This window comes from Acidisoma sp. 7E03 (genome assembly GCF_054665075.1).
In genome coordinates, this window is record NZ_BAAFHE010000001.1 from 164,353 (window position 1) to 220,656 (window position 56,304).

Consider the following 56,304-nt stretch of genomic DNA (forward strand, 5'->3'; position numbering starts at 1 on the left):
GACGCCGTGCTGCTGGATGCGCCCTGTTCCGCGACGGGCACCATCCGCCGCCATCCCGACGTGCCCTATCTGAAGCAGCGCGGCGACCTCGTGGCTTTGACGGAGACTCAGGACCGGCTGCTGACGGCCTCCGTCGGCATGCTCAAGCCGGGCGGCCGCCTCGTCTATGCCGTCTGCTCCCTCCAGCCTGAGGAGGGAATCGAGCGCGCCCGCGCCGCTCTCGGCCGCCTGCCGCTCACGGTCGAGCCCTTCGCGCCGGCGGAGGTGCCGACCCTGGAAAAAGGCCTGACGCCGGAGGGTTTTCTGCGCACGCATCCCGGCCTCTGGGCCGATCACGGCGGCCTGGATGGCTTCTTCGTCGCCCGCTTCCGCAAACGCTGAATGGTGGGGCCAATAGTTTAGCGGGGAATGTGACGCGAGCATGGCGGAAGCACCGGCCGTCGCGCTCACAGACCCGTGAAAAGCGCTGATCTTGAGGGATTTCCGGCGCCTGCTGCTTGCGCGCTCAACCACAGCCCAGCCATCGGCTTTTTTCACATCAGTCGGCGGACAGGTGCGACTATCTTCTGCGCATCTGTGATTTCAGGAGACTATTTCCCATGGTTGACCGTTCGGACGATCACCGCGACGCCGGGCTGGGCGAGCAGGTGTCGCTGACCGTCTCCGCCGACGAAGCCCGCGCCATCGACAGCTGGTCTGCCGCCCATCACATCGAGGACCGCTCCGAGGCCATTCACCGCTTGGTGAATCTCGCCCTCGACGCCCATGGCGACGCAGACGACGCGCATCTGAGGTAATCGCCGCCGGCGACACCTCCCCGCGCATGCCCCCCGCCCGCTCAACGCGGGCGGCGCCTGCGCTTTATCCTCGCCTCTCGCGGCGCATTCGGTTATCTGTGCGCCGCAACATAGCGCCCTGCCCCTGGCGGTCCACCGCCACCGGCGGGGCGTTTAGCGTACTGCCGCCCTGCCGCGATCGCTCTGGCCGGGCCCCAACCGGAAGACGTCATGGACATTCGTAACATCGCCATCATCGCCCACGTCGACCACGGGAAGACCACGCTCGTCGATGCGCTGCTCAAGCAGTCCGGCACCTTCCGCGAGCACCAGCAGGTGGCCGAGCGGGCGCTCGACCGCAACGACCTCGAGCGTGAGCGCGGCATTACCATCCTCGCCAAGACCACCAGCGTGGTCTGGAAGAACACCCGCCTCAACATCGTTGACACCCCGGGCCACGCCGATTTCGGCGGCGAGGTGGAGCGTATCCTGAGCATGGTGGACGGTGCGATCCTTCTGGTCGATTCGGCCGAGGGCGTGCTGCCGCAGACCAAGTTCGTGCTGGGCAAGGCGCTCGCCCGCGGCATTCGCCCGATCGTCGTCGTCAACAAGATCGACCGCCAGGACGCGCGGCCGGACGAGGTGCACAACGAGGTCTTCGACCTCTTCGCCGCTCTCGACGCCAATGAGGAACAGCTCGACTTCCCGACGCTCTTCGCCTCCGGCCGCCAGGGCTGGGCGGATGCCGAGGTGGAAGGCGCCCGCAAGGACCTCTCCCCCCTCTTCGACCTCATCATCAGCCACGTGCCGGCGCCGAAGGTCGATCTCGACGCGCCCTTCGCGATGCTCGCCTCGATCCTCGATTACGACAACTTCCTCGGCCGCGTGCTGACGGGCCGTATCGAGCAGGGCCGCGCCCGCCTGAACATGCCGCTGAAGGTGCTGCGCGCCGACGGCACGGTGGTGGAAACCGGCCGCCTGACGAAGCTCATGTCCTTCTCCGGCCTCGACCGGGTGCCCGTGGAAGAAGCCCAGGCGGGCGACATCATCGCCATTGCCGGCCTCACGGATGCGACCATTCCGGACACCATCGGGGCGCCGGACCTGACGACGCCGATCCAGGCCATTCCGGTCGATCCGCCGACCCTCTCCATGACCTTCCGCGTCAATGACGGGCCACTCGGCGGCCGTGAGGGCAAGAAGGTCACCTCCCGCCAGATCCGCGACCGCCTGATGCATGAAATTCAGGGCAACGTCGCCCTGAAGGTCACGATGTCCAACGAAACCGACGCCTTCGAGGTCGCCGGCCGCGGCGAACTCCAGCTTGGCGTGCTCATCGAGACGATGCGCCGCGAAGGCTTCGAGCTGACCATCGGCCGCCCCCGCGTGCTGACGCGCATCAACGAAGAGACCGGCGAGCGCGAAGAGCCGATGGAAGACGTGCTGGTCGACGTGGACGAGCCCTATACCGGCGTCGTCGTGGAGAAGATGAGCCGCCGCAAGGGCGAGCTGCAGGACATGCGCCCCTCGGGCGGTGACAAGGTGCGCCTCACCTTCCGCATGCCGAGCCGTGGCCTCATCGGCTACCACTCGGAATTCCTGACCGATACCCGCGGTTCCGGCATCATGAACCGCCTCTTCGCGGGCTACGGTCCCTGGAAGGGTCCGATCGAGGGCCGCCGCAACGGCAGCCTGATCTCGAACCTAGACGGTGAGGCCGTGCAGTATTCGCTGTGGTATCTGCAGGAGCGCGGCACGCTCTTCGTCGATCCGGGCGACAAGGTCTATGTCGGCATGATCGTGGGCGAGCACAGCCGCGAGAACGATCTCGACGTCAACGTCATCAAGGAAAAGAAGCTCACCAACATCCGCGCCGCCGGCAAGGACGAGGCGATGCTGCTGATCCCGCCGCGCCGCATGTCGCTCGAACAGGCGATCGCCTATATCGAGGACGACGAGTTGGTGGAGGTGACGCCGACGGCCGTGCGCATCCGCAAGCGCCATCTCGACCCGAATGCGCGCAAGCGCGCCGACCGCGCCGCCGAGACCGCGAGCGCGTAAGCGGACCGATCATCGACGACCTGAAAGGCCGTGGCGGGCAACCGTCACGGCTTTTTTTGCGACCGTCGTCCACGGCGCTTCAGGCGCACCGCCCCGACCCCTTCGGCCGCCAGGATGTCCTCGCCGTTGAACATGGCGCAATGGCCGAGGGACAGGCAGCCACAACCGATGCAATTCGCGAGATCCCGCCGCAAGCGCTGCAGGAGCGCGATCCGGCGATCAAGATCCTCCGCCCAGACGCGGGAGATCACAGCCCAGTCCCGGCGCGTCGGGCTTCGCCCTTCCGGCAGACCGGCGAAGACCGTCTGTACTTCCGCCAGCGGAATGCCCAGCTCTTGCGCCACCTGGATGACCGCGAGCCGACGGAGCACGTCGCGATCATAGCGGCGCTGGTTGCCGGCCGTGCGCAGGCTGCGGATCAAGCCGCGGCGCTCATAGAAATGAACGGCCGAGACCGCGAGACCGCTGCGTTCCGCAACCGCGCCGACGCTCAGTTCACCGACCATCCGATTCCCCCTTTACCTCAACCATGGTTGAGGTTGTAGCGAAGGTGCCGCGGCCATGAAACGGACGAGGCACTGGATGAAACGCGAAGGAATTTGGCAGGATCTTTGGCGGTCGGGACTTCTCGGACGCTTCCTGTTGCTCTGCCTCGGTGTCTGGCTGCACGCGGCCGATACGCTTGTCTCGGCAACCATCATGCCTCAGGTCGTCGCCGATATCGGCGGCTTACCCTATATCAGCTGGAGCCTCGCACTTTATGAATGCGGCTCGATCCTGGCAGGCACCGTGGCGGCCGCCGTCAGCCTGCGCATGGGCATCCGCGCCATGCTGCTTGCGGGTGCATGGCTCTTCGCCCTCGGCTGCCTTCTGGGCATGCTCGCCCCCAGCATGGCGCTGCTTCTCATCGGGCGGCTTGCGCAAGGCCTCGGCGGGGGCATGTTGCTGTCGCTGAGCTATCTCGCCATCGAAAGGCTCTTCCCCCAGCCGCTCTGGACGCGGCTGATCGGCATCACCTCCGCCATCTGGGGCGTCGGCGCGCTGCTGGGCCCTCTCATCGGCGGGGTGCTGGCGGATGCCGGAGATTGGCGTCTCGCCTTTGCCGCCTTCGCCGTGCAGGCGGCGGGGCTTGGCTTGGCGGGACTGGTCTTCCTGCCGCGCGACAGGCCAGATGGCGGCCGCCTCGCCTCCATCCGTCTGCCCTGGCTGCCGCTGCTGCTTTTGATGGGAGCGACAGGCTGCATTGCCGAGGCCGGCGTCAGCACGCGCCGCCTGCTCTCGCTCGGTCTCGGCGCGGCCGGTCTTCTGCTGCTCTATGCCGCAGCCCGTGCCGACCGGGCCGCACCAGCGTCCCTGCTGCCGCGGGCGCTGCTTGCCGCCCGATCGCCGCTCGGCGCGGGCTTGCTCATGATCTTCGCCCTGTCTGCCGGCACTACGGGTTTCGCGATCTATGGCCCCTTCCTCATGACGCAGAGGATGGGTGTGGACAGCCTGACCGCGGGCTATGTCCTCGCCGTCGAGTCGATCGCCTGGAGCCTCACCTCGGTCAGTATTGCGGCCCAGCCCGCGACAGCGGCGCCTCGTCTCATTCGCCTGGGCGCCTGCATGATCGTCGGCGGCGTCTTGGGTTTTGCCATCAGCGTGCCCGCGGGCTCCCTCGCCGGCATCATCGCGAGCGGCCTCCTGCAGGGCGGCGGTTTCGGCCTCTGCTGGCCCGCCATCATCGACCGCATCATCGGCCTCGCGCCGCGCGCGGAACGTGCACTTGCCGCCGGCGCGCCAAGCACGGTGCAGAGGATCAGCTATGCCGCGGGCGCGACCGCGACAGGACTGGTCGCCCAGGCCGCGGGTTTGACGGCGCATCCATCGGAGGGAGCGGCCGCGCGTGTCGGCTTCTGGATCTTCGCCGCGTTCATTCCGCTTCTGATATGCGGCCTCGTCTGCGCCTGGCGCTTCTCGGCATCTCCCCGCGCGCACGATCGTGCTGTTGAAGATGTGAACGGCAGCCGGCATCGGCCGGTTGAGGCACGGAAGCCCTCATGACAAATTGAAGACATGAGACCCCCTCTTTTCGGCCGCCTACGCCAGCGCCTGCGACGGCCGGTGCCGGCGGCGGAGACCGCTTTCGACAGCCGCGCCGTGACCAGCCGCCTGCGTCACGTCCAGTCGCCCGAACCGCAGCGCACCCTCATTCTGTGCACCGACGAGCGCACCGGCTCGCATCATCTCGCGCAGTTGCTAGCGGCAACCGGCGTGCTTGGCCGCGCCTACGAATATTTCAACACGCCATGGATGAAAGAACATTACGACGACTATCCCGAGGACGTGCCGAGCCAATTCCTCTGGGCCAAGCGCCTGGGCACTACGCCAAACGGCGTGCTCAGCCTGAAGCTGCACCCTTGGACGATGGACCGCATCGCGCCCTTCATCGACCTCGGCCGTGATCTGCCAGCGCCCTGCTTCGTGTCCCTGCAGCGGCGCGATCTGCTCGGCCAAGCGATCTCTCTGCATCGGGCACAATCCTCGCAGAAATTCACCTCCTGGTCGCAAGAGCGCGCGACACCGGTCTATGACGGTGCGCGCATCCGCGCCTTGCTCGCCGAACTCGCGCTGCGACGGGAACGGTGGGACGTCTATTTTGCCCGGAACGGCATCCGGCCTCTGCGCATCGACTACGAAGAGCTGGAGGGGCAGGATGCCGCGGCGGTGCGGCGCGTCGCCCGACATGTGGGCGTGCCGCGCCTGCCACGACGGCGCCAGAGCGGTTGGTACGTCTTCGCCAAACAACGCGATGAGATCACGGAAGCCTGGCGGCAGCGTTTCCTCTCCGAGCATGCGGATACCCGCGCCCTCGACCCGCTCGTGGTCTAACCCAGGCACTTCCAGTAAAAGCGCGTCCCGGTGAGGCCACCATGCGGCTTCAGCGCGTAATCCGGCACTTCGCCTGCGCAAACGAAGCCGTGCTGCTCGTAAAGGCCGGCCGCACCGCCGTCCGTTGCCGTGTCAAGCAGAAGGTGCGTGCGGCCCGCGCGGCGCGCCGCCACCTCCGCCGCATCGAGCAGAGCCGAGGCGAAGCCGCGACCGCGATGCGCAACCCGCACCATCATCTTGGCGATCTCGGCGCGATGCGGCTGATTCTCGGGCAGGCCGGTGACGAGCGTCACCGTGCCCACCAGCTCCTCGCCGATCCAGGCCCCGAAGACGGTCTTGCCCGGATCGGCGAAGCTGCGCTCCCAGAAGGCCCGCGCCTTCTCCGGCGACAAGGGATGCATGAAGCTGACGGAGCCGCCGGCGGCCACCGTCTCCACCAGGAGATCGGTGAGCTGCGCCAGCGTGGCCGGGGTGGCCGCCAAAGGTTGAATGAACATCGTCGTCACGCCGGTCAGCTCCGCATGAGAAAAACGTAATAGGTACAGTCTTCCTCGCCCTCGTTGGCGAAGGTGACGTCGGCCGGCGGACCGAAGGCCAGGCAATCACCTGCGGCCAGCAGGTGCCGCTCCCCGCCCGCTTCGGCCAGCGTCAGGGCGCCGCTCTCCACCATCAGCAATTGCCGCAGCCGGATGTGGGAGGAGGCCGGCAGCGTCACGCTCCGGCCCGCCGGCATCGTCACCCGCACCAGTTCCAGGGGAAAATCGGGGCGGCTGTAGATCTGCCGGCGCAAATAGCCGCTTTCGGGGTCTCGCCACAGTGGCTGGTCGGCCGCCCGGGACAGGCGCTCGCCGGCCCCTTCGGCGCGAAGCAGCAGGCCCGCGAGCGTCAGTTCGTAGGCCGTCGCAAGCTTCAGCAAGGTGACGGCGGTGGGGCTGATCTCACCGCGTTCGATCTTGCTGATCGTGGCCTTAGCAACACCCGAGCGTTCGGCCAGATCGGCGAGCGACCACCCGCGCGCCTCGCGCTCCAGCCGCACGCGCCGGGCGATGCGGGCTTCGGTGTCCCCCTCCCCGCCGTTCACGCCGGCAGACCCCCGCTCAGGATGCGCTGCATGAAGACGAGGTCGAGCCAGCGGCCGAATTTGGTGCCGACCTCGTTCATGCGGCCGACGCGCGTGAAGCCGAGCTTGTCGTGCAGCCGCAACGAGGCCGGATTGGCCGCGTCGATGCCCGCGACCATGACATGCTTGCCCAAGCGCCGCGCCTCGTCGAACAGCGGTGTGATCAGCGCCGCACCCAGGCCGCGCCCGCGGCAATCCTCCCGCAGATAGACCGAGTGCTCCACCGTATAGCGATAGCCCGGCCAGGGGCGAAAATCGCCAAAGCTGGAGAAGCCGGCGATGCCGCCCGCGTCGTCCTCGGCGACCAGCACCGGATAGCCCAGCACGTGCCGGTCGCGGAACCAAGCGAGGCGGCTCTCTAGAGTCGCCGCCTCCTCGGTGTAGACCGCAGTCGAAGTGCGGATCACCTCATTGTAGATCAGCAGAATAGCGGGCAGGTCATCTTCCCTGGCTGGGCGGATCGTCATGGTCGGCTCCTAAGACCTTGCAGGTCGTCTCTTTTAGTAGACGATCGTATCTCATTGCAATCCCGTCCCTGCTGCATATCTGTGATCAGGCAAGAAAATTGACCGAGGTGAAGGTGATGAATTATATCACCCGTCACCAAGGAGCCCCATGGCAAGTCGTTCTGAAACTCACGCGCTGATCCTGGAGACCGCGAAGGAGCTGTTTTCCCGCTTCGGCCCGCGGCGCACCACGGTTGCCGACATCGCGCGCGAGATGCGCATGTCGCCTGCCAATGTGTACAAATTCTTCCCCTCCAAGGACGCGATCGTCGAGGCCGTAGGCGAACGCTTCATGGAGGAATTGCATCGCGAACTCGTCCCCCTCGTTCGCGCGCGCAAGCCGGCCTGGGCGCGGATCGAGGATCTGGTGCGAGCGGTCAACCGTCACTTCGCTGACATGATCGAGACGAACGTGTCGCGCCATGGCGCGCAGTTCTTCCAAAACGTCATCGAGTTCGAGATGTTGAAGCGCGAGCAGAAGTGGCGTTTCGTCGAAGAGTTCCTTCATTCCACCCTCAGGCTTGAAGTGGCCAAGCTTCTGCGCGAGGGTGTCGAAACCGATGGGTGGCGCATCGACGACCCGTTTCTACACGCGGATACCTTTCTCAACTGCCTCGCCTGCTCGATCGAGCCCGTGATGATGATCGGCCTCTCTCGGGACGTGATTGAAACCCGCCTTGAGCGGCAGCTGGCTCTGCTCGCCCGCACGCTCACCTGATGTAAATTTTTTTGTCCGATTGGTGACGAATGTTAACTTCCGTTACTCGTCTTTCATCACGTGCTGGCCTCCGGGCGACGGTCAGTCTCGTCGCGACGGCGCTTGCCCTCACCGCCTGTGACAAGCATGGCGCGGGCGGTCCACCGCAGGGTGGCCCGCCCACGGTGCCCTACGTCACCGTGGCCCCGCAGTCGGTGACGCGCACCACGGAGCTTCCCGGCCGCACCTCGGCCATCCTCACCTCGGCCGTCGAGCCGCAGGTGACCGGCGTCATCCTGAAACGTTTGTTTACAGAAGGTAGCGAGGTCACCCAGGGTCAGCAGCTCTATCAGATCGACCCCGCCACCTATCAGGCGACCTATGATCAGGACCGCGCGACGCTCGCCTATGACGAGGCAGCGCTGGCGACGGCCCGCGCCAAGGCCAACCGCTACCGGCCGCTGGCCGCGGCCAATGCCATCAGCAGCCAGGATTACGACGATGCAGTGGCTGCCGCGAAGGAAGCTGCGGCCAATATCCTGATCGCCAAGGCCCAGCTCGAACAGGCGCAGATCAACCTCACCTATACCAAGGTGCTGGCCCCGATCTCCGGCCATATCGGCGCCTCTTCCGTCACCCCCGGCGCTCTCGTCACGGCCAATCAGACCAGCGCACTCGCCACCATCACCCAGCTCGACCCGATCTATGTCGTGCTCAACGAGCCGGCGACGACCCTGCTCCGCCTGAAGCGCGAGATGCAGCAGGGGCAGCTGCAGGATGCGGGGAACGGCGACGCGCAGGTAACGCTGAAACTCGAGGACGGCACCACCTATGCCCATCCCGGCAAGCTACAGTTCTCCGAAGTGACAGTGAGCGAGACAACGGGCACGGTGCTCGTTCGCGCCATTTTCCCCAATCCGGACCACCTGCTGCTGCCCGGCATGTTCGTGCGCGCGGAGCTCGTCGAAGGTGTCAACAAGAACGGTATCCTGCTGCCGCAGGAAGCGGTCTCCCACAACTTCCACGGCGATCCCACCGTCTTCCTCATCGGGGCGGACAACAAGGTGCATGAGCAGGTCATCCAGACGGGCGAGGCGGTGGGCGACAAGTGGATCGTCACCGGCGGCCTGAAGCCTGGGGACCACGTCGCGACCGGCGGCTTCATGTCGATCCGCGACGGCGCCGCCGTGACTCCCGTCCCCGCCAGCAAGTCCTGATCCAGGGCCGGAGTTCGCACAGTGTCGCGCTTCTTCATCCATCGCCCGGTCTTTGCCTGGGTTATCGGCATCATCCTCATGCTGGTCGGCAGCATCGAAATCCTGCGCCTGCCGATCTCGCAATTCCCCACCATCGCGCCCCCGCAGATCTCGGTTTCGGTGACCTATCCCGGCGCTTCCGCCGAGACGGTGGCGGATACCGTGGTGCGGCCCATTCTGCAGCAGATGAGCGGGCTCGACGGGCTCGAATACATCTCGGCCAGCGCTCAGGCGGATGGCTCGATGGAAATCGACCTCACCTTCAGCCAGGGCACGGATCCCGACATCGCCCAGGTGCAGGTGCAGAACAAGGTCTCGCTTGCCGAGTCGACCCTGCCGACGGAGGTGACGCAGCAGGGCATCACCATCGAGAAGTCGACCAAGAACTACATGCTGATCGTGGGTCTCGTCTCCACCAACGGCAGCATGACGGCGCAGGACATCTCGGACTACATCGCCTCCAACATCGAAAACCCGCTGACGCGCATTCCAGGCGTCGGCGACTATCAGCTCTTCGGCTCCGAATATGCCATGCGCATCTGGGTCGATCCGGCGAAGCTCTACAAATACGCCCTGACGATTTCCGACGTGACGAGCGCGATCGAGGCGCAGAACGTCCAGGTGTCCTCGGGCGAGTTGGGCGGCCTGCCCGCGGTGAAAGGACAACGGCTCGATGCGCTGATCGTTGGCCCCAGCCGGATGACGACGCCGGACGAGTTCCGCAACATCCTGCTGAAGGTGGAGCAGGACGGATCGCGCGTGCTGCTGAGCGACGTCGCGACCGTCGAACTCGGCGCCCAGAGCTACAGTTCGACGGCTCTCTACAACAACCATCCGGCCTCGGGCATCGCGCTCAAGCTCGCCCCCGGCGCCAACCAGCTGAGCGTGGAAAAGGCCGTCAAAGCCGAACTCACGAACCTCAGCAAGCAGTTCCCGTCGGGCCTCGAGATGGTCTACCCGATCGACGGCGCGCCCTATATCTCGCTCTCGATCGAGGAAGTGGTGAAGACGCTGGCCGAGGCGATCGCCCTCGTCGTCATCGTCATGCTGATCTTCCTGCAGAACATCCGCGCGACGCTCATTCCGGCGATCGCGGTGCCCATCGTTCTGCTCGGCACCTTCGCCGTGCTCGGCGCCCTCGGCTATTCCATCAACACGCTCACCATGCTCGCCATGGTGCTGGCAGTCGGCCTGCTCGTCGATGACGCCATCGTCGTCGTCGAAAACGTCGAGCGGCTGATGCAGGACTACAACCTATCGCCGCGCGAAGCGGCGCTCCGCTCCATGGAAGAGATTTCCGGCGCGCTGGTCGGCATCGCGACCGTACTCTCGGCGGTCTTCCTGCCCATGGCCTTCTTCGGCGGCTCCACCGGCGTCATCTACCGGCAGTTTTCCGTCACCATCATCTCGGCGATGGGCCTCTCCGTGCTCGTCGCCCTGATCCTGACGCCGGCGCTCTGCGCCACGTTGCTGAAACCCCGCAAGCACGACCCGATGAAGGGCAACGGACCCGGCGCCCTCTTCAACCGCGGCTTCGAACGCATGCGGCGCGGCTATGGCCGCGGCGTCGGAGGCCTGATCAGCGGCTCCTTCCTCACCATGATCGGCTTCGTCGGCATCGTCTTTGCCGCGGCCTGGTTGTTCCTGCATCTGCCCGCGGGCTTCCTGCCGCAGGAAGACCAGGCGCTGCTCATGGGCCAGGTCTCTCTGCCGCCGGGTGCGACCGCAGAACAGACGGAAGACCTCAATCGGCAGGTTGTCGATTGGACGCTGGCCCATGAGAAGGACAACGTGAAGGGCATCTTCACCGTCTCCGGGTTCAACTTCGCCGGCCAGGCGCAGAATGCGGGCTTCATCGCGGTCTCGCTGACGGATTGGTCCAAGCGCACGCGCCCGGACCAGAGCCCGGCCGCCATCGCCGGCCGCATCATGGGGCATTTTGCGGGCAATCCCGCCGGCCAGGTCTTCATCCTGCAGCCGCCGGCGGTCATGGAACTCGGCAACGTCTCGGGCTTCGATATCGAGCTTGAGAACACCGGCAACCTCAGCCATGAGGATTTCCTGAAGGCGCGGAACATGCTTCTCGGCATGGCCAATCAAGACCCCAAGCTGATGGCGGTCTATCCCAATGGCCTGAGCGACGCGCCGCAATACAAGCTCGACATCGATCGCGAAAAAGCCTCCGCCTATGGGCTGTCGATCTCCGACATCAACGATCAGATCCAGGGCGCCCTCGCCTCCGACTATGTCGATCAGTTCATGCGCAACGGCCGCGTGAAGGACGTCTACGTCCAGGGTGATGCGACAAGCCGCATGCTGCCGTCCGATCTCGGCAAGTGGTATGTGCGCAACAGCGCCGGCAGCATGGTGCCCTTCAGCGCCTTCATGACCGGACACTGGGTCTCCGGCCCGCAGAAGGTCGAGCTCTACAACGGCATCACCTCTTATGAAATCCAGGGCCAGCCGGCACCGGGCGTCAGCACGGGGGAGGCCATGGCCGAGATGGAGAAGCTCATCGCCAAGCTGCCGCCAGGCGTGGGCTACGAATGGACGGGCCTCTCCTACGAGGAACTGGCCTCGGGCTCGCAGACCTACGTGCTCTATCTCATCTCGCTCGTGGTCGTGCTGCTCTGCCTCGCCGCCCTCTACGAGAGCTGGCCGGTGCCGTTTGCCGTGATGCTGGTGGTGCCACTCGGCCTCATCGGCACCATCCTCGCCGCCTTCCTCCGCGACATGGACAACGACGTCTATTTCCAGGTCGGCATGTTGACGACCGTCGGTCTCGCCGTGAAGAACGCCATCCTCATCGTCGAATTTGCCAAGGCCTTCTACGACAACGGCAAGTCTCTGCGCGAGGCGGCGCTCGAAGCGGCGCGGGAACGTCTGCGGCCGATCCTGATGACCTCGATCGCCTTCATCTGCGGCAGCATTCCGCTGGCGATCGCGAGCGGCGCCGGTGCCTCCAGCCGCATCGCCATCGGCACCGCCGTCGTCGGCGGCATGCTGACGGCAACCATCCTCGCCATCTTCTTCGTCCCCGTCTTCTTCGTGGTCGTGCTGCGTCTGTTCCGCGTCAAACCGCGGCCGTCGATCGAACCCACGACAGCGCCGAAAGAGGCCTGAGCCATGCGCCGTCTTCTTCTGGGCAGCCTTGCGCTGCTCTCCCTCTCCGCCTGCAGCCTGATCCCGGACTATCACCGGCCGTCCTCCGGCGTCGCCGACCAGTGGCCCGCCGGCCCCGCCACTCTCTCCGCCGGCACCACGGGAGCGACCGCGGCCGATCTCGGCTGGTCCCAGTTCTTCACCGATCCGGTGGCGCAGGATCTCATCCGCCTCGCGCTCGAGAACAACCGGGATCTCCGGGTCGCGGCGCTCAACGTGCAGAGCGCCCAGGCGCAATATGGCGTGGACCGCGCAAGCCTGTTCCCCACCATCAACGGCACGGCGGGCTATGACCGCTCGGTGACGCCGGGGGACGTCTATGGCACGCCCGGCCAGTCGCAGAGCCTGCGCGAATACAGCCTCGGCGCCAGCGCCGTCTCCTGGGAGCTGGACCTCTTCGGCCAGATCCGCAGCAAGGCGCGGGCGCAGCGGGAGACCGTGTTCAGCGATGCGGAAACCCGCACCGCGACACAGCTCACGCTGATCGGCGAGGTCGTCTCCGAATACCTCGCCTGGCTCGCCGATCGGGAGAGCCTCGCGGTCGCGGAAAACACGGTGAAGACGGAAGCGGATTCCGTGCGGCTCACGCAGTTGCTGCTCGCCCATGGCGACAGCACCCAGCTGGACGTCGCCCAGGCCGAGGTGACCTTGCATTCGGCCCAGGCAAGCGTCGCCCAGTATCAGCGGGCCGTCGCGCAGGACATGGACGAACTCGTGCTTCTGGTGGGCGCGCCCATCCCGGCCGACGTCGTGCAGCGCATGGAGGCCGTGAACTTCCTCGCGAGTGAACCGGCCTTCCCGCCGCTCGCCGCCGGGGTGCCCTCCGACCTGCTGACCCGCCGGCCGGACATCCGCGCTGCCGAACACACACTGCTCTCTGCCAATGCGAACATCGGCGCGGCGCGCGCGGCCTTCTTCCCCTCGATCACGCTGACGGCGAACGGCGGCACCGCGAGCGCCAGCCTCTCCAATCTCTTCAAGGCGGGGCAAGCGAGTTGGGCCTTCGAGCCGCAGATCAGCGTGCCGATTTTCGATGCCGGATCGAACCTCGCCAATCTCGACATCGCCCGACTAGAAAAGAAGATCGAGATCGCCAACTACCAGAAGTCGATCCAGCAGGCCTTCCACGACGTGTCGGACGCGCTCGTTGCGCGCGCTACCTACAAGGACCAGATCGCCGCGCAGCAGGCGCTGGTCGCGGCCGACCAGCAGAACTTCGACCTCTCCACCATGCGCTTCAAGGCCGGGGTGGATGCCTATCTGACGGTCCTGGTGGCAGAGGAGTCGCTCTTCAGCGCGAAGCTGACGCTGATCAGCCTGCAGCTTTCCGAGCAGCAGAATCTGGTGACGCTCTACAAGGCGCTGGGCGGCGGCTGGAAGAGCTGACCGGATCGCCGAGGCGACCCTCGGCAGGCGGGGATGACGGCCGAGAGGCCATCATCCCTCCACAGCGCGTTGCGTGATCCCAACGAGGGACCCCCGCGGGTCCCCACGTTCAAGTTTCATTAAGTCCCGCCCGGTACACACGGCCTCATTCCGAGGACGGGACGGCGGCTATGCGACTCTTCGACCATATGAGGATCTTGTACAAGGCCCTCTCCGGCTATTCGGTCATGCTGCTTCTCGGGACTGCCCTCGGCGTCGTCTCCCTCATCGCGATCGACAGGCTGGGCGCCATCACCCATACGGTCGCCGGCAATGTCGAGACTCTGGCCCGGCTCGGCGCCATGCGCTCCGAAGTATCGGACATCGCGGCCTTGTCTGCCATCGGCCTCACCTCCGCCAATGCCTCGGACTCCCTCGACCCCTTTCATGCCCTGGTGGCCGAACAGAAGACGCTGGCAGAGGCCTTCCGGCAGAATTGGCAGGTCTATGCGCCCACGATCGACCCCGGCGCGGAGGCGGCCGATGCGCAGGCCATGCACGCGCGATTCGAAGATGTCGCCCGGCAAGCCCAGGACTTCGCCCAAGCGGTGGATTCGGGGGACATGCCAACGGCAAGCGCTCTCATTCTCAAGGACATGCGCACCTCCTTCCTTGCCTTCCAGACGGCGGCAAACGGCGTCATTTCCTACAATCTTTCGCAATCCATCCAGCTCAACCAGCAGGCAGCCCATCTCAAGCGCCTTGGCTTCCTCGTCATTCTCGCTGTTTTCGCCGTTCTCGTGCTGGCCATCATCGTCTGCATCGTGCTCACCATCCTCAACGTCGCCCGGCCCATCGCCCGGATGACGGAGCTAATGCGCCGGCTGGCGCGGCAGGAGTTGGACGTCGCGATCACCGGCACCGACCGGCGCGACGAAATCGGTGCCATGGCCGCGGCGCTGCAGATCTTCAAGGAGAACGCCATCGAGCGCGCGCAGCTCGAAACCCAAGCCGCGCATTTTCGCGACGATCTCGACCGGCGGCTGAAGGAAGCGGAAGAAGCCTTCACGGCGGCCGGCCGCGAGCAGCAGGTGGCGGTCGAGGGTATCACCGCCGCTCTTGGCCAGCTCGCGGCCGGCGACCTGACGGGGCGCTTCACCGCGGCAGTCGGCCCCGCCTATGAAAGGCTGCGCGATGATTTCAACGGCGCGCTAGACAAGCTGCAGTCGGCCATGCAGTCCGTCATGGCCAATACCACCGGGGTCCGGTCCGGCGCGGCCGAAATCGGCCAAGCGGCGGACGATCTCTCCCGCCGCACCGAGCAGCAGGCTGCGAGCCTCGAACAGACGGCGGCGGCTCTCGACGAGATCACCCAGACCGTGCGCAAGACGGCGGAGAGCGTGAAGGATGCGCGCCACTTGGTAGACGAAGCGCGCCAGGGGGCCGAACGCTCGGGCACCGTGGTGCGGGATGCGGTGGCTGCCATGGGCGGGATCGAGACATCCTCGCGCCAGATCGGCAACATCATCGGCGTCATCGACGAAATCGCCTTCCAGACCAATCTGCTCGCCCTGAATGCCGGCGTGGAAGCGGCACGGGCAGGAGACGCCGGGCGCGGCTTCGCCGTGGTTGCGATGGAGGTGCGGGCGCTGGCCCAACGCTCGGCTGACGCCGCGAAGGAAATCAAGGCGCTGATTTCTGCCGCCGGCCAGCAGGTGGAAACCGGCGTGCGGCTGGTGGGCGAGACCGGTGAGGCGCTGAGCGCCATCGTGGCCAAGGTGATGCAGCTCAATCAGTTGATGACCGAGATTGCCGCCTCCGCCACCGAACAGGCGACGGGCCTGCAGGAGGTGAATACGGCGGTCAATCAGATGGATCAGGTCACACAGCAGAATGCCGCGATGGTGGAGGAGGCAACGGCCGCGAGCCATGGCCTGCTGCATGAGGCGGAGGAGCTTGCCGGGCTCCTCGGCCAGTTCGTCATCAGTGACGATCCGGAAAGCGAGCTGCCGCCGGAGCGCCCTGGGCCGCGGCGCAGCCGCGCGGGCGGGATGATGGCGCGCGCCATGTCCCGCGCCTGAACCGCTCGCATCCGTGCTTCCGCCTGCCGCCCGCCCATGAGAGGCTGGCGGCATGAGCGAATCCGCGACCCTGCCGGCCGAACCCCGCCCCGCCTTCTCCGCCATGCAACTCAGTTAAAAAAGAGATACCGTTCGAGAATAGATATATAATCTTGTCGCCAGTCGTTTGATAAAGGTGAGATTTCATGGAAGTACAGTCATTCAGGATCGAATCTCGGCAAGAGGCCGACGATTATCTCGCTGACCTTTTTGGTAGACCTGAGTATAGATCGATGGATGAGGCAAAAATAAGAGCACGTTCATACATCCAAGATCCCAAATTAAAGGATTATTTCTTACAAAAAGCGGAAGAAATTTTGAGGCAATAGCTTCGACGACTTATCGCGAGCCTCACGCTCTGCACCATAGCGGGCGAACCATCCCACCCGCCGCGGGCACGATGCCGCGGTTAATGGTGGTGAGGAGCGCCCAGCCCCGCCTGCCGGCTTCCCGAAACGCACCCTGGCGTGACACGCTGGCGGCATGAGCGACTCCGCAAGCATCGTCACCGAACCCCGCCCCGCTTTCTCCGCGATCCTCGCGGACCGGCGCATCTGGCTCATGCTGGGTTTCGGCTTCGCCTCCGGCCTGCCGCTGCCGCTGTCGGGCTTCACGCTGCGCCAGTGGCTGGCGGAAGGCCACGTCACCCTCGGCCTCATCGGCCTCACCGCCAATATCGGCCTCGCCTATTCCCTGAAATTCCTCTGGGCGCCGGTCTTCGACAATGCCCCGCCCGGCGCCCCCGGGCGGCTTGGCCGCCGGCGGGGCTGGCTGATCCTGGCGCAACCTCTTCTCACTGTCGCCTGTCTGCTGATGGTGCTGACCAGCCCGACGGCTCCCGCCGCCCTCATCGGTTTCGCCGCCCTCCTCGCCTTCGCCTCGGCCAGCCAGGACACGATCATCGACGCCTGGCGTATCGAAACCTTCCCGCAGGCCATGCAGGGCACGGCGCTCGCCGCCTATATCTGGGGCTATCGCGGCGCCCTGCTGATCTCGGGCGCCGGCGCCATCGCGCTCGCCACCCCCTGGGGCTGGCACGGCGTCTTCATCGCCATGGCGGCACTCACCCTGATCGGCCCCCTCGTCACGCTGCTCGCGCCCGAACCGCGAGCGGAGGCGGCGGTCGCCCATATGGAGCGCGGCCATCCAGGCTTCGCCCAGCGCTTCACCCGCTCGGTGGTCGAGCCGCTGACCGAATTCGCGACCCGGCGCGGCGCGCTCGTCATCCTGCTCTTCATCGTCCTCTTTCGGCTGGGGGAGGCACTGGCCGGAACGATGCTGCCGCCCTTCTACCGCTCCCTGGGCTTCGACCGCGCGCAGGTGGCCCTGGCCAATGGCCCCATTTCGCTCGCTGCCGTGCTGATCGGCGCGGCGCTCGGCGGCTTCCTCGTCGCGCGCATCGGCACCGGGCGGGCGCTGCTCATCACCGGCTGCTTCCAGACGCTCTGCATGTTCATGTATCTCGCCCTCTCCTACACCGCCGGGGCGCATCACATGCTGATGGCAACCGCCGCGGTGGAGAGCTTCGCCGAAGGCCTGGCGGACGCCGCCTTCATCACCTACCTCTCGGCCCTCTGCTCCCGCGCCCATACGGCGACGCAATACGCCCTGCTCTCCTCCATCGCCGCCCTGCCCTTGCGCACCGTCGCCGGCCTCTCCGGCTTCATGGCGGCGGCCCTGGGCTGGCACGCCTTCTATGCGGCGACTGCGCTCGCGACGCTTCCCTCCATCGCGGTGATGGTCTACCTCCTGAAGCACTATCCGCCGGAAAGGCGGGCGGAAACCATGGGAGTTGGCTGATGGCGGTGTCCAAGGTCCATGCGAGCGCGACAGAGGCGCTGGCCGGTCTCCTCAAGAACGACATGCTCGTGCTCTCGGGCGGCTTCGGCCTCTGCGGCATCCCGAGCGCGCTGATCGCGGCCATCCGCGAAGCCGGCGTCACCGGCCTCACCATCGTCTCCAACAATGCCGGGATCGACGGCGTGGGGCTCGGCGTGCTGCTGGAAACGAAGCAGGTGAAGAAGATGGTCTCCTCCTATGTGGGGGAGAACAAGCTCTTCATGCAGCAATACCTGGCCGGTGAGCTGGAGATCGAATTCAACCCGCAGGGCACGCTGGCCGAGCGCATCCGCGCCGGCGGCGCCGGCATTCCCGCCTTCTTCACCCGCACCGGCTACGGTACCGCCGTTGCCGAGGGCAAGGAGACGCGGGAGTTCGACGGCCACCACTACGTCATGGAACGCGGCATCTTCGGTGATCTCGCCATCGTCCATGCCTGGAAGGGCGATACCGAAGGCAATCTCGTCTATCGGAAGACCGCGCGGAACTTCAATCCGATGATGGCGACGGCGGCCCGCGTGACGGTCGCCGAGGTCGAGGAGCTGCACGAGCCAGGCAGCTTCGACCCGGACCACATCATCACCCCCGGCATCTACGTGCAGCGCATCGTGAAGCTCGACCATGTGGACAAGCACATCGAGCAGCGCACGACGCGCAAGCGCGCGGCCTGAGGAGGACGAACGATGGCTTGGACACGTGATGAGATGGCCGCCCGCGCCGCGCGGGAGCTGCAGGACGGTTTCTACGTCAACCTCGGCATCGGCATCCCGACGCTGGTGGCGAACTTCATTCCCGAGGGGATGAAGATCGTCCTGCACAGCGAGAACGGCATGCTGGGCATGGGCCCCTTCCCCTATGAGGGCGAGGAAGACGCCGACCTCATCAATGCCGGCAAGCAGACGGTGACGGAACTGCCAACGACGAGCTTCTTCGATAGCGCCGAAAGCTTCGCGATGATCCGCGGCGGCCACATCAACCTCTCCATCCTCGGCGCGCTGCAGGTGGCCGAGAACGGCGACCTCGCCAATTGGATGGTGCCCGGCAAGATGGTGAAGGGTATGGGTGGCGCCATGGATCTCGTCGCTGGCGTCAAACGCGTGGTGGTGCTGATGGAGCACACTGCCAAGGGCGAGCCGAAGATCCTGCGCGCATGCACCTTGCCGCTGACCGGCAAGGGCGTCGTTGATCTCATCGTCACGGATCTCGGCGTCTTCGACGTCGGCCGCCCAGGGCTGACGCTGGTCGATGTCGCGCCGGGCGTGACGGTGGCCGAGATCCGCGAGAAGACTGAGGCGTCCTTCACGGTTCATCCGAACCTCGCCGCCGCTGCCTGATCGACATGACGGCGGAGAGGCTGCCGCGAGTCGGATGTGGCGCCGCCATTTTGGTGGAGGGCCGCCTGCTTCTCGTGCGGCGACGCCGCCCGCCCGAAGCAGGCGGCTGGGGCTTGCCAGGCGGCAAGGTCGACCTCTTTGAAACGGTGGAAGCCGCGGCGGCGCGGGAAATCGCCGAGGAACTAGGCATCTACATCCGGCCCCAGCACCTGCTCTGCGTCGTCAACCAGATCGACGCGGCGGCAGGCGGCCATTGGGTGGCGCCGGTCTTTCTCGTCGACACCTATGACGGGACACCCCGCCTGATGGAGCCGGAGGCACTTGCGGATATCGGCTGGTTCCCCCTCGATGCCCTGCCGGAGCCCTTGAAAGCCGCGACGCAGCAGGCGGTCTCCGCTCTCAAAGCCGCCGGCTGAGCGACCAGGCGGGCCCCATAACGGCGCCCGCCTGTTTTCGTCAGCCCTTCGCCGCTGGCAGCCCGTCGATCGCGACGTCCAGCCGGCGGATGTCGCCGATCACGAAGATCCAGGAGATGGCGCCCACCGCGGCGACGATGCCGATGAAGGCCAGGGCACCGACGAAAGAGCCGGTGGCCTGCACAATGAAGCCGATCACGATCGGCACCACGATGCCGGAGAGATTGGCCGAGAAGCTGAACAGCCCACCGACCAAGCCGAGCAGACCCTTCGGCGCCACTTCCGACAGCACGGCCCAGCCGGAGGAGGACATGGCCTGACCGAAGAAGGCGATGGAGAGAATGGCCAGCACCAGCTGGTTGTTCGAGACGTAGTTGACGGCAATGATGGTGGCGGCCAGCAGCAGACCGGCAATGACGGGCAGCTTGCGCGCGACGTTGAGGCTGGTGCGGGAGAGCAGCCAGTCGCTCAGGAACCCGGCGAAGAGAATGCCGAAGAAGCCGGCGATATAGGGAATGCTGGCATAGATCCCGATCTTGATGAAGGCCATGTGGCGCTGGGTCGCGAGGTAGGTCGGGAACCAGGTGAGGAAGAAAACGAAGGTGGAATAGACCGAGAACTGGCCGATGCAGAGGCCCCACATCTGGCGGTGCCGGAACAGCGCCGCGACGTGGCTCCACTGGAAGGCCGTGCCCACCACCTCTTTCTGCACGGCCCCGCCGCCGGCTTCGATATAGGCGAGTTCGGCGCGATTGACGGTCTCGCTCTTGAAGGGGTCACGATAGCTGCGCCACATCACGAGGCCGATGAGCAGGCCGATGGCGCCCGTGGTGAAGAAGAGCGAACGCCAGCCGAGATGCGCGAGCATCCAGAAGAGGATTGGCGTGAGGAAGCCGAGACCGACATATTCCGCTGCCGTATAGACGCCGATCGCCTTCCCGCGTTCACGGCGCGGGAACCACATGCCGACGACGTTGCTGTTGGCGGGAAAGCACGGTGCTTCGAAAGCGCCGAGGCCGAGACGGGCGACGACGAAGCTGACTACGCCCACCGTCAGACCCTGCAGGATGGTGAAGGCCGACCAGCCGACGAGCGCGATGGTGTAGACGAGACGCGTGCCGAACCGATCGAGCGCGACACCGCCCGGAATTTGCAGCAGCAGGTAGCTCCAGGAAAAAGCGGAGAAGACGAAGCCCATGGTGCGGGCATCCAGGCCAAATTCATGGCGGATCGAAGGGGCGGCGATGCCGAGGATCGCCCGATCCAGATAGTTGATGGTGACGGCCAGCACGATGACCGCCAGCATGCGCGTGCGGATATTGGTGGGTACGGCGGTTGCCGCCGAGACCCCCCCGGTCAATCCCCTGGTCTGTGACATGCGTTTCTCCCTTTGATGTTTTTGTTGGCCTTGCGGCGACGCGGCTGGAACGTTGGTCAGGCAATGAGTTCGGAGAAGTGCGCCATCATGCGCGACGCATCCGGGGCAAGACCGGTGAAGAGGCGGAACGCTTCCACCGCCTGAAAGACGGTCATCCCCGCACCGTTCAAGGTGCGGCATCCAAGCTGCCGCGCCGTGCGCAGCAGTTCCGTCTCGAGCGGAACATAGACGATGTCGGCAACCCACAGCGCCGGCCGCAGCAGATGCGCGGGCAGCGCCATGCCGGGATGCGCGATCATGCCAATGGGTGTGGCGTTGACCACGCCATCGGCGGTCTCCATGACCCGCGCCGGGTCCTGCGCCGTATCAACCTGCGCGCCGGGAAAACGTGCGGCGAGACGCTCGGCGAGTTGCGCAGCCCGGGCCGCATCGACCTCCACCAGGGTCAGCCGGGCGGCACCCGCCCGCAACAGCGCATGGGCGACGGCCGCGCCCGCGCCGCCGGCGCCGATCTGCACCACATGGCCGAGCGGCGCACCGGGCAGGAAGCGGCGCAGATTCTCGGCAAAGCCGAACCAGTCGGTATTGTGGCCGATGCGCTTGCCATCGCGGAGCAGCACGGTGTTGACCGCCCCCAGCGCCCGCGCATCCTCGGACAGGTCATCCAGCAGCGGCAGCACCCGCTGCTTGCAGGGATGGGTGATGTTGAGACCGGCGAAGCCCATGCGCTCCGCCGCCTGCAAAAGCTCGGGCAGAGCCTCCGGCCCGAGGCCGAGCGCCGCCAAGTCGATGATCTTGTAGATGCAGGCGAGCCCGTGCGCCGCCGCCTCGCGCTCATGCAGGCGGGGCGTCAGCGACCCGCCGATCCCTTCGCCGATCAGGCCGAGCAGGAGGGAGCGAGGTGCTGCGATGGACAGCGGCGCCGCGGCACGGTCGGACACAGGCGTGATCATGGTCACGGCGTTTCGCTCCTTCGGGCAAGAAGAGGCCCATGCGGCACTGAGAGCCGCTTGCATATTTGATGGACTATCTAGTTAATCCTCGTCAAGCGCCGATGGTCGTGCTAGCCATCGGAAAAATCCGGGGAGCCGCCCATGAATCCCTCGCTGCGCTCATCGCGCCTGAAATCCATCGCCACCGTCTGCCTCAGCGGCACTTTGCCGGACAAGCTGGAGGCTGCGGCCGCCGCCGGCTTCGACGCGATCGAGCTGTTCGAAAACGACCTGCTGACCTTCGACGGCACGCCGCGGGACGTGCGGCGCATGGCGAGCGACCAGGGACTCGCCATCGTCCTCTTCCAGCCCTTCCGCGATTTCGAGGCGATGCCCGCACCGATCGCCCAGCGCAACCTGGACCGCGCCGAGCGCAAGTTCGACATCATGGAGGAGTTGGGAACCGATCTCATCCTGGTCTGCAGTAACGTGCGAGAGGATGCGCTGGATGATGACGCAAGGGCTGCGGCAGACCTCGCCGAACTTGGTGCCCGCGCCGCCCGGCGGGGCTTGCGGATCGGCTATGAAGCCCTGGCCTGGGGCCGGCACGTGCGGCGATGGTCCCACGCCTGGCGTCTGGTGCAGGCGGCAGGCCACCCGGCGGTCGGCCTCATCCTCGACAGCTACCATACGCTGGCCCTGGGCGATTCCATCGACGGAATCAACGACCTTCCAGGCGATCGCATCTTCTTCGTTCAGCTCGCCGATTCCCCGCATCTCGCGATGGACGTGCTGAGCCGCAGCCGCCACTTCCGCAACTATCCCGGCCAGGGCGATCTCAACGTTACCAGCTTCGTCCGCTCGGTGCTCGCCACCGGCTATGCCGGTCCGCTCAGCCTCGAAGTCTTCAACGATTCCTTCCGCGCCTCGCCACCCCGCCAGAATGCGGTGGACGGGCTGCGCTCGCTGATCTGGGTGGAGGCTGAGGCCGGCGGCCCCGCCCTGCCCCCGGCGCCGGAGCTGGACGGCTTCGCCTTCGCCGAATTCGCGGTGGATGCCGCGCACCGCCCGCGGCTCGACCGCTATTTGCGCAGCCTCGGCTTCCGGCACGAGGGGCAACACCGCTCGAAGGAGGTGGCACTCTATCGCCAAGGCCGCGCTCATCTCGTCGTCAACGCCGAACCGGACAGTGCCGCCGCGGAGTATTTCGTGCAGCACGGCCCTTCCATCTGCGCTTTTGCGCTCGTGGTGGATGACGTCGACCGCGCCCTCGCTCGCGCCGAAGCGCTGCTCTGCCCCCGCTGGCAGGAGCGGACGGGCGCGGAGGAGCAGCGTATTCCCGGTGTCCGCGCGCCCGACGGTTCGTTGATCTATCTCATCAACCGGGCCCAGCTCGGCTGGAACTGGCGACATGATTTCCACCCTGTGGACGGAGTAGCTCAGACGGAGGAGGCCGATCCCGCGCCGCTCGAGATCGATCATATCGCCGAAGCCTTGCCGCCCGGCGCGCTGGACCGCTTCATCCTGTTCTATCGGACCGTCTTCGGCATGAGCGTCGAGCCGATGGTCGCGTTTCCCGACCGCTTCGGGCTGATCAAGAGCCGCGCGCTGCGCAGCCCCGGCGGTACGGTCCGTCTGCCGCTCAACGTCTCCGACAGCCCGGGCACCGAGACGGGCCGCTTCCTGGCCGCGGGTGCCGGCGCTGGCTTCCACCACATCGCCTTCCGCAGTGCCGACGTCGCCCGCTTGCTGCAGGATCTCCGCGCCGAGGGCGGAACCCTCCTGCCCATTCCGCAGAATTATTACGATGACCTGGCGGCGAGCGGCATCGCGCCAGATGCGGTGCTAGACCAACTGCCCGCCGCCGGCCTCATGTTCGATGCCGATGCGCAGGGCCAGTTCCGCCATGCCTATGCTGCGGCCTTCGAGGACCGTTTCTTCTTCGAGTTCCTGGAGCGCCGCGGCTATCAGGGCTACGGCGCCAACAACGCCTCGGTCCGCGTCGCGGCCCAGGCGCGCGCCCGCCACGCGCCGAAGCCCGGCCTCACGCCCCCTTGAGATAGCGCGTCACGGCGCCCACGATCATCTCGCGCTGCCGCGCTTTGATCTCGGGGTCTTCCAGGTTGCAGTCGAAATTGGCGCCGAAGGTGTAGCGGTTGGAAACGCGATAGAAGCACAGCGCCGAAATCATCATATGCACGTCGACGGCACTCGGCTCCGCCGGAAAGAGGCCGGCCGCATGCCCGCGCGCCAGGATCTTGCCCAGCGTCTCGATCGCCGGCGTGTTGCGCGCACGGAGGTTGCGGATGGAACCGAGATGGGCGCCGCGCAGCATGTTCTCGTTCATGATGAGGCGCACGAAATCCGGGTGCTGGTCGTGATAGTCGAAGGTGAATTCGACGAGCTTGCGCAGGGCCTGTTCAGGGGGCAGTGCGTCCAGGTCAAGCTCGGCCTCCAGCGTGCGAATGCCGCTATAGGCTTGATCCAGCACCGTCTGATACAGCTCTTCCTTGCTGTTGAAGTAGTAATAGATCATCCGCTTCGCCGTCTTGGTGCGGGCGGCGATGGCATCCACACGCGCGCCGTCGAAGCCCTGATCGGCGAATTCCTGGGCGGCCACGTCGAGAATGTTCTGCTTCGTCCGCTCGGCATCGCGCTTCCGACCGGCAGGAATCGTTCCGTCCATCGCCTCTTCACTCGAAAATCAAAGCGGGGCGCAGCTTAGCCCAAAATCAGCCCTGCAGCGACGGGCTGCGGCGGGCCAGCCGCCCGATGGCACGCGCCAGCAGCAGGCTGCAGAGCGTGACGGCGCCGGCAAGGCTCGCGATGGCGGCGAAAAGGCCGAGATGGTCGGCGATCACGCCGAGCAGCATGACCGGGATGAGATTGCCGAGATAGCCCGCGATATAGGTGAAGGAGACGATGGTCGCCCGGCCGCGCGCCGGCGCGCTGTGGCTGCTGAGCGCCGCCGCGCCGGAAAAGCAGATGCCGTAGCCGAGCCCTGTCGCCAGCGCGCCGAGGCAGAAGAGCCAGGCCGCGCCGAGGGCCGCCGCCGCCGTCGCCAGCAGCAGCCCCGCCGCCATCAGCAGCGCGCCCGTCACCACCAGGGCGGGCGGCCGGAAGGCACGGCCACCGAGCTGGGCCGACCCCGCGACGATCTGGAAGGCGGCAACCGTCAGGGCGGCGACGGCCGGGTCATGAATGCCCGCGAGCTGACGGGCGAAGATCGCGCCGAGCGCGAGGAAGCAGCCGCCCGCCATCCAGGCCGTCGCCATGGCGGCACAGGATAGGAGGAAGGGGGCGCCCGCCTCCCGCATCAGCAGTCCCGCACGCGGCTTGGCGGCAGGCGTCGGCAGCGTCGCGGTCGCAGGGGCAACATCCGGCGGCACCCAGGGCGCGAGGCGCAGCGCGATCAGCAGCAGTGCGCAGAGGCTGGCCAGCAGAACGAAGGGGCTGAGCGTGGGGGCGAAACCCATGGCCAATGCCGCCGCCGTCAGCACCACCCCGCCGGTGATCCCGCCGGTCACTGCAAGGGTCGCGATGATTGCCGCCCGCACCCGATCCCGCGCCGGGTCGAGTTCGATCATGGCGGCGGTCGCGGGCCCCATGATGCAGCCCGTGCCCATGCCGGCACAGAAGCGGCCAATGAGGAGGGCCGGCACGGACTGCGCCAGCGCCATCAGCACGGCACCGCCCCCCGCCACCGCAAGGGCGGCATAGATCAGGACGCGCCGGTCGGCGATCCGGTCGGAAACACGGCCGAGCAGGAACAGCGCGGCCACCGTGCCGAGGGAATAGATGCCGTAGATCGCGGTCAGCCACACATGGTCGATGCCGAGGCGCGCCTGATACAGGCCGTAGATGGGAGACGGGGCGCTGCTGCCGATCATGGCGACGGCGATGGCGGCCACCACAATGCCGCGCGCGAGCCGGTAGCTGGGGCCGCTCTTCCCCTCTCCTTTACGTCGAAGCACGCGTCACACGATCTCTCTGTTCCCCTTGCCTAGAGCATGGGAGGGACGGCAGCGGAAGGGGGCTCGCGGGTCCGCCCTGCGCGGCATGCCGGATGACAGCGCCACGGCGCCCGATTAGCTGGCCGGATGGCGATCACCTTCGGGCTTCTCGCCGCGATTCTCTGGGGTGTCGCGGATTTCCTGGCGCGCTTTTCGGCCCGTGGCCTCGGCGCCTGGCGGTCGAGCTTCTATGGCCAGTTTCCGGGTTTCTTCCTCTTTTCCCTCTGCCTCGCCTTGGTACCGGCGATGCGCGCGCCGGCGCTGGCTGCGCCGCATCTCTACTGGTGGCTGGCGCTGCTGGCTGCCGCCGGAACGACGCTTGCGGGCTTCGCCATGGTGCGCGGATTGATCGCGGGGGCGCTCTCCCTCGTGGTCCCCGTGGTCGCGAGTTATGGCGCGATCTCGACGGCATTAGCGGTCGCGACCGGCGAGCATCTGGCGCCGATGCCCGCCCTCGGCATCGTGCTGACCGTGCTCGGCATCGCGCTCGCGGCCATGCGCGGCGGCGTCCGCCGGCAAACGCCGCACGGCACCAGCGGCATCGGCTGGGCCATCCTCGCCGCTTTCGGCTATGGCGCCACCCTCTGGCTGCAAGGCCGCTTCGTCATGCCGCATTTGGGGCCGGTGGCGCCGCTGTGGGTGAGCAGTCTCTGCACCCTCGGCGTGACCGTCACCATCACCCAAATCCGCCGGCATCGGCTGACGCTGCCGCCCTTGCGGCTGCTGCCCTTTACCTGGGGCTACGGCACACTCACCGCCTTCGCCTATCTCAGCATGGCGCTCGGTCTCGCAACTGGAAAGGTCGCGATCGTCGCGGTGCTGAGCTCGCTCTGCAGCACCATCACCGCGCTGATGGGCTTTCTTCTCCTGAAAGAACGGCTCGCACCGCTGCAATGGCTGGGCATCGCCCTCATCCTGGTGGGCGTGTTGCTGATCAACCTGCACTGACAGTCAGGCGCAGAAGCGGAGCAGCGCGTCGGCGACGGCCTGGGGCTGCTCCTCCGGCAGGAAATGCCCGCAAGCGCGCAGCTGCTCACCCTCCACACCCTTAGCGAAAGGCGCCAAAGGCGCCGCCATATCGGGGATGGAGCCTTGATCGGCCGAAAGGCCGAGCAGCGGCATACCAAGCGGACCGTTCTTTTCATGCAGGGCCTTGTTCTGCGCGGCCGACACGGGCGCCGCCCGGTAGAAGGCAAGCCCCGCGCGCAAGGCGCCCGGCAGGGTGAAGACACGCTCGTATTCGTCGAGATCCGCTTCCGTGAAGGTAAAAGGATCAGCCGCTTTCCGGCGCAGGAACCAGTCGAGATAGATGCGCTCGCGCCCCGTGATCAGCGCTTCCGGCAGGTCGGGAATGGCATGAAAGGGGAAATGCCAGGTTCGCCAGGCGCGGTCCGGCGCCGTCGGCAGCATGTCGGGCAAGGTCACGCCCGGAATGCCCGCATCCATCAGCACCAGCCGCTGCACCTCCGCGGCAAAGCGCAGCGCATAGGGAAAGGCGACCCAGGCGCCGACGTCATGCGCCACCAGACTGTAGGAGGTGAGGCCGAGCTGCCCGATCAGCCCATGCAGCCGCTCGGCCAGGCTTTCGGTATCGTATACGTCGACCGGCTTGTCGGAATCCCCCTGCCCCGGCAGATCGGGCGCGATGATGCGGAAACGATCGGCGAGCAGCGGCATCACCCGCGCCCAGGCGTACCAACTCTCCGGATAGCCCGCGAGCAGAACCAGCACTGGCCCATCCGCAGCGCCGCCTTCCACGTAATGCAGGCGGAGGCCCGCCACGGTTTCGAAGCGATGGGTGAAACCCGGCGGCGCGGGCGCTCTCTCATGCATGATGGGTCAACTCCAGCCTGATCAGTCGAGAAGTTTGAGGGCAGTCGCGATGAAGCCCGCGCGGTCGCCAGGTTCGCGCAGCTTGCCGAGCGCGCGGACGCCCTGCAGCAGCGCCAGCAGCACTGCGGCGGTCTGCGCGACGTCCAGATCGGCGCGGATGGAGCCGTCAGCCTGCCCCTCGCGCAGCAGAGCGATGAGCCGCGCCTCGTTGGCGGCAACAGCGGCCGCGAGCGCAGCGCGCTGCGCATCGTCCAGGCCCGAGGCCTCGGCGAGGCTGCCGAGCACGAGACAGCCCCGCCGCCCCTCCGCGCCACTCGCGGCCTCCAGATAGAGATCGAGCACGGCCGCCAGCCGCGCACGGCCGCTCCCGACGCCAGAAAGCCGCGCCGCCAGCGCCGCCTGTCGCTCGGCCAGGTAGCGCTCGAAGGCGGCAGCAAAGATCGCCTTTTTGTCGGGAAACGCCTTGTAGAGGCTGCCGGCCGTGAGGCCGGTGCCGCGGCTCAGCACCTCGATGGAAGACGCTTGGAAGCCATGCTCGCGAAAGACGAGCACGGCCCGGTCGATCGCCTCATCCATATCGAAGCGGCGGGGTCGGCCGGGGCCGCGGGGCGTGGGGGCTGAACTCGGCATGGTCCGCAAATTAGGAAACGATCATTTCCTAATCAAGCCCAAAGAAGGGCGCCTTAGCGCCCTTCGGGTCAGCCTCCCGCTCAGCGCAGGGTTTCGTATTTCTCCAGTAGCCATTCCTTGGGCTCTTCCGCCGCCGCCTTGTACCAGTCTTCCACCAGCGGATGCGCCCGCACCGCCCGGCAATACGCCTGCGAGGCCTCGGTCAGTTCGGGCTTGTAGGTCAGGAAACGCGTGACGACGGGCGCGAACATGACGTCAGCCCCGGTGAAGCGCTCGCCGAACAGATAGGGGCCATCGCCACCGAATTCCTGGCGCGCTTCCGCCCACAGCGCCTCGATCCGGGCGATATCAGCGAGCGCCCCTTCTGTGCGGCCGAGGCCCGCATAATCCTCGCGCCCGAGATTCATCGGCATCGCCATGCGCAATTCGCGGAAGCCGGCATGCATCTCGGCAGCCGCCGCGCGTGCCATGGCCCGGGCCCGGCGCTTCTTGGGCCAGAGGGTCGGATCGAACTCCGCGCAATATTCGATGATGGCGAGGCTTTCCCAGATGCGGGCGCCATTGTGCTCCAGATAGGGCACGAGGCCGGTGGGCGTCTGGCCCTTCACCGCCTGGGTATGCCCCCCCGCCAGCGGGATCACCACCTCCGTCACGTCCAGGTCGGCCAGCCGCACGGGCAACCATCCCCGCAGGGACCAGGACGAGTAGCGCTTGGTCCCGATGACGATCTTTCCGTCGCTCATGACGCAGGCTCCGCTTGTTGTGAGCCCCAGTGATCCCCGAGCGGCCGGGCCGCGGCAAGGGCATGTGGCGCATGCCGACCCACCGGTCGGCGCGCGCATTCATACGCCCCAGGATGAGGGCTCATGACCGAAGGACATCTTCGCTTATAATAACGCGCGTTATAATTACGCTGCTATGGCGATCTATCCTACAGAGGAAGACCTGCTCTTCCTCATCGGCGACACCGCGCGGCTGATCCGCACCTATGCGGATCGAGTGGCGCGGCGCCACGGCATGACCAAGGCGCAGTGGCTGCTGCTCATCAAGCTCCATCACCATCCCCTGCTCTCTCAGACGGACCTCGCCCAGATGATGGAGGTGGAGCCGATCACCGTGGGCCGGCTGGTGGACCGTCTGGCCGCGAGCGGCCTGGTGGAGCGCGTGCCGGACGGGCAGGACCGGCGGGTATGGCGCTTGCGCCTGCTTCCGGCGGCCGAGCCGATCCTGGAAGAACTCGCTGTTCGCCGCGCCGAGATCGCGGCCATGGTCAGCGACGGGATTGCCCCCGCCACGCAAGAGATCATGCGCCAAGGTCTGGCCCGGGCGAAATCGAACGTCAACGCCGCGCTCAAGGGCACCGAGTCTCCGCCTGAAGAGACCGCACGCAAAAAAACGGCAGTCCAAGCATGAACCAGATCTCGTCTCGCGACCGCACGACGGCTGATGCGGCCAAGGGCGGCGTGCCCGACCAAGCCTCCCAGAGCGGCCAGTCGGGCGCACAGCCGGGCCAGCCGCCTAAGCGACGGCGCAGCCTGCTGCGGCCCATCCTCATGCTGGGCGGCATCGCCGTCGTCGTTGTCGGCGTCGGCTACGTTTGGCTGACCGGCGGCCGCATGGTCTCGACGGACGATGCCTATGTCGAGGCAGCGGAGGTGAACACGACGACCGACGTCTCCGGCATCGTCGCGCGCGTGCTGGTGCATGAGGGCGAGCGGGTGACGAAGGGACAGGAACTCTTCCGTCTGGAGCAGCACCATTTCCGCATCGCGCTGGACGGGGCACGCGCCAAGCTCGCGCAGGTCGCCGAAAACCTCGCGGCCGAGAAGGAAGACTATCAGCGCATGCTGAAGGACGTGGATACGGAGAACGCACAGGTTTCGCAGGATCAGGCAGATTTCGGCCGCTACGCCTCCCTCGTTCACAGCGGCGGCGTCACTCGTGCCGAATATGATGACGCAAGGTTCAAGCTCGCAGCCGACCAGGCCCGGCTCGCCTCCCTCCAGGAACAGGCGAAGACTCAACTTGCCAAGCTCGGCGGCGACATCGACAAGCCGATCGACCAGATGCCGGAATATCTCAGCGCTCAGTCCGATGTCGACGAAGCGCAGCGCCAGCTCGACCACACCATCGTCTACGCCCCCTTCAACGGCATCGTGACGAACGTCGAAAGCCTCCAGCCGGGCCATTACCTGACGGCCGCAGCCTCGGCCTTCGGCCTGGTCTCGACCGACGACGTATGGGTGACGGCGCAATTCAAGGAGACCCAGCTGACCTATGCCCGGCCGGGCCAAAAGGTGAAAATCTCGGTGGACAGCTATCCGGGCAAGACCTGGGATGGGGTGATTCAGAGCATCGCGCCGGCGACGGGCAGCCAATTTTCCCTGCTGCCGGCCGAAAATTCCTCCGGCAACTGGGTGAAGGTGGTGCAGCGCATCCCCGTGCGCGTCACGCTCACCGATGGTCCGAAGGACCTGCCGCTGCGCGCCGGCATGAGCGTCGAGGTCTCGGTCGATACGGGGCACCAGCGCCACCTCTCCGACCTGCTCTAACCGGCGAGGGCCCGAGCCCATGTCCGCGACCACCGCCTCAAGCCTGCCGCTGCATGAGCGCATCACGCCGATGACGCGCACCATCGTCACCATCTGCGTGATGCTGGCGACGCTGATGCAGGCGCTCGACAGCACCATCGCGAACGTCGCCCTGCCCTATATGCAGGGGTCACTCTCGGCGAATTCCGACCAGATCAACTGGGTGCTGACCTCCTACGTCGTCGCCGCCGCCATCATGACGGCGCCGGTCGGCTGGATGAGCGCGCGCTTCGGCAGCAAGAACGTGCTGCTGGTCAGTCTGATCGGCTTCACGGTCACCTCCATGCTCTGTGGCATCGCGAGTTCGCTCACCGAAATCGTGCTGTTTCGCTTTCTCCAAGGCGTCTTCGGCGCGGCCCTGGTGCCGCTGTCGCAATCGACGCTGCTGAACATCTATCCGCTGGAGAAGCGCGGCCCCGCCATGTCCATCTGGGGCATGGGTGTGATGCTGGGGCCGATCCTCGGCCCGACGCTCGGCGGCTACCTCACTGATCTCTATGACTGGCGCTACGTTTTCTTCGTCAACCTGCCCTTCGGCATCGTTGCCATCCTCGGCATCATCTTCTTCATGTCGAAGGACGACGACCGGCCGGTGCCGCGCTTCGACTGGACCGGCTTCGCCATCCTCGCGATCGCGTTGACCGGCCTACAGCTCGCCCTTGACCGCGGCGAGACCAAGGACTGGTTTGGCTCGAACGAGATCATCACCGAGGCCATCATCGCCGGCCTCGGCTTCTATCTCTTCACCGTCCATATGCTGACCTCGGACAAGCCGCTGCTGCCGAAGGGCATCTTCACCGACCGCAACATGCTGAGCGCGATCCTGATGATGTTCCTGGTCGGGCTCGTGCTGCTCTCGAGCTCGGCGCTCCTCGCCCCCTATCTGCAAAAGCTCTCCGGCTATTCCGTCCGCTCGGCCGGGCTCGAGATGGCGCCGCGGGGCTTCGGCACCATGGCCGCGATGATGGTCTGCGGCCGGATCGGCACCAAGATCGACGTGCGCTTGCAGATGCTCCTCGGCATCGTGCTGCTCATCCTGTCGCTCTACTGGATGACGCTCTGGACGCCCGACGTGTCGAGCGCCTGGATTCTCACCACCATCATCGTGCAGGGCGCGGGCCTTGGCCTGGTCTTCATGCCGCTGCAGCTCATCGCCTTCGCGACCCTGAACCCCGCGCTACGCGGGGACGGCGCCGCCGCCATGAGCCTGACCCGCAACATCGGCATGGCGATCGGCACCTCGGTCAGTTCCGCGATCGTCAGCCAGATGAGCCAGTACGAGCACGCGGTGCTGAGCTATCTGGTCAAGCCCTTCGCGCATGTCTTCACCTCGGACAGTCTCGCGATGATCGCGCCGACGACACCGCATGGCGCTGCCATGATGAACCAGATCATCGACCGGCAGGCGAGCATCATCGGCTACGGCGACAGCTTCAAGGCGCTGATGCTCAGTTCGGTGCCCTGCCTGTTCCTGCTCCTGCTAATGCGCAAGCCGAAGGCCCAGCCGAAGAAGGCGGACCCCGGCGAGGCGCACGTGGCGATGGATTGAGGACGCGGTTCAGGCCGTCAGCACCAGCCGGCCGGTGACACGGCCCTGGCGCAGCCGGCCCAGCGCCGCATTGGCCTCGGCCAGTGGCAGGGTCTCGACATCCGCAAGGATACCGGCGGTAAGCGCCAGTTCCACCGCCTCCAGCAGATCGGCGCGCGTGCCGACGTTGGAGCCGATCAGCCGCTTCTCGAAATTGGCGAGGACGGAGATGGAGACAGGCAGCGTGTCGCGGTCCTTGGCGGGGAGCGCGATGAAGATCACCGCACCGCCGGGCGAGATGGCTTCGATCGCCTGGGCGAAGGCAGCGGGTGCGGGCGCCACGACGACGGCCGCGCGGAGACCCGCTTCCCCGGCGATCGCCTGAAGCTGCTGCGGCACGTCGCCCGCGCCGGCTTGCAGGGTCGCCACGGCGCCGAGGCGGGCCGCAAGTTCCAGCTTCGCCGGATCGAGGTCCACGGCGATCGGTCGATAGCCCATGGCGCGGGCATATTGGACGGCCATTTGGCCCAAGCCGCCGCAGCCGATGACGGCAACGAAGGCGCCCGGCTTCAGCCCGGCGCGCTTCAGCCCGCGATAGGTGGTGACGCCGGCGCAGAGCACGGGGGCGAAGCGCGCGAGGTCGATATCCTTCGGAAGCTCCACCACGAAGGCGGCCCGTGCGACGATATACTCGGCATAGCCGCCGTCCCGGCTGAACCCCGTGCCTTCGGCCTCGGCACAGATCGTCTCCTCGCCTTCCAGGCAGGCCCGGCAATGGCCGCAGGCGCCGCCGTTCCAGGCGACGCCGACCGTCGCACCCACCGCGGGGCCGTGCACCCCGGGCCCCTGCGCCACGATCTCACCCACCACCTCATGGCCGGGAATGAGCGGCAGCTTGGGCGGCTGGCCCCAGTCACCGTCCACGATATGCAGATCGGAATGGCAAACGCCGCAGGCGGCGACGCGGATGAGAACCTCGCCCGGTCCCGGCGCGGGAATGGCGTCGCAGCCGAGTTCCAGCGGCTGCCCCATCGCCCGCATCACTGCGCGGTTCATCGTCTCGGCCATGCCCGTTCCTTTCGCGAGTAGAGCGGGCAAGAGTGAAGCGGTTCGGGCCAGGCGGCAATGGCCTCTCAGCCGCCGGCCGGGCTCAGCGGCGGCATCCGGCTCAAGCGCCAGGAGAGGAAAAGGCCGATCAGGATCAGCGCCGTCGTCAGGCCCGTCACGCCGGGCCAGGCCCAGCGGTTCATGAAGACCCCGCCGGTCGTGCCGACCACACTGGCGCCGAGGTAGTAGAAGAAGAGGTAGAGGGACGAGGCCTGCGCCTTGGCATGGCGCGCCCGCATGCCCACCCAGCCGCTGGCGATGGAATGCGCGCCGAAGAAGCCGAAAGTGACGAGCGCGACCCCGAGGAGGATGAGGGCGACGCTCCGCGTCTCCGTCAGCGCCGTGCCCAGCAGCATGATGACGAAGCCGACCCACAGGACGCGGCGGCGGCCGAGGCGATTGCCGATATTGCCCATCCAGGCCGAGCTGAAGATGCCAATGAGGTAGCAGGAGAAGATGAGGCCGACCTCGGCCTGGCTCAGCGCGAAGGGCGGCGCCAGCAGCCGGTAGCCGAGGTAGTTGTAGATGGTGATGAAGCCGCCCATCAGCAGGAAGCCCTCGGCAAAGAGCATCACCAGGGCCCGGTCCTGCAGGTGGGACAGGAAGGCGTTGCCGAGCGCCTGGAGCGAGAAGCGGCGCGGGACGAAGAAGCGCGACGGCGGCAGGATGCGCCAGAAGGTGAGGTTGCCGAGGAGCGAGGCGACGCCGATGAGGAGCACCGAACCCCGCCAGCCAAGATGGCCGACGAGGACGCCGATGGCCAGCCGTCCCACCATGCCGCCGAAGGCATTGCCCCCGATATAGAGGCCCATGGAGAGACCGGTGGAGCGCGGGTGGATCTCCTCGGCGACATAGGCCATGGCGACCGCCGGCAGGCCGCTCAGCGTCACGCCCATCAGCGCGCGCACCGCGAGGAACTGCCACCATTCCGGCACCAGGGCGGAGAGGATCATCAGCACGGAGGAGGCGACGACGGAGGCGACCATCACGGGCTTACGCCCGACCGTCTCGGACACGGTGCTCGCCACCAGCATGCAGACGGCCATCAAGCCGCTGGTCATCGAGAGCGAGAGGCTGGACTGGGCTTCCGTCAGATGGAAGTGCTGCGAAAAGACCGGCAGCAGCGGCTGGATGGAATAGAGCAGCGCGAAGGTGGAGAAGCCGGCGGTGGCGAGGGCGATCTGCGTCAGCAGGAAGGCCCGGGTGCCGTGCTGGATCTTCTCGGGCGTGCCGCCAGGCCCCCCGGCGCCGGAGGCCGGGCCCGGAGGTGCCCCGCGCCGCATCCCTGGCGGCCTACTTCTCGACGAAGGCCTTCTCGACCACGAATTCCGCGGGCTTGGCGTGGCTGCCTTCCTCGAAGCCCTGGCCGCGCAGCCAGGCGGTCATATCAACCAGCAACTCGGGACTGCCGCAGAGCATGAAGCGGTCTTCGGCAGTGCTGATCGGTGGCAGGCCGAGATCCTGCGGAATGGTGCCCTGGGCGATGAGGTCGGTCAGACGTCCACGGTTACGGAAGGGCTCGCGCGTCACCGTCGGGTAGTAGAGCAGCTTTCCGGCGACGATCTCGCCGATCAGCTCATCCTTCGGAAGCTGGTTCTCGATGTAGTCGGCATAGGCGAGTTCGGCCACCTGGCGCACGCCGTGGCAGAGCACGACGTGTTCGAAGCGCTCGTAGATCTCCGGGTCCTTGATGATCGCCATGAAGGGCGCGAGGCCGGTGCCGGTGCCGATGAGGTAAAGCGTCTTGCCCGGCAGCAGGCTGTCGGCGACCAGAGTGCCCACGGGCTTGCGACCGACGAGGATGGTGTCGCCCTCGCGGATGTTCTGAAGGCGGGAGGTCAGCGGCCCGTCCGGCACCTTGATGGACAGGAATTCCAGCCCTTCCTCGTAATTGGCGGAGGCGAGGCTGTACGCGCGCATCAGCGGCTTGCCGTCGACCTCGAGGCCGATCATCGTGAACTGGCCGTTCAGGAAACGGAAGGACGGGTCCCGCGTGGTCTGGAAACTGAACAACCGGTCGGTCCAGTGATGGACGCTGGTGACCGTCTCCGTATTGAAGGCCGACATCCGTACTCCGCCTCTGTCCTAAACTCGTTCGCATAGATATGACCGGGCGCCCTGCCCGGCCAAGTCCTTATGTTGCAGCGCAGCTATTTCGGACGGCAGGCGGCGGCGTAGGCCCGCAGCACGTCCCGCACCGCCTCCACCGCCATCACCCGTGCCGAAGGCGCCAGCGCGCCCGTCGCCACGCGCTCGTAGAGCCGGGGCAGGAACTGGCTGATCAGCGGCTCCGGAATGGTCACGCCGTCGAGCCGGGAGAAGAGCCGCGCCACGGCCGTCTGCGCTTCCGGCTCCGGCCAATAATAGCGGATGCGGTCCGAGTAGCTGAAGTGCCGCTGGATACGCAGCTGCGAGGCCGGGCCGTGGTAGTGGGATTTCCAGTGCTCCGGGTTCAGCGTCATCACCCGTTCCATCACCGCGGGCAGGCTCTCCACCTCCGGATCGATCTCGGGCACCAGCACGGCCGCGATTTCGTCCAGGCCATAGAGCGCTTCTCGCAGGGCGAAGGTCAGGCCCGGGCCCACCTTGAGGATGGGGAAACCGTCCCGCACCAGGGCGGCGAGCGCCTGCGGCGTCTGGTAATCCGTCGCATGCGCCTCGAAGATCAGGCCGGGCAGATGGTCGAGCGCCGCGGTCAGCTCGGCGGCGGCGGCCGAGGAATAGCGCATGACCGTCTCGTTGCCGTGTTCCACGCCCGGCTGCACCACGAGGGCGACGACGCGGTTGAGCGCCTGGCCCAGGCCCTTCTCGCGGAAGATGTCCCGATGCACGGCGTAGGTCGCGAGCGGTGCTTCCGGATCGGTCACCTCGGTCTCGGGAGTCGCTTCCAGCGCGCCGCCCGGCGTCGGCACTTCCGTGCCGATGACGTAATAGGGCCGCGAGCCGACCTCGGCCGCGAGCCGCTCGGCGACCTCGGCCAGGCGCGCCGCCCGTTCCGCCACCAGCGCATCCGGCAGCGCCGCGGGTTCGCCCGCGCAGCCCATGCTGCAATCGAGATGAAGCTTGAGAAAGCCGGCGCGCACGAAGGCCGAGACCATCAGCTCGGCTTCCGCCATCGCCTCCTCGGCCGGCAGCTTCTTCCACGGGTTGGGGCCGAGATGGTCGCCGCCGAGGATGATGCGGGCCTTGGGCAGCCCGACCCTCTCGGCAATGGCGTAGACGAAGGCAGTGAAATCGGCCGGCGTCATGCCGGTATAGCCGCCGTGGTGGTTCACTTGGTTGCAGGTCGCCTCCACCAGCGCCGTCGTCCCGTCTTCCAGTGCCTGCAGGAAGGCCGCCTCGATCACCAGGGGATGGGCCGAGCAGACCGAGGTAATGCCGAAGGGACGGCCTGCGGCGCGCGCGGGCGCCAGGGCCGCCAGCAGATCGGCGCCCGTCGGCACGGTGGCCGGGGCGGTGACGCTCACGGTCTCTCCGCGGCGCTGGGACAGGATGAAGGCATCCAGCTCGGCGAAGCTCGCCGTGCCTTCCATCGGTCCCTGCCGGGTCACAGCCAGGGCGCCGGCGGCCGCCGCATAGCGCAGGCACTCGGAAACGCTGCGTCCCTGCAGGCGGCAGGTGATGAAGGTGCCGCCGAAGCAGTCTCCCGCACCCGTCGGGTCCACTTCCGTCACCGGAAAAGCGGGCACGCGGCGATTCTCGCGCCCGTCATGATAGCTCGCGCCCTTGTCGCCCTGCTTGATGACGATGGCGGAAACGCCAAGGCCGAGGATTTCGGCGATCGCCCCGCCCTCATTCTTCTGCTCGGTGAGCATGGTCAGCTCGTGGCCGGAGGGCATGAAGATGTCGCAGAGATGCAGCATCTCCAGCAGCGCCTCGCGCATGCCCGGCGCATCGAGGATTTCCTTGCGAATGTTGGGATCGAAAGAAACGGTGCCGCCCTGGCTCTTGATGATGGCGATGGCCGCCTTCGTCTCCTCGACGATGCGCGGGGAGGCGAGCGAGGACCCCATGACGTGCAGGTGGCTCGCGCGACGCAGCATGGCGAGCGCCGCCTCCGTCAGCCGGGTCTCGCCGCAGGCGCTGTGCCGGATGTTGTAGACGAAGTCGCGGTCGCCGTTCGGGCGGTAGCGGACGAAAGCGCTGCCGGTCGCGTGCGTCGGATCGACCGCGATGGCGCTCACGTCCACGCCATCCCGCCGCAGCCGCTCGACGTTCACCCAGGCGAAATCATCCTGGCCGACCGCGCTGATGATGCCGCAGGGAAAGCCGAGCTTGCCGACCTGATCGATGAAGATGGCGGGTGCGCCGCTGGGGAATGGCCCGACGAGATTGACCGGCTCCCGGAAGCCGATGCCAGGGTCGGTCGCCACGATTTCCGCCAGGATCTCGCCGATCGTGACGATTCCGCCCGGCTCCGCCGTGCCCTCTGCCAATGCCATGCCGCCTTCCTCTGTGCTACACGGCCTCTTTATTGGCCGCGTCACGATGCCGATATGCCGAACTCGAAATCTGGTCAAAAGTGGAGACAAAGATGACAATGGCAACGGCCATCCTCGGCGGCGGGTGCTTCTGGTGCACCGAGGCGGTCTTCGACGAGCTGGAAGGCGTCCAGTCCGTCAAATCCGGCTATGCCGGCGGCCATGTGCCGAACCCGACCTATGAGGCGGTGTGCACCGGCCGCACCGGCCATGCCGAGGTGATCGCCGTCACCTATGATCCCTCCGTCATTTCCTATGCCGATCTGCTGCGCGTCTTCTTCGCGACGCACGACCCGACCACGCTGAACCGCCAGGGCAACGACGTCGGCACCCAGTATCGCTCCACCATCATGCCCGCGACCGAAGAAGAAGCCGCGACCGCGCGCGCCGTGATGGCCGAGATCGACGCACGCGGCGTCTGGGGTGCGCCGATCGTCACCACTATCGAGCCGCTCGGCACCTTCTATCCGGCCGAGGACTATCACGACGACTATTTCGCCCGGAATCCGAATGCCGGCTATTGCCGCGTCATCATCGCGCCCAAGGTCGCGAAGATGCGCAAGGAATTCATCGACCGGTTGAAGAAGACCTCACCCGCCGCCTGAGACCGGAACGGATGCACCCGCAGGGTAGGCCCAGGCCAACCCTGCACCCCGTCACGCCGCCCCTTCCGGGGCGCGCGGCAGGATGATCTCGACCGTCGTGCCGCCCCCCTCGGGGCACAGCACGCGGGCGAGACCGCCAGCCTGCTGGGCCAGGCCATACACCATCGAAAGGCCGAGGCCGGTGCCCTTGCCCACGGGCTTCGTGGTGAAGAAGGGCTCGAAGACGCGGGCGATGACGTCCGGCGCGATGCCAGGCCCCGTGTCCCGCACAGCGACCAGCACGTAATCGCCGGGCGGCACGTCCAGCGCCTCTTCCTCCACCGCGGGAAGATTGCGGGTGAGGAGCGTAATGGTCCCCTCGCCCTCCATCGCGTCCCGTGCGTTGATGCAGAGGTTGAGCAGGGCGAGTTCAAGCTGGTCTGGATCGACATGGGCGAGCCAGAGGTCGGGCGCCAGATCCTCGGCGATTGCGATGCTCGGGCCAATGCTGCGGATCAGCAGGTCCTCCATCTCGTGGATCACCTGATTGGCATCGACGGAGCGGAGTGCGAGATCGCGCTGCCGGCTGAAGGTGAGCAGCCGCTGCGTCAGCGTGGTACCGCGCTCAGCCGCCGTGGTCGCGTTTTCCAGCAGGCGCTGCAGCCGCGTGTCGCCGTCGTTCCGGCGGAGTGCCAGTTCCAAGCTGCCGAGAATCGCCGTCAGCAGATTGTTGAAGTCATGCGCGACGCCGCCGGCCATGGTGCCGAGGGCCTGCATCTTCTCCGCCTGATGCAGGCGGTTTTCCATCACGCGGCGGTCCGTCACATCATGCTCGAGCACGGCGAGGTAGCGCGGGCGTCCGTCGGGCCCCGGGATGGGCACGCGCGCCACCTGCACGAAACGGGGTGAGGACAGGCCGGGCCGTTCCTCCAGCCGCTCGGTCGCGCGGCCGGCGGCGAAGGCTTCCGCCTCGGCCTGCGCCAACGCCTCGCCCGCCTCGCCCATGGGCACGAGATCCTGCTCGCGCCGGCGCAGGCACGCCTCGGGCGGGCGGCCGAGAGACTCGGCCTTCACGTGATTGAGGCGGACGAACCGGCCTTCGGCATCCTTGAAGGACAGGCCGTCCTGGCTGCCATCCATCAGCCCGCGCAGCAGCGCCCGCTCTTCCGCGAGACCGCGGCGCAGCTGGCACTGCTCATGCGCATTGCCGACCATGCTGAGCAGCAGCGCGGGCTCCCAGGGCTTCTGCATATAGGCCGAGATCCGGCCGTTGTTCACGGCGTTCACCACGGCGCCGAGATCGGCATAGCCGGTCAGCAGGATGGTTTGCGCATCCGAAATGTCCCGCGCGCGCGTGAGGAAGACGTCGCCGGTCATTTCCGGCATCCGTTGATCCGACACGATGACGGAAATGCTGGGCTCGTCGGCCAGGATGTCGAGTGCCGCGAAAGGAGAGACCGCGCTCCAGACGTCGAATTCGTCTTCCAGCAGGTCCCGCAGCGCCGTGAGAATCTCGGGCTCGTCGTCGACGATCAGAATCGTCCCGCGCGTTGGCTCTGTCATGCTTGCTGCGCCCGGCTCCGGGTCGCCTCCGTCTCGGTCGTCTGCGCAGGCGTCCCGTCATGCGGCACCGGCAGTGTGATCTTGAAGGCCGCGCCGCCCAGCGCCGACGGCCCGATGGCGATGCTGCCCTTGTGAGCCTGCACCACCATATAGGCGATGGCGAGCCCGAGGCCCGTGCCAGTGCCGATCGGCTTCGTCGTGAAGAAAGGCTCGAACACCCGTTCCTGCAATTCCTTCGGGACGCCAGGTCCCGAATCCTCGATCATGATGACGTAGTCATCCCCTTCGCTCGCCGCCGTGATGTCGATCCGGCCCGGCCCCTCGATCGCATCGGCCGCGTTGCTCACGATGTTCATCACCACCTGGTTGAAGAGCGCTGGGGAACACCAGAGCGTCGAGGCCCCCGCATAGCGGCGCCTCACGCTCACCCGGTCCCCCAGCTTGGGCCCCAGCAGCGTCAGGATCGTGTCGATCGATTCGAACACGGCGACATGCTGGAACCCGCCCTCGTCCAAGCGCGAAAACTGGCGGAGGTTGAGCACGAGATCGCCAATGCGTCGGAGCCCTGCCCCCATCGCGGTCGCCCGATCTCGCGCCTTGGCGATGTAGCCCAGGGCCGCCTCGCTTGTCACGTCATCCGGGCCGATCTTCGCCAGCAGGCGCTCCACCGTCGCCTGATGCGCCAGGATGAAGGCGAGCGGATTGTTGATTTCGTGGGCGATACCAGCAACGAGTTCGCCGAGAGAGGCCATTTTCGCGGCCTGCACCAGCCGCGCCTGGGTCTCGATCAACTTCTCGTTGGCGGCCTCGAGCTCCGCATTGGCCTGGGTCAGCGCCTCCGCCATGCGGGCGCGCTCCAGCGTCACCGCATGTTCGCGCCGCTCCACCTCGGCCTGGTGCAGCTCGTCCTGCATCAGCTTGCGGCGCACGATGGCGCGCAGCCGCACGCGCAGCAGCTCCGGATCGCGCAGGGTCGGAATGAATTCGTCGAGTCCTGCGTCGAAGGCGCGCGCCAGTCGTTCTTTGGCGACCTCTCCATCCCGCTCGACGGCGATGAGCAGGAAAGCCGCCCTGCCCCCCGTCGCAGCACCCTCGCTGCGCAGGGCGTTGAGCACGCGGCAGGCTTCCGCGCTGTCGTAGCCCTGCGCCGGCACCGCGAGGACGACGCAATCGACCGGCGCATCAGCCCGCGCCAGGATCTCGGTCGCTTCCTCCAGGTTGCGCGCCGGCTCGGCGATATAGCCGTCGCGCGTCAGGGCCAGGCGATACTCCTCCCGGCTGGCATCGCGATCGTCGATGAAGAGGAAACGGATGCGCCGGAAGTGGGCGGCCTCGGCGCCCACCTCCTCCGGCTGGGAGGATGGCCGCTGCCGCAGCAGCGCGCGAATGCGCAGGATCATGAAGTCCGGGTCGACGGATTTCGAGATATAGGCGTCGGCCCCGCTCTCCAGCCCCTCCCGCTCGGTCGCGGCCTCGGCCGCCTCCGTCAGCATCAGCAGCGGAATGGACCGGGTGCGCGCATTCAGTCGCAGTTGGCGGGACAGTTCGCCGCCGCTCATGCCGGGCAGGTGGAAGTCGGCGATGATGAGATCGGGCAGCCGGGCATGCAGCCGGTCCAGTGCCGCTTCGGCCGAGGCCGCACGCTCCACGTGGAAGCCCTCGGCCTCCAACATGCGCCGGATCATCACTGCCTGCGTCTCTGAATCCTCCACCACCAGCAGGTGATGGGTTCGCACCCCCTCGCTCTCGCTCATGGCACGGCCTCGGCCACCGCGCGGCGTAGCGCATCGGCGATGCGGTCCACGGGCAAGGACAAGGTGGAGCCGCCGAGGCGGACGGCCGCCGCCGGCATCCCATAGACGACGGCGCTGGTCTCGTCCTCGGTCAGCGTCAGCGCGCCCGCGCGGCGCATCGCCAGCAGGCCTTCGGCGCCATCCTCCCCCATGCCGGTCAGCAGTACCCCCACGGCGCGCGGGCCACAGACCTGGGCCAGCGAGCGGAAGAGCACCGTTCCGGAAGGACGCTGGCTCTGCACCGGCGCCGTCCGGTCGAGCTGCAAGGTTCCCTCTGGGCTGAGCGTCAAGTGATGATCGCCCGGCGCGATGTAGACATGGCCCGCCTGCGGGGACTGCCCGGCCGCGGCGATCCCAACCCGCATCGGCACGATGCCGTCGAGCCAGGCAGCGAAACCGGCCATGAAGGCCGCACCCATATGTTGGACGACGAGCACGGGCACCGGAAAATCCGCAGGCAACCCGCCCAGCACGCGGGCGAGCGCGGCGGGTCCCCCGGTCGAAGCGACGATCGCGGCGATGGCCGGCGCGCGCCGCCGCCCCTCCGGCCGCTGCATCGGGCTCTGCGGCCGGCTGACCGCAGGCCGCTGCCGGATCACCGGCACCTGGCTCATGATGTAAAGCTGCGTGCGGATGGTGTCGGCGATCGCCGCGTGGTCGGCATGGGCAAAGCCCGCCGGCTTTTCCACCACCGACAGCGCGCCAGCCCGCAAGGCGTTCATCGAAATCTGCAGGGACCGGTCTTCCACCGCATCGGCGATAACCACGATGGGCGTCGGCAGCCGGGACATGATCAGCCGCGTCGTCTCCAGCCCGTCGATCCCCGGCAGGCGGATGTCCATGGAGATGACGTCCGGACGGACGCGCGCCAGAGCGTCGAGCGCCGCCTCTCCGCTCGGGCAGACGGCCGCGACCTCGAGCCGCGGATCGGCGCCGATGATGAGGGTGAGCAGCCGCTGAACGACGGGGCTATCCTCCACCACCATCACGCGCACGCGCGGCGCCAAAGCCGAGGCCGCGTCACTCACAGCAGGCGCCCGATCGTGCCCAGCAGGTCCTGCTGGTCGAAGCTCTGCTTGGCGATATAGGCGCTGGCGCCGAGTTCCAGGCCCTGGCGCACCTCGGCCGGCGCATCGCGCGAGGTCATCATGATCACGGGTATGGCGCTCAGCGCCGGGTCGTCCTTCATCACGCGCAGCAGGGTGAACCCATCCATCCGGGGCATGTCGACATCGGCCAGGACCATGTCAATGACGCTCTCCACGCCGCCTTCCCGATCATCCCCATCTCGCCTGCCGTAGCGACGCAGCAGGGCCAGCGCCTCCACACCGTCCACGGCGACAAGCACGCGGTATCCATGTGCTTCGAGAATCGACTTCTCCAAGGTCCGGCTCGTAATCGAATCGTCGACGACGAGGATGGTGTGCGGCCCGCGGACGGCGGCCGGGCCTTCCGTCGGCTCCGCCGGCGTCTCGCCCGACCAGCCGCCGAGGCGGGCCCAGCGGGCGATCAGCCCCTCGGGCGCCAGCAGGGCGGCCGGCCGCTCGCTCGTCACCATGACGAGGCCTGCGACCAGATCGGGGTCGACGCCCACGATCTCCGGCTTGTGCGAGAGAAAGGTGCGCACCTCCTCGAACCGCTCGACCGCGAGGGCGAGATGCTGCCGGTCGGCGCCCGCCTCGATCACGGCGAGGCGGACATGGCCATCGCGCACCGGTAGATGCGGCGCCGCCATGCCGAGAAGCGAGCCAAGCACGGCGACCGGCGCGATCTCTGCGGGAGTGCCGCGGCTCAGACGGATCGCCATGCGTCCGTCCACCGGCTCGATGGCCGAGAGCGGCAGGCGCAGCAGGCGGCGCACGGCCGCGGCCGGCACCGCGACCGTCACCTCTGCGAAGCCGAGCAGCACGGCGCTCTGCCGCGCCACGGCCAGCGGCACGACGATCTCGACCGCGGTGCCGGTGCCGCTGCGGGTACCGGCGAAACGCATCCGCGCCTGCCCGCCCAGCGCCCGCGCCGCCTCCGCCACGATGGACAGGCCCATGCCGCGTCCAGAAAGCTGGCCGACATCGGCGCGGGTGGAGAAGCCGGGCTCGAAGACCAGCGCGAGCAGCGCCTCCGCCGTTGCTCCCGCCGCCGCCTCGGGGGTCAGCAGCCCGCGCTCGAGGCCGCGCTTGCGGATGGCGGCGAGATCTGGGCCCGGCCCGTCATCGGCGACGGTTACCGTCAAGTTGCCGCCGCCGCTCGCGAGCGTCAGCAGGATGCGGGTCGCCCTCGGCCGCCCACGGGCCCGGCGCCGCGCCGGCGGCTCGCTGCCATGGCTGACCGCGTTGCGCAGAACCTGCAGCACCGGGTCCTTCAGGGCCTGCAGCACCCTCCGGTCGGCAGCCAGGCCGAGGCCGAGAAACTCGGGCTCGACCTCCACGCCTTCGTCGCGGGCAATCTCGCGCACCATGCGGATCATCGGGCCGAAGATGGTCTCGGCCGGTACCAGGCTCATGCGGTCGACGTCGTCGCGCAAGCGGTCGAAGGCCGCGCCCAGCGCCCAGGCGGAATCCCGCAGATCGTGGCGGAGGCCGGCCGCCTCGCGCGCCGCCGCCGCCAAGCCGTTTCGCGCTGGCGAGAGATCCGTCCCATGGCCCTGCCGCGCAGCCTCGTCCAAGGCCTGGCCGGCGGCACGGATCGCGGCTTCCGCCCGGCCAAGGCGGCCGCTCAGCCCCTCCTGCCGCTCGATCACCTGGGCGAGCCGCGTCGTCGCGATGACCAGTTCGGTCATCTGCCCCGCCTCCACGCGCAGATGGCCGTGAGCCGGCTCCTCCGCCTCGGCGGTAGCCTCGGCCGCTCCCTCGCCGCCCCCGAGCCCCGCTTCGATCGCGGCTTCCACCCGATCGAGGCCGGTTTCGATGGCGGCGATCTGCGCGCGGGTCAGGTCGGCTCCCGCCTCCAGTAGGCTCGTCATCTCCGCTTCCAGCGCGTGGGCCAGTTGCTCGACGGTTGCGAGATCCACGGCGCGCGCGGCGCCTTTCAGCGAATGGAGGCGGCGGAACAGGTCCCGCAGATCGGCCCGCTCACCCCGGCGCGCGGCAGCGAGACCCGCGCGCACCACCGTCAGATGATCGCGGTATTCGACCTCGAAGGCGGCCAGAAGCTCCTGGCGCAGATCGGGCGGAGGGGCGGGGGGCGGCATCGGGTGGGCGCGCTCAGATCTTGTAGCGCTCGCCGAGAACGAGAAGCTGGTTGGCGAGTTCCGCGAGGCTGCTCGCCGCGACCTCCAGCTCGCGCGTGCCGGCGGCCGTCTGCTGGCTCGCCTGGCGGATGTTCTGCAGCGCGCCCATCACCTGTTCGATGCCGATCTGCTGCTGGTTGGTGGAGGCGACGATCTGCTGGAAGGTCTGCACGCTCTCCTGCACGCTCGCGGTGATGGCCTCGATCGTCCGCTCGGTCATGCCGGAGCGTTCACGGCCGACGGCCACGCGCTTCACCGCCTCCTCCGTCATCATGACGGAGGCGTTGATGCCGCGCTGGATCTCGCCGAGGATCGAGCGCACCTGCACCGTCGCGTCCTTGGCCTGGTCCGCCAGCACCTTGAGTTCGGAGGCGACGACCGCAAAGCTGCGCCCGTTCTCGCCCGCCGCCGCCGCTTCGATGGCGGCATTGAGGGCCAGCAGATGGGCGCGCTCCGAGATGTCGTTTACCGTGGTGATGATCTCCCCGATCACCTGGGTCTTCTCGCTCAGCGCCACGATGTTGGTGGCGACGATCTCGCCCTGTTCGCGGATCGCATCCATCGCGCGCGCCGCCTCTTCCACGGCCCGCAGCCCGCTCGAACTCGTCTGCACCGATTGCTGCGCCGCCTGGATCACCTCCTGCGCGCGGGCCGAGATGCGGGCGCCCGAATGGGTGATCTCGTCGGCCGTCGCCGCGGTTTCCTGCAGGGCTGCGAGCTGCTGCTCCACGCTCGCCGCCTGCTCCTGGGTAGAGGCGCGGATCTGCGCGGCCGATGCATTGAGGGAGCTCGTCAGTTCGCGGCTCTGCCGGCTCACCTGGCGCAGGCTTTCCGCCATGGCGTTCAGCGTCGCGCCGAGGCGGCCCAGCTCGTCCCGCCCGGTGCGCAAGGGCGCGCCGGTCAGGTCACCCCGGCCCACCTGTTCGGCAAAGGCGCGGAAGGCATCCAGCGGGCGGATGATAGAGCGCAGGATGACCCAGGCGATGGCGATGAGAAGCACGACCGCCGCCGTCACCGCGATGATCAGCAGCATCCGCCCTTCCGCATAGAGCTGGCTGATGCGGCCGATGCCGGCTCCGCTACCGGAGGCAAGGGCGTCGCCGATCTGCGTCAGGGTCTTGCCGAATTCCGTATTGTCGGTCACGAGCTTGGGCTCGGCGCCGAGAACGCCCGCGAGGTCGCCCTCCTGAACGGCGGCGAACTGGGCGCGCGAATCGCTCTGCAGCGCGGCCCATTGCGATTGCGCCTGCTGCAACAGGCCGGTGACGCCGTGCCAGGTATCGGCCCGGGTCAGCGCGCCACCCGTCAGGGCTTGCTGTTCGTAGCCCGTCGTCACCGTCACGGTCTTGGCCAGCTGGTTGGTGAAATCATCGGCGAGTTGCCGCCAATGGCCGAGCGCCGCCGGCAGATCGGCCGCCGCCGCCCCGGCCATTCCACCCTCGGACGGGATCTTGTCCTTCGCCAGCATGAAATCGACGACGATGGCGCGCCGCGCATCCAGCAGCGTGATCTGGCTCTGCACGATCGTCTGCACCGCGCGATAGGCCCAAATGTCGTGATTGACGATGGAGACCGTCGTGTCCCGCACGATGCCGACCCGGTTGAGGGCAAAGACCCCGATGCCGATGAGCAGCAAGATGCTGACGAGGAACCCTAGGAAGAGGCGGGCGGCAATGGTCACGTGAGGACACTCCAGTCGTCGGTGTCGAAAGTGGCAGCCAGGCCGCCGGTCAGGGATGAGGAGGAACGGCGGCTCGGTTCAGCCGCGCCCGGAGCGCCGCCGGGTCCAGCAAAGACACGAGATGGCCGTCATGGTCGAGCGTGGGTCCGGTATCCGGCAGATCGAAGCGGCCGAGAACGCCATCCACCGCGAGAGCGAGATGCGGCGCCGCGCCACGGAGAAGGAGGAGATGGGCCGGCCGCTCGGGTTGCGTGCCGCTCTCCGCCACCAGCGCCGTGCCGGAACCGGCCAGCGCGCGCATGGCGATGACGGAATAGATCCGGCCGGACCAGCCGATCACGCCGAGACAGGCGGGCTCGGCCGTCGGCACCGGCGCATAACCGCCGAACGGGATGACGGCCGCGACGTGGCTCACATCCATCGCCGTCCGGGCACCGCCCACCGTCCAGATGACGACGGTGCGCCGTTGCACCTCGGCGGTCGCCGCCTGCCGCCCGCGCGCCGCGAGGACGGCGGTGCGCCGGTCGAGAAGGGCCGCTGCCCTCTCCTGCTCACGATGCATGCGGCATCCCTTCCTCTCGTCTCGTCACGGCCGCGAAGGAAGCTGCATGCGCACGCGCGTCATCAGATCCCGCGCAGTCAGACCGTCGCCTTCCGGCAGCAAAGCCGTCTCCGGCATGGCGGCGCACAGCCGCAGAACCTCCGCCAAGGCCCGCGCGCCCGCCTCCTCGGCGCCGCGCCCCAGCAGGAGCAGGCCGAGGTGATACTGCGCCATCACCATGCGGGCAGACAGATAGACCGCGCGGCGCAGCGCGGCCTCGGCCCGTGCCAAGTCGCCGGCCGCCTGCGCCACCAGCCCGTCATAGAAATGCAGGCGGGGGTCGAGCGGATCGGCGGCGATGGCGGCGGCGGCCGCCACGGCGGCCTGGTCCAGTTGGCCGGCATCGGCCAGATGGCGGATGGTGGTGACGGAGGGCGGCGGCGCAGGCTCAGCCATCGACGGCGGCGCGCAGGCGCGCGGTGCGGGGGGAACCGGAGCCGGCTTCGCCTGTTCCGGCCAGGGCGCCGGCGCCCATGGCACAAGTGGCTCTCTCTGCGCCGCCTGCACCTGCGGCAGCCGAAAGACCTGGGTGCCGGAAAGTTCGACCGTGCGCAGGCCGCGCGGCAGCGCCGCGATCGCATCGGAATGGCCGACCATGAGCCAGCCCGCCGGGGACAGGCTGCGCGCGAGCGTCGACAGCATCGGTGCGGTCTGCTCCGGGCTGAAATAGATCAGCACGTTGCGGCACAGGATCAGGTCGAAATCCCGCCACTCGGAGGCACCGCCGGGTTGCAGCAGGGAGAGCAGGTTGTGCTGCACGAAGCGGACCAACCGGCGATGCCGTTCGGCGATCACCCAATGCCGCTGGTCCGGCAATGCCACGAAATGTCGCTGCCGTTCGGCCGGCGCCATGCCGCGCATCGCCCATTCGGTGAAGCGGCCCTGACCCGCCTGGGCGATGGCGCGGGCGTTCAGGTCGCTGCCGACGATCTCGACTGTCCAATCCGCGAGGGCGGTGCCCAGCAGCCGCTCGACGAGAATGGCGAGCGAATAGGGCTCGGCGCCGATGGCGCAGCCGGCGCTCCAGATGCGCAGGCGCCGCGTGGCACCGTTCTCGCGCAGCAGCGCCGGCAGGATGGTCTCCTGCAATGCGGCGAACTGCTCCGCGTGGCGAAAGAAGAAGGTCTCGCCGATGGTGATCTCGGCTTCCAACTCCCGCCATTCCGCGGGCCCTCGCCTGGGGTCGGACAGGAGGGCGAGATACTCCGCGCAATCGCCGCAGGTCTGTGCCTCCAAGCGGCGCTGCAGCCGGTCCCGCAGCAGGACGTCCTTGTCCGCGTAATAATGGTGGCCGGTGCGCGCGATCACGACCTGCTTCAGGGCCGCAAAGGCCTCGTCCGCCAGCGCCGGCGCGCGCGGGGGACGCGCAGTGGCGGAGGACATCAGCCGCCCTCCGTCTCGAAGGCCTTCACCCGCGCCTCGCGCCGCTCCGCGAAAGCCGCGAGCCGCGCCCTTTCCTCGGCCGCCAGCAGCCGTTCGGCCGCGAGCAGCGGAACCAACCGGCCCTGGTGCCGCAGATCGGCCTCCACACAGTCGTTGAGGCTGGCGCCCGGCGGCAGGAGATTGGCCGGGACCTCGACCGCTTCCATCACCCGATCGACGCGAAGGGTGAGCCGCGGCTCACCGCGGCGCGGCGGCAGCAATAGGAGATGGTGATACAGCGGGCGGCCCTCGGCCTCCCCAGGCAGTCCGAGGAGCGCGGCCAGAGGCAGGACGAAGACGGTCTCTCCCCCCAGGTGGAAGGCGCCTGCGAGGATCGGCGGCGCTTCGGGGACGGCGGCCAGGTGCGGCAGGGGAAGGATTTCGACGACCGCGCTCTGCCGGATGGCGAGGGTGAGACCGCTCGCCCGCAGCAGCAGCACCGGCAGCAGGGCATCTGGCGTATTATCGGGCAGCGGCTCGGGCACCATGCCTCATTCTGGCACGCGCCGCCGCTTTCGTCGCCTGGTCTTTGTCTGTGGCAAGCGCCGCCGGTCAGGCGTCCGGCGCTGGCTTCCGGTGCGCCTGCTCGGTCCGGAACCGGTCGCTGGTCGGATGCCCCCGCGGCTCGTCCTCGCGGCTCACGCGATCGTCAACGTCCTGCTTGGTCGGCTCGTCGTTCGGCGTCCGGTCCACGGAGTCCGCAGCCGGCGTCTGGCCGCGCGTCTTGTTCCCCTCTTGCGCCGCTGCATGCTTGCCCGGCCGCTGGTGTTCGGTCTTTTCCGCCGTCATGGCGCGTCTCCTCCCGCATTCCCGAGATGAGAGATATGGGGTGCAGGGCGGCTCTTACCAGCCGGCGCCTGGTCTCGTTCGCCCCTTCCGGGTGCTTTGGCACGGCGTTTGCTTCGATGGCGGAGGAATTTCTAAGTCGGAATGATGCTGCCGAGAGGAGACCGTTTCGTGGATGACATCGCCGCCGCTCCGACCTCCCACGCCCGCCACGGCGGTCTGCCCGCCTATCTCGCCCTGCTCGAGCCCCTGACGCCCGCGGAAATTCGTACTGCCGTCGCCATCGTCAAAGCCGATCCCTCCTTCGCCGATGGCATCCTCTTCGAAACGATTGAAGTCATGGACCCGCCGAAGGCCTTCGTGGTCTCCGGTGGCTTGGGCGACAATCCCGGCCGCCGCGCGCGCGCCAACGTGTTCCGCAACGAGGAAGCGGGCGTCTGGAAGCTCACCCTCTCGCTCGACCAGGCGCGCATCCTGACGCGTGACTTCTTTCCCTCGGCACGGCCGATGATCCAGCTCGAGCAGTTCATGCAGGTCGAAGACTTCGTGAAGGCCGATCCGCGCTTCGTCGCCGCCTGCGCCGCCCGTGGCATCACCGACATGGCGAAGGTCTGCGTCGACCCCTGGTCTGCCGGAAACTTCGGCTATGCGGAGGAGGAAGGCCGCCTGCTCTGCCACACCTTCGCCTGGCTGCGTCTCTATGAAGACGAAGCCTTCTACGCCCATCCCATCGAGGGGCTGAACGCCGTCGTCGACGTCAAGACCGGCGAGGTGCTCCGCGTCGACGATCGACCCGGACCGCCCGTGCCGATGACGGAGGTGAACTACGACAGCAAGTTCGTGACGGACACGCAGGCGCCGCTCAAGCCGCTCAGCGTGGTGCAGCCGCAGGGCGTGAACTTCGCGCTCACCGGCCATCATCTCACCTGGGACCGCTGGGCCTTGACCATCGGCTTCAACGCCCGCGAGGGGCTGACGCTGCACGACATCCGCTTCGACGGGCGTCCCCTCGTCAACCGCGCCTCCCTGGTCGAGATGGTGGTGCCCTACGGCTCGCCCGATCGGGGCCATTACCGCAAGAACGTCTTCGACATCGGCGAATACGGCCTGGGCAAGCTCACCAACTCGCTCAAGCTCGGCTGCGACTGCCTCGGCGTCATCCAGTATCTGGATGTCCATCTCAACACGATGGGCGGTGACATCTTCTCCATCGAGAAGGCGATCTGCATTCACGAAGAAGATGACGGCATCCTCTGGAAGCACTGGGACTTCCGCACGGAGCGCACGCAGATCCGCCGCGGGCGCAAGCTCGTCGTCTCGTGCATCGCGACCGTCGGCAACTACGAATATGCCCAGTATTGGTATTTCGATCAGGCGGGCGAGATCGAATTCGAGATGAAGGCCACCGGCATCATCAACACCGTCGGCGTCGAACCGGGCAAACCCTCGAAATACGAGACGGAGGTCTCGCCGGGCGTCGCAGGACAGATCCACCAGCACGTCTTCTGCGCGCGGCTCGACATGGCGGTGGATGGCGATCGCAACACCGTCCTCGAATGCAACACGCAAGCGGAACCGCCGGAGCATAACCCCTGGGGCAATGCCTTCTTCGAGACGGCGACGCCGATCACGCGGGAGAGCGAGGGCGCGCGCCGCGCCAATCTCGCGAGCCAGCGCTACTGGAAGGTGATCAACCCGAACAAGGCAAACCATGTCGGCCAGCCCGTCGCCTACAAGCTGATGCCGACCAGCGTGGTGACGTCTTTCCTCGTGCCGACGGGGCCTTCCGGCACGCGCTCCAACTTCACCGAGAACCATCTCTGGGTCTCCGCCCATGCGCCGGAAGAGCGCTACCCGGCGGGCGAGTTCATGAACCATTCGGATGGCCGCGGCGGCATCGCCGACTTCGTCAAGCAGGACCGTCCGCTGGCGAATGAGAGCGTCGTGCTGTGGCACGTCTTCGGTCTGCACCATTCCGTGCGGGTCGAGGACTTTCCCGTCCAGCCCTGCATCTCGACCGGCTTCAAGCTGATGCCGACGGGGTTCTTCAACGGCAATCCGGCGATCAACCTGCCGGAGACCGTCAATGCCGACAGCCGGGACGCGCAAGCATGCTGCTGTTCCTGACTTCCGTTTCGACCTTCTTCTACCTTCCCACTGACGTTGAGGAGACATAATATATGGTGGCCGCGACCGACCTCCACGCCGCACCGCCCAAGGCGCAGCTCAAGCACGGCGCCCTCAGCCTGATCGAGACGATCGGTCAATCCATCGCGAACATTGCGCCGACGCTGACGCCGGCGCTGAACATTACCGTCGTCGCGGGCCTTGCCGGTGTCGGCTCCTGGCTCGCCTACCTCATCGCGACGGTCGGCCTCGCCTTCGTCGGCGCCTGCATCGCCTCGCTCGCGAAACGGCATCCGGAAGCCGGCTCCTACTTCGTCTATATCGGCCGCAACTTCGGGCCGATGACGGGCGCACTGGCCGGCTGGTCGATGATCCTCGCCTATATCACCACGGCGGTCGCGGTCGTCTTCGGCTTCCCGATCTTCCTGTCGAACTTCCTGAGCGTCTTCCACGCCAGCCTCTCGACGCCGGTGCTCGTCGTCTTCACCGTCGCCTTCCTCGCGCTCGTCGTCTACGCCGCCTATCGCGACATCCAGGTGTCTTCCCGCGTCGGTTTGGTGATGGAGACGCTCTCCATCGGCATCATCATCCTCATCACCGCCGTCGTCGTCGCCAAGCACGGCACCGTTGTGGACTCGACGCAGCTCGACGTCAGCCACCTCAAGTTCGGCGGCGTCATGTCGGCGCTGACCTTCGCCGTCTTCAGCTTCGTAGGCTTCGAGAGCGCTGCGACGCTTGCCAAGGAATCCTCCAACCCGCAGCGCAACGTGCCGATCGCCATCATCGGCTCGGCCATCGCCGCCGGCACCTTCTTCTGCATCATGGCCTATTGCATGGTCATGGGCATGAGCGACAATGCCGACGCGATCGGCAAGTCCTCCTCGCCCTTCGCCGACATGACCGACCGCGCCGGCCTGCCCTGGGCTGCCGCCGTCGTCTACTTCGCCGCCATGATCTCGGGCTTCGCCTGCGCGCTGGCCTGCATCAATGCCAGTTCCCGCATGCTCTACTCCATGGGGCGCTACCAGTTCCTGCACCGCTCCATGGGTCTCGTCCACGGCACCCACAAGACGCCACACATCGCGGTGATCGCCTCGGGCGCCATCGTGCTCGTGCTGACGCTACTGCTGCTGCCGGAAGGCTTCCTCAACGGGTTCGGCCTCACCGGCACCATCGCAACCTACGGCTTCGTTCTGGTCTATTTCGGTGTCTGCGTGACGGCGCCCGTCGATCTCTTCCGCGCCGGCAAGCTGCAAGCCCAGCACGTTCTGTTCGGCGTGGTGGGCGCGGCGCTGATGGCCTTCGTCATCTATGGCAGCGTCAGCCCGTATCCCGAGGCGCCCTACAACTGGCTGCCGCCGATCTTCCTCGCCTATATGATCATCGGCTTCATCTGGTTTGCGATCCTCAAGAGCAAGTCTCCCGAGACGCTGCGCCTGATCGCCGAGGACATGGAGGGCTGAGCGCCCTCCTGATCCTCTCCTCAGGAAACGGAAAAGGGGCCTGCATGGGCCCCTTTTTCATGCGCGGAGGATGGCGGAAGCCTGGGCTACTGCCCCGGATTGGCGACATCCGTCGGGGACGGTGCGGCGACCTGGACCGAGCCGGGATCGGCCGGCGGCAGGCCGCCCGGCGCGGTCGACCGCCCCATCATGACGACGAGATCGCGCGGGTCGACGAGGTTGAGCATTCGCCGCGCCTGGGTGTCGAGGGCATCGAGATCGAGGGTACGGCCGCCGATGCCCTGAATGCGGTTCGTCCAGTTCTGCACGTCTTCATTGGCCTTTGCGAGCTGGACTTGGGCAGCCTGAAGGTCGAGCCGGTCCTGTTGCTGGGCGACGAGGCCACGATCGCCACGCGTCGCGTTCCAGCCGAAATAGCCGGCGAGCGCCAGGAAAACGACCGGCGCGATCGAGGCACGCAGCCGGCGTTTCATCATCACGGCGAGCGACATGAGGCATGACTCCAGGAACGGGCTCTATCCCATTCCTTTCATGCCTTTTTCACCGATCCGGGCGCAAGTCTTCTCTGCGCCCGAGCCTAGGTCAGAAACCGGCGTGGATGATATCGATCTCGACGCGCCGCGCCTCGATCGGGCTCATCTCGTAGCTGGTGGCACCGCGGGACATGCTGGTGATGCGGGCCTGCGGCACGCCGTCGGCGATCAGCTGGTTCAGAACCACCTGGGCGCGCTGCTCGGACAGGGTCTGATTGGCCTGATCCGTGCCCACCGTGCTCGCGAAGCCTACCACCTGCACGGTCGCCGCCGGGTCCTTCAGCGCCGCCTGCGCCGCGCCGGAGACGACGGCGAGGCCCTTCTGGTCGAGGCTCGCGGACCAGGATTCGAAGAAGACCACGAATTTCGGCTCGGCCGGATGGTATTGCTGCGCCACCAGCGCGCAACCGCTCAAACCGATCATCGTCAGGGCAAGCAGGGCGGCTCTACGGCGCATGAACGTCTCTCCACATTCGCTGAGCGCGATGGGGCATGAGGCCATCGCCGCCGTCAAGGCCGTGGGTCGCCAAAACCCTGCGTCATGAAGGCGATAGACGCGATTTCTGCGGCCTATGCCGTGGCCGCCACGGCGTGGTGGCCGGAAATGCGCCAGATCCGATCCAGCTTCTCGATGCCGAGCAGGCGATGGGCGATCAGCACGAAGGTGCGTCCGCGTCCCAGATCGTTCAGCGTGGTGAGGAAGGCGCGCTCGGTCTCCATGTCGAGGCCGGCGCAGGGCTCGTCGAGAATGATCACCAGCGCCGGGGACAGCAGAACGCGAGCGAGCGCGAGGCGCCGGCCCTGCCCGCCCGAGAAGCGATGGCCGCCCTCGCCCACCCAGGTATCAAGCTTGTCTGGCAGGGCGCGCACCACGTCACCCATCTGTGCGGCGTCCAGCGCCGCCCACAGCGCCCGCTCGTCGGCATCCGGCCGGGCCAGCAGAAGATTGGCGCGAATCGTATCGTCGAAGAGATGCGTCGCCTGGGACAGCAGGGCCACGCGGCCGCGCAGCTCTTCCGACCGCAGCTCCGCGATGTCGGTGCCACCGAGGAGGATGCGGCCTTCCTCCGGCACCTGAAGGCGCAGCGCGAGGGCCGCCAGCGTCGATTTGCCCGAGCCGGAGGGGCCGAGGATCGCGACGCGCGAACCCGGCGGGATCTCCATCGTCAACCCGTCCAGCACGGGCGGCCGATCCGGGCCATAGCGGAAGCGCACACCTTCGAAACGCAGCGTCGTATCGACCGGCAAAGGCAGAGGTTCCGCCGGGTCAGGCGACAGTAGCGGGGCGGCTGCCGCCTGGCGCACGCGGCGGGCACCGGCCGCGGCATAGCCGGCAAGGGCGCCGGCGCGCGGCAGGCCGCCGATCGCCTCGAAGGCCGCAATGGTGAGAAAGGCGACGGCAACGGCTGCGGGCGGTGCAGTGCCGGAGACCAGAAGCACCGCGAGAATTGCCGCCTGGGCGCAGAGGAAGGCGGCCGCCTGAGCCAGCCGGGCGGAACGCGCCACATCGCGCTGGGCCGAGAGAAGCCCCGCCTCGCGCGCCTGCACCTGCGCCAGCATCCGGCCTTCTGCCCCGAAGACACGCACTTCGCGCAGACCGGTGATGGCGTCCAGCACGGCGACGCGGAGTTCACCGAGCTGGCGGGCGAGCCGCATGCCGGCAGTCGCGGTGCTGCGCGCGGCGAGCCAGGGCAGCAGGAAGGCAGCAACCGCGAAGAGCAGCGTCACGCCCACCGCGAGTTTGATGTCGTCCAACGCCAGCACCACGAAGAGGACTGGCAGGATGAGCACGGCGCCGGCCAGCGGCACGAGAATGCGGGAATAAAGGCCGTCCAGGCTTTCGACGTCCGTCACCACGCGGCTCAGCACGTCCCCGCTGCGGGCGAGGCCGAGGCCACCCGCCATGCGCGCGGCCACGCCCGTGAAGAACCATACGCGCAGATCGGCCAGCGCCCGGAAGGTCGCCTCATGGGTCACGACACGCTCGAGATAGCGCAGCACCACGCGCGCGATACCCGAGATCCGGAGGAGGATGGGCGTGACGATGAGGCCGGCGGTGACCGCGGCGGCGGTCAGCCGGCCCGCGAGCGCCATCATCAGGAGACCGGCCGCAAGCGCGACGAGAGAGAGCGCGACACCCGCCGCCATCCAGCCGGCACGGCTCCGCCACAGCCGGAAGATCGCCAGAATGTCGGCCATCACGCGACCCCCCGCTGCGGATCGCCGGCAAGCAGCTTGCCCGCGGCCATGTTGATGCGGCGCCCCATCAGCATATGCGCCTGCGCGGAATGGCTTGCCATGATCACGGTGCGGCCGACGGCCAGGTGCTTCAGGCTCTCGAACACCTCCGTCTCCGTCGCGGGGTCCAGATGCGCCGTCGGCTCGTCGAGCAGCAGCAAGGGCGCGTTCTTGAGGAAGGCGCGGGCGATGGCGATGCGCTGCACCTGCCCGCCCGACAGGCCGTAGCCGCCCTCGCCCACCATCGTATCCAGCCCCTCCGGCAGGTCGG

Annotated in this window: 50 protein-coding genes (2 of these 50 cut by a window edge); 22 read left to right on the forward strand and 28 right to left on the reverse strand. The window is 67.3% G+C overall.

All coding sequences use genetic code 11. From position 1 onward, the window contains the following. The 3 genes from ACYQ6W_RS00845 to typA form a co-directional block, all read left to right on the forward strand. Positions 1-381 carry the 3' portion of an RsmB/NOP family class I SAM-dependent RNA methyltransferase gene (locus ACYQ6W_RS00845; RefSeq protein WP_459672956.1) on the forward strand. The gene continues 888 nt to the left of window position 1, outside the view, so 381 of the gene's 1,269 nt are visible here — the last part of the coding sequence; its start codon lies off the left edge, out of view; its stop codon occupies positions 379-381. A 218-nt stretch (positions 382-599) separates the two neighbouring features. After that, positions 600-797, forward strand: coding sequence for a hypothetical protein (locus ACYQ6W_RS00850; RefSeq protein WP_459672958.1), 198 nt, complete (start codon positions 600-602; stop codon positions 795-797). Positions 798-1,007: 210 nt separating this feature from the next. After that, positions 1,008-2,837, forward strand: a complete 1,830-nt coding sequence (gene typA / locus ACYQ6W_RS00855) for a translational GTPase TypA (protein WP_459672960.1) — start codon at positions 1,008-1,010, stop codon at positions 2,835-2,837. Positions 2,838-2,881: 44 nt separating this feature from the next. Here the strand turns inward: typA and soxR are convergent, their stop codons facing one another. Further along, positions 2,882-3,343, reverse strand: coding sequence for a redox-sensitive transcriptional activator SoxR (gene soxR, locus ACYQ6W_RS00860; RefSeq protein WP_459672962.1), 462 nt, complete (start codon positions 3,341-3,343; stop codon positions 2,882-2,884). Positions 3,344-3,419: 76 nt separating this feature from the next. Between soxR and ACYQ6W_RS00865 the strand changes: the two genes are divergently transcribed. Together ACYQ6W_RS00865 and ACYQ6W_RS00870 are read left to right on the forward strand one after the other, a co-directional pair. Beyond that, complete coding sequence (locus tag ACYQ6W_RS00865; RefSeq protein ID WP_459672964.1) at positions 3,420-4,880, forward strand: MFS transporter; 1,461 nt, start codon at positions 3,420-3,422, stop codon at positions 4,878-4,880. Between the two features lie 12 nt (positions 4,881-4,892). Beyond that, a complete protein-coding gene (locus ACYQ6W_RS00870) occupies positions 4,893-5,708 on the forward strand; it encodes a Stf0 family sulfotransferase (protein WP_459672965.1) in 816 nt (271 codons plus the stop codon). Here the strand turns inward: ACYQ6W_RS00870 and ACYQ6W_RS00875 are convergent. Genes ACYQ6W_RS00875 through ACYQ6W_RS00885 form a run of 3 tightly spaced genes read right to left on the reverse strand, consistent with a single transcriptional unit; the run spans position 5,705 to position 7,295 of the window. After that, positions 5,705-6,205 (reverse strand): N-acetyltransferase family protein, encoded by a 501-nt coding sequence (locus ACYQ6W_RS00875; protein ID WP_459673428.1) that lies wholly within the window; start codon positions 6,203-6,205, stop codon positions 5,705-5,707. The two genes, ACYQ6W_RS00870 and ACYQ6W_RS00875, sit on opposite strands and share 4 nt — an antisense overlap. Before the next feature lie 14 nt (positions 6,206-6,219). Beyond that, a complete protein-coding gene (locus tag ACYQ6W_RS00880; protein WP_459672966.1) occupies positions 6,220-6,789 on the reverse strand; it encodes a helix-turn-helix domain-containing protein in 570 nt (189 codons plus the stop codon). After that, on the reverse strand, positions 6,786-7,295 hold the full coding sequence (locus ACYQ6W_RS00885; protein ID WP_459672968.1) for an N-acetyltransferase family protein: 510 nt from the start codon (positions 7,293-7,295) through the stop codon (positions 6,786-6,788). Before ACYQ6W_RS00885 ends, ACYQ6W_RS00880 begins: the two co-directional genes overlap by 4 nt. Before the next feature lie 148 nt (positions 7,296-7,443). Here ACYQ6W_RS00885 and ACYQ6W_RS00890 point away from each other — a divergent pair, with 148 nt between their 5' ends. The 9 genes from ACYQ6W_RS00890 (at position 7,444) to ACYQ6W_RS00930 (ending at position 19,523) form a co-directional block, all read left to right on the forward strand. Further along, complete coding sequence (locus tag ACYQ6W_RS00890; RefSeq protein ID WP_459672970.1) at positions 7,444-8,052, forward strand: TetR/AcrR family transcriptional regulator; 609 nt, start codon at positions 7,444-7,446, stop codon at positions 8,050-8,052. Positions 8,053-8,081: 29 nt separating this feature from the next. Further along, positions 8,082-9,248, forward strand: coding sequence for an efflux RND transporter periplasmic adaptor subunit (locus tag ACYQ6W_RS00895; protein WP_459672971.1), 1,167 nt, complete (start codon positions 8,082-8,084; stop codon positions 9,246-9,248). A 78-nt stretch (positions 9,249-9,326) separates the two neighbouring features. Next, positions 9,327-12,410: an efflux RND transporter permease subunit gene (locus ACYQ6W_RS00900; RefSeq protein ID WP_459673429.1), complete on the forward strand. Its 3,084-nt coding sequence runs from the start codon at positions 9,327-9,329 to the stop codon at positions 12,408-12,410. Between the two features lie 3 nt (positions 12,411-12,413). Next, a complete protein-coding gene (locus tag ACYQ6W_RS00905) occupies positions 12,414-13,835 on the forward strand; it encodes an efflux transporter outer membrane subunit (RefSeq protein ID WP_459672973.1) in 1,422 nt (473 codons plus the stop codon). 170 nt (positions 13,836-14,005) lie between these two features. Further along, positions 14,006-15,895, forward strand: coding sequence for a methyl-accepting chemotaxis protein (locus ACYQ6W_RS00910; protein WP_459672974.1), 1,890 nt, complete (start codon positions 14,006-14,008; stop codon positions 15,893-15,895). A 522-nt stretch (positions 15,896-16,417) separates the two neighbouring features. Beyond that, entirely contained in the window at positions 16,418-17,734 is a 1,317-nt protein-coding gene (locus tag ACYQ6W_RS00915; protein WP_459672975.1) for an AmpG family muropeptide MFS transporter, read from the forward strand. Further along, positions 17,734-18,444, forward strand: coding sequence for a CoA transferase subunit A (locus ACYQ6W_RS00920; protein ID WP_459672976.1), 711 nt, complete (start codon positions 17,734-17,736; stop codon positions 18,442-18,444). The genes ACYQ6W_RS00915 and ACYQ6W_RS00920 overlap by 1 nt, the downstream gene beginning before the upstream one ends. Before the next feature lie 12 nt (positions 18,445-18,456). Further along, complete coding sequence (locus ACYQ6W_RS00925) at positions 18,457-19,107, forward strand: CoA transferase subunit B (protein WP_459672978.1); 651 nt, start codon at positions 18,457-18,459, stop codon at positions 19,105-19,107. A 5-nt stretch (positions 19,108-19,112) separates the two neighbouring features. Beyond that, positions 19,113-19,523 (forward strand): NUDIX domain-containing protein, encoded by a 411-nt coding sequence (locus ACYQ6W_RS00930; protein WP_459672979.1) that lies wholly within the window; start codon positions 19,113-19,115, stop codon positions 19,521-19,523. A gap of 40 nt (positions 19,524-19,563) precedes the next feature. Here the strand turns inward: ACYQ6W_RS00930 and ACYQ6W_RS00935 are convergent, their stop codons facing one another. Both ACYQ6W_RS00935 and ACYQ6W_RS00940 read right to left on the reverse strand, forming a co-directional pair. Further along, positions 19,564-20,901, reverse strand: a complete 1,338-nt coding sequence (locus ACYQ6W_RS00935; RefSeq protein ID WP_459672980.1) for an MFS transporter — start codon at positions 20,899-20,901, stop codon at positions 19,564-19,566. A 56-nt stretch (positions 20,902-20,957) separates the two neighbouring features. Beyond that, positions 20,958-21,854: a shikimate dehydrogenase gene (locus ACYQ6W_RS00940; protein ID WP_459673430.1), complete on the reverse strand. Its 897-nt coding sequence runs from the start codon at positions 21,852-21,854 to the stop codon at positions 20,958-20,960. A 141-nt stretch (positions 21,855-21,995) separates the two neighbouring features. Between ACYQ6W_RS00940 and ACYQ6W_RS00945 the strand changes: the two genes are divergently transcribed. After that, complete coding sequence (locus tag ACYQ6W_RS00945; RefSeq protein ID WP_459672981.1) at positions 21,996-23,891, forward strand: bifunctional sugar phosphate isomerase/epimerase/4-hydroxyphenylpyruvate dioxygenase family protein; 1,896 nt, start codon at positions 21,996-21,998, stop codon at positions 23,889-23,891. Here the strand turns inward: ACYQ6W_RS00945 and ACYQ6W_RS00950 are convergent. Both ACYQ6W_RS00950 and ACYQ6W_RS00955 read right to left on the reverse strand, forming a co-directional pair. Next, entirely contained in the window at positions 23,878-24,519 is a 642-nt protein-coding gene (locus ACYQ6W_RS00950) for a TetR/AcrR family transcriptional regulator (protein WP_459672982.1), read from the reverse strand. The genes ACYQ6W_RS00945 and ACYQ6W_RS00950 overlap by 14 nt on opposite strands. A gap of 46 nt (positions 24,520-24,565) precedes the next feature. Then, positions 24,566-25,807 (reverse strand): MFS transporter, encoded by a 1,242-nt coding sequence (locus ACYQ6W_RS00955; protein ID WP_459672983.1) that lies wholly within the window; start codon positions 25,805-25,807, stop codon positions 24,566-24,568. 126 nt (positions 25,808-25,933) lie between these two features. Between ACYQ6W_RS00955 and ACYQ6W_RS00960 the strand changes: the two genes are divergently transcribed. Then, entirely contained in the window at positions 25,934-26,794 is an 861-nt protein-coding gene (locus ACYQ6W_RS00960; protein ID WP_459672985.1) for a DMT family transporter, read from the forward strand. Between the two features lie 3 nt (positions 26,795-26,797). Here the strand turns inward: ACYQ6W_RS00960 and ACYQ6W_RS00965 are convergent, their stop codons facing one another. From ACYQ6W_RS00965 to ACYQ6W_RS00975, 3 genes are all read right to left on the reverse strand, one after another. Continuing rightward, the gene (locus ACYQ6W_RS00965; RefSeq protein ID WP_459672986.1) at positions 26,798-27,679 is read right to left on the reverse strand and encodes an alpha/beta fold hydrolase; all 882 of its coding nucleotides are present in this window, start codon (positions 27,677-27,679) and stop codon (positions 26,798-26,800) included. 21 nt (positions 27,680-27,700) lie between these two features. Continuing rightward, positions 27,701-28,309: a TetR/AcrR family transcriptional regulator gene (locus tag ACYQ6W_RS00970; protein WP_459672988.1), complete on the reverse strand. Its 609-nt coding sequence runs from the start codon at positions 28,307-28,309 to the stop codon at positions 27,701-27,703. A gap of 80 nt (positions 28,310-28,389) precedes the next feature. Next, entirely contained in the window at positions 28,390-29,052 is a 663-nt protein-coding gene (locus ACYQ6W_RS00975; protein ID WP_459672989.1) for a glutathione S-transferase, read from the reverse strand. A gap of 175 nt (positions 29,053-29,227) precedes the next feature. Between ACYQ6W_RS00975 and ACYQ6W_RS00980 the strand changes: the two genes are divergently transcribed. From ACYQ6W_RS00980 to ACYQ6W_RS00990, 3 genes are read left to right on the forward strand one after another with little or no spacing between them, the layout of a single operon-like run. Then, complete coding sequence (locus tag ACYQ6W_RS00980; RefSeq protein ID WP_459672990.1) at positions 29,228-29,722, forward strand: MarR family winged helix-turn-helix transcriptional regulator; 495 nt, start codon at positions 29,228-29,230, stop codon at positions 29,720-29,722. Further along, a complete protein-coding gene (locus ACYQ6W_RS00985) occupies positions 29,719-30,861 on the forward strand; it encodes an HlyD family secretion protein (protein ID WP_459672991.1) in 1,143 nt (380 codons plus the stop codon). The genes ACYQ6W_RS00980 and ACYQ6W_RS00985 overlap by 4 nt, the downstream gene beginning before the upstream one ends. Before the next feature lie 19 nt (positions 30,862-30,880). Beyond that, the gene (locus tag ACYQ6W_RS00990; protein WP_459672993.1) at positions 30,881-32,449 is read left to right on the forward strand and encodes a DHA2 family efflux MFS transporter permease subunit; all 1,569 of its coding nucleotides are present in this window, start codon (positions 30,881-30,883) and stop codon (positions 32,447-32,449) included. 9 nt (positions 32,450-32,458) lie between these two features. Here ACYQ6W_RS00990 and ACYQ6W_RS00995 read toward each other — a convergent pair whose 3' ends face one another. The 4 genes from ACYQ6W_RS00995 to ACYQ6W_RS01010 all read right to left on the reverse strand — a co-directional run bounded on the left by ACYQ6W_RS00995 (position 32,459) and on the right by ACYQ6W_RS01010 (position 37,977). Further along, positions 32,459-33,496: an alcohol dehydrogenase catalytic domain-containing protein gene (locus tag ACYQ6W_RS00995; RefSeq protein WP_459672994.1), complete on the reverse strand. Its 1,038-nt coding sequence runs from the start codon at positions 33,494-33,496 to the stop codon at positions 32,459-32,461. A gap of 65 nt (positions 33,497-33,561) precedes the next feature. After that, the gene (locus ACYQ6W_RS01000; RefSeq protein ID WP_459672995.1) at positions 33,562-34,818 is read right to left on the reverse strand and encodes an MFS transporter; all 1,257 of its coding nucleotides are present in this window, start codon (positions 34,816-34,818) and stop codon (positions 33,562-33,564) included. 10 nt (positions 34,819-34,828) lie between these two features. After that, positions 34,829-35,602, reverse strand: coding sequence for a ferredoxin--NADP reductase (locus tag ACYQ6W_RS01005; protein WP_459672996.1), 774 nt, complete (start codon positions 35,600-35,602; stop codon positions 34,829-34,831). 83 nt (positions 35,603-35,685) lie between these two features. Then, on the reverse strand, positions 35,686-37,977 hold the full coding sequence (locus ACYQ6W_RS01010) for a D-tagatose-bisphosphate aldolase, class II, non-catalytic subunit (protein WP_459672997.1): 2,292 nt from the start codon (positions 37,975-37,977) through the stop codon (positions 35,686-35,688). 92 nt (positions 37,978-38,069) lie between these two features. Here ACYQ6W_RS01010 and msrA point away from each other — a divergent pair, with 92 nt between their 5' ends. Beyond that, positions 38,070-38,621: a peptide-methionine (S)-S-oxide reductase MsrA gene (gene msrA, locus ACYQ6W_RS01015; RefSeq protein ID WP_459672998.1), complete on the forward strand. Its 552-nt coding sequence runs from the start codon at positions 38,070-38,072 to the stop codon at positions 38,619-38,621. A gap of 51 nt (positions 38,622-38,672) precedes the next feature. On the opposite strand, the gene ACYQ6W_RS01020 is transcribed toward msrA, so the two are convergent. From ACYQ6W_RS01020 to ACYQ6W_RS01060, 9 genes are all read right to left on the reverse strand, one after another. Beyond that, entirely contained in the window at positions 38,673-40,163 is a 1,491-nt protein-coding gene (locus ACYQ6W_RS01020) for an ATP-binding response regulator (RefSeq protein WP_459672999.1), read from the reverse strand. Next, a complete protein-coding gene (locus ACYQ6W_RS01025; RefSeq protein ID WP_459673000.1) occupies positions 40,160-41,917 on the reverse strand; it encodes a response regulator in 1,758 nt (585 codons plus the stop codon). The genes ACYQ6W_RS01020 and ACYQ6W_RS01025 overlap by 4 nt, the downstream gene beginning before the upstream one ends. Then, positions 41,914-42,984 (reverse strand): chemotaxis-specific protein-glutamate methyltransferase CheB, encoded by a 1,071-nt coding sequence (gene cheB, locus ACYQ6W_RS01030; protein ID WP_459673001.1) that lies wholly within the window; start codon positions 42,982-42,984, stop codon positions 41,914-41,916. The genes ACYQ6W_RS01025 and cheB overlap by 4 nt, the downstream gene beginning before the upstream one ends. Beyond that, positions 42,981-45,143, reverse strand: a complete 2,163-nt coding sequence (locus ACYQ6W_RS01035; protein ID WP_459673002.1) for an ATP-binding response regulator — start codon at positions 45,141-45,143, stop codon at positions 42,981-42,983. Before ACYQ6W_RS01035 ends, cheB begins: the two co-directional genes overlap by 4 nt. Positions 45,144-45,156: 13 nt before the next feature. Then, positions 45,157-46,863, reverse strand: a complete 1,707-nt coding sequence (locus ACYQ6W_RS01040; RefSeq protein WP_459673003.1) for a methyl-accepting chemotaxis protein — start codon at positions 46,861-46,863, stop codon at positions 45,157-45,159. Positions 46,864-46,912: 49 nt separating this feature from the next. Then, positions 46,913-47,425, reverse strand: a complete 513-nt coding sequence (locus ACYQ6W_RS01045) for a chemotaxis protein CheW (RefSeq protein WP_459673004.1) — start codon at positions 47,423-47,425, stop codon at positions 46,913-46,915. 24 nt (positions 47,426-47,449) lie between these two features. Further along, positions 47,450-48,847 (reverse strand): CheR family methyltransferase, encoded by a 1,398-nt coding sequence (locus tag ACYQ6W_RS01050; protein ID WP_459673006.1) that lies wholly within the window; start codon positions 48,845-48,847, stop codon positions 47,450-47,452. Beyond that, positions 48,847-49,374, reverse strand: coding sequence for a chemotaxis protein CheW (locus ACYQ6W_RS01055; RefSeq protein ID WP_459673007.1), 528 nt, complete (start codon positions 49,372-49,374; stop codon positions 48,847-48,849). Before ACYQ6W_RS01055 ends, ACYQ6W_RS01050 begins: the two co-directional genes overlap by 1 nt. Before the next feature lie 64 nt (positions 49,375-49,438). Then, positions 49,439-49,675 (reverse strand): hypothetical protein, encoded by a 237-nt coding sequence (locus tag ACYQ6W_RS01060; protein ID WP_459673008.1) that lies wholly within the window; start codon positions 49,673-49,675, stop codon positions 49,439-49,441. A 168-nt stretch (positions 49,676-49,843) separates the two neighbouring features. Between ACYQ6W_RS01060 and ACYQ6W_RS01065 the strand changes: the two genes are divergently transcribed. Both ACYQ6W_RS01065 and ACYQ6W_RS01070 read left to right on the forward strand, forming a co-directional pair. Next, the gene (locus ACYQ6W_RS01065; protein ID WP_459673009.1) at positions 49,844-51,799 is read left to right on the forward strand and encodes a primary-amine oxidase; all 1,956 of its coding nucleotides are present in this window, start codon (positions 49,844-49,846) and stop codon (positions 51,797-51,799) included. Positions 51,800-51,852: 53 nt separating this feature from the next. Continuing rightward, complete coding sequence (locus ACYQ6W_RS01070) at positions 51,853-53,262, forward strand: APC family permease (protein WP_459673010.1); 1,410 nt, start codon at positions 51,853-51,855, stop codon at positions 53,260-53,262. An 86-nt stretch (positions 53,263-53,348) separates the two neighbouring features. Here ACYQ6W_RS01070 and ACYQ6W_RS01075 read toward each other — a convergent pair whose 3' ends face one another. The 4 genes from ACYQ6W_RS01075 to cydD all read right to left on the reverse strand — a co-directional run. Next, entirely contained in the window at positions 53,349-53,753 is a 405-nt protein-coding gene (locus ACYQ6W_RS01075; RefSeq protein WP_459673011.1) for an FtsB family cell division protein, read from the reverse strand. Between the two features lie 91 nt (positions 53,754-53,844). Continuing rightward, positions 53,845-54,252 carry an OmpA family protein gene (locus tag ACYQ6W_RS01080; protein ID WP_459673013.1) on the reverse strand — a complete coding sequence of 136 codons (408 nt, stop codon included), beginning with the start codon at positions 54,250-54,252 and terminating at the stop codon, positions 53,845-53,847. Between the two features lie 113 nt (positions 54,253-54,365). Continuing rightward, on the reverse strand, positions 54,366-55,994 hold the full coding sequence (cydC, locus tag ACYQ6W_RS01085) for a thiol reductant ABC exporter subunit CydC (protein ID WP_459673014.1): 1,629 nt from the start codon (positions 55,992-55,994) through the stop codon (positions 54,366-54,368). Beyond that, a protein-coding gene (cydD, locus tag ACYQ6W_RS01090) for a thiol reductant ABC exporter subunit CydD (protein ID WP_459673015.1) crosses the window boundary here: on the reverse strand, positions 55,994-56,304 show its final stretch. The gene runs 1,411 nt beyond the window's last position; only the last 311 of its 1,722 coding nucleotides appear in the window; its start codon lies off the right edge, out of view; the stop codon is at positions 55,994-55,996. The genes cydC and cydD overlap by 1 nt, the downstream gene beginning before the upstream one ends.

Bases quoted from the DNA above. Each gene is read 5' to 3' on its own strand.
- ACYQ6W_RS01025 (WP_459673000.1), bottom strand. From the start codon at position 41,917: ATGAGCGAGAGCGAGGGGGTGCGAACCCATCACCTGCTGGTGGTGGAG.
- ACYQ6W_RS00990 (WP_459672993.1), top strand. From the start codon at position 30,881: ATGTCCGCGACCACCGCCTCAAGCCTGCCGCTGCATGAGCGCATCACG.
- ACYQ6W_RS00915 (WP_459672975.1), top strand. From the start codon at position 16,418: ATGAGCGACTCCGCAAGCATCGTCACCGAACCCCGCCCCGCTTTCTCC.
- cydC (WP_459673014.1), bottom strand. From the start codon at position 55,994: ATGGCCGACATTCTGGCGATCTTCCGGCTGTGGCGGAGCCGTGCCGGC.
- ACYQ6W_RS00905 (WP_459672973.1), top strand. From the start codon at position 12,414: ATGCGCCGTCTTCTTCTGGGCAGCCTTGCGCTGCTCTCCCTCTCCGCC.
- msrA (WP_459672998.1), top strand. From the start codon at position 38,070: ATGACAATGGCAACGGCCATCCTCGGCGGCGGGTGCTTCTGGTGCACC.
- ACYQ6W_RS01035 (WP_459673002.1), bottom strand. From the start codon at position 45,143: ATGCCGCCCCCCGCCCCTCCGCCCGATCTGCGCCAGGAGCTTCTGGCC.
- ACYQ6W_RS00945 (WP_459672981.1), top strand. From the start codon at position 21,996: ATGAATCCCTCGCTGCGCTCATCGCGCCTGAAATCCATCGCCACCGTC.
- ACYQ6W_RS01080 (WP_459673013.1), bottom strand. From the start codon at position 54,252: ATGCGCCGTAGAGCCGCCCTGCTTGCCCTGACGATGATCGGTTTGAGC.
- ACYQ6W_RS01045 (WP_459673004.1), bottom strand. From the start codon at position 47,425: ATGCATCGTGAGCAGGAGAGGGCAGCGGCCCTTCTCGACCGGCGCACC.
- ACYQ6W_RS00920 (WP_459672976.1), top strand. From the start codon at position 17,734: ATGGCGGTGTCCAAGGTCCATGCGAGCGCGACAGAGGCGCTGGCCGGT.
- ACYQ6W_RS00960 (WP_459672985.1), top strand. From the start codon at position 25,934: ATGGCGATCACCTTCGGGCTTCTCGCCGCGATTCTCTGGGGTGTCGCG.
- ACYQ6W_RS00885 (WP_459672968.1), bottom strand. From the start codon at position 7,295: ATGACGATCCGCCCAGCCAGGGAAGATGACCTGCCCGCTATTCTGCTG.
- ACYQ6W_RS00970 (WP_459672988.1), bottom strand. From the start codon at position 28,309: ATGCCGAGTTCAGCCCCCACGCCCCGCGGCCCCGGCCGACCCCGCCGC.
- ACYQ6W_RS01020 (WP_459672999.1), bottom strand. From the start codon at position 40,163: ATGACAGAGCCAACGCGCGGGACGATTCTGATCGTCGACGACGAGCCC.
- typA (WP_459672960.1), top strand. From the start codon at position 1,008: ATGGACATTCGTAACATCGCCATCATCGCCCACGTCGACCACGGGAAG.
- ACYQ6W_RS00870 (WP_459672965.1), top strand. From the start codon at position 4,893: ATGAGACCCCCTCTTTTCGGCCGCCTACGCCAGCGCCTGCGACGGCCG.
- ACYQ6W_RS00980 (WP_459672990.1), top strand. From the start codon at position 29,228: ATGGCGATCTATCCTACAGAGGAAGACCTGCTCTTCCTCATCGGCGAC.
- ACYQ6W_RS00930 (WP_459672979.1), top strand. From the start codon at position 19,113: ATGACGGCGGAGAGGCTGCCGCGAGTCGGATGTGGCGCCGCCATTTTG.
- ACYQ6W_RS00910 (WP_459672974.1), top strand. From the start codon at position 14,006: ATGCGACTCTTCGACCATATGAGGATCTTGTACAAGGCCCTCTCCGGC.
- ACYQ6W_RS01070 (WP_459673010.1), top strand. From the start codon at position 51,853: ATGGTGGCCGCGACCGACCTCCACGCCGCACCGCCCAAGGCGCAGCTC.
- ACYQ6W_RS01010 (WP_459672997.1), bottom strand. From the start codon at position 37,977: ATGGCATTGGCAGAGGGCACGGCGGAGCCGGGCGGAATCGTCACGATC.
- ACYQ6W_RS00865 (WP_459672964.1), top strand. From the start codon at position 3,420: ATGAAACGCGAAGGAATTTGGCAGGATCTTTGGCGGTCGGGACTTCTC.
- ACYQ6W_RS01075 (WP_459673011.1), bottom strand. From the start codon at position 53,753: ATGTCGCTCGCCGTGATGATGAAACGCCGGCTGCGTGCCTCGATCGCG.
- ACYQ6W_RS00975 (WP_459672989.1), bottom strand. From the start codon at position 29,052: ATGAGCGACGGAAAGATCGTCATCGGGACCAAGCGCTACTCGTCCTGG.
- ACYQ6W_RS00950 (WP_459672982.1), bottom strand. From the start codon at position 24,519: ATGGACGGAACGATTCCTGCCGGTCGGAAGCGCGATGCCGAGCGGACG.
- ACYQ6W_RS00900 (WP_459673429.1), top strand. From the start codon at position 9,327: ATGCTGGTCGGCAGCATCGAAATCCTGCGCCTGCCGATCTCGCAATTC.
- ACYQ6W_RS00925 (WP_459672978.1), top strand. From the start codon at position 18,457: ATGGCTTGGACACGTGATGAGATGGCCGCCCGCGCCGCGCGGGAGCTG.
- ACYQ6W_RS01055 (WP_459673007.1), bottom strand. From the start codon at position 49,374: ATGGTGCCCGAGCCGCTGCCCGATAATACGCCAGATGCCCTGCTGCCG.
- ACYQ6W_RS00875 (WP_459673428.1), bottom strand. From the start codon at position 6,205: ATGTTCATTCAACCTTTGGCGGCCACCCCGGCCACGCTGGCGCAGCTC.
- ACYQ6W_RS01060 (WP_459673008.1), bottom strand. From the start codon at position 49,675: ATGACGGCGGAAAAGACCGAACACCAGCGGCCGGGCAAGCATGCAGCG.
- ACYQ6W_RS00935 (WP_459672980.1), bottom strand. From the start codon at position 20,901: ATGTCACAGACCAGGGGATTGACCGGGGGGGTCTCGGCGGCAACCGCC.
- ACYQ6W_RS01050 (WP_459673006.1), bottom strand. From the start codon at position 48,847: ATGTCCTCCGCCACTGCGCGTCCCCCGCGCGCGCCGGCGCTGGCGGAC.
- ACYQ6W_RS00965 (WP_459672986.1), bottom strand. From the start codon at position 27,679: ATGCATGAGAGAGCGCCCGCGCCGCCGGGTTTCACCCATCGCTTCGAA.
- ACYQ6W_RS00895 (WP_459672971.1), top strand. From the start codon at position 8,082: ATGTTAACTTCCGTTACTCGTCTTTCATCACGTGCTGGCCTCCGGGCG.
- ACYQ6W_RS00985 (WP_459672991.1), top strand. From the start codon at position 29,719: ATGAACCAGATCTCGTCTCGCGACCGCACGACGGCTGATGCGGCCAAG.
- soxR (WP_459672962.1), bottom strand. From the start codon at position 3,343: ATGGTCGGTGAACTGAGCGTCGGCGCGGTTGCGGAACGCAGCGGTCTC.
- ACYQ6W_RS01005 (WP_459672996.1), bottom strand. From the start codon at position 35,602: ATGTCGGCCTTCAATACGGAGACGGTCACCAGCGTCCATCACTGGACC.
- ACYQ6W_RS00995 (WP_459672994.1), bottom strand. From the start codon at position 33,496: ATGGCCGAGACGATGAACCGCGCAGTGATGCGGGCGATGGGGCAGCCG.
- ACYQ6W_RS00850 (WP_459672958.1), top strand. From the start codon at position 600: ATGGTTGACCGTTCGGACGATCACCGCGACGCCGGGCTGGGCGAGCAG.
- ACYQ6W_RS00940 (WP_459673430.1), bottom strand. From the start codon at position 21,854: ATGATCACGCCTGTGTCCGACCGTGCCGCGGCGCCGCTGTCCATCGCA.
- ACYQ6W_RS01000 (WP_459672995.1), bottom strand. From the start codon at position 34,818: ATGCGGCGCGGGGCACCTCCGGGCCCGGCCTCCGGCGCCGGGGGGCCT.
- ACYQ6W_RS00890 (WP_459672970.1), top strand. From the start codon at position 7,444: ATGGCAAGTCGTTCTGAAACTCACGCGCTGATCCTGGAGACCGCGAAG.